48 protein-coding genes and 1 riboswitch (1 of these 49 running past the window's edge) are annotated in these 57,671 nt (G+C 37.9%); of the genes, 29 read left to right on the forward strand and 19 right to left on the reverse strand.

What is annotated here, in order from left to right:
• The 8 genes from AC5YGI_RS09175 to AC5YGI_RS09210 form a co-directional block, all read left to right on the forward strand.
• The coding region (locus tag AC5YGI_RS09175; RefSeq protein ID WP_496168055.1) for a hypothetical protein at window positions 1-829 on the forward strand (829 nt) is incomplete at its 5' end.
• Window positions 830-846: 17 nt separating this feature from the next.
• Window positions 847-1,200, forward strand: coding sequence for a hypothetical protein (locus AC5YGI_RS09180; RefSeq protein WP_002984683.1), 354 nt, complete (start codon window positions 847-849; stop codon window positions 1,198-1,200).
• A 373-nt stretch (window positions 1,201-1,573) separates the two neighbouring features.
• A complete protein-coding gene (locus AC5YGI_RS09185; protein ID WP_330744393.1) occupies window positions 1,574-3,040 on the forward strand; it encodes a DUF5687 family protein in 1,467 nt (488 codons plus the stop codon).
• Window positions 3,041-3,043: 3 nt separating this feature from the next.
• Entirely contained in the window at window positions 3,044-3,760 is a 717-nt protein-coding gene (locus AC5YGI_RS09190) for an ABC transporter ATP-binding protein (protein WP_446107256.1), read from the forward strand.
• Window positions 3,761-3,778: 18 nt separating this feature from the next.
• A complete protein-coding gene (locus tag AC5YGI_RS09195; RefSeq protein WP_454511353.1) occupies window positions 3,779-4,717 on the forward strand; it encodes a Dyp-type peroxidase in 939 nt (312 codons plus the stop codon).
• 348 nt (window positions 4,718-5,065) lie between these two features.
• Window positions 5,066-5,626, forward strand: a complete 561-nt coding sequence (locus AC5YGI_RS09200) for an RNA polymerase sigma factor (RefSeq protein ID WP_496168056.1) — start codon at window positions 5,066-5,068, stop codon at window positions 5,624-5,626.
• Window positions 5,613-6,224, forward strand: coding sequence for a hypothetical protein (locus tag AC5YGI_RS09205; RefSeq protein ID WP_496168057.1), 612 nt, complete (start codon window positions 5,613-5,615; stop codon window positions 6,222-6,224). Before AC5YGI_RS09200 ends, AC5YGI_RS09205 begins: the two co-directional genes overlap by 14 nt.
• 30 nt (window positions 6,225-6,254) lie before the next feature.
• Window positions 6,255-7,295, forward strand: coding sequence for a porin family protein (locus tag AC5YGI_RS09210; RefSeq protein ID WP_496168058.1), 1,041 nt, complete (start codon window positions 6,255-6,257; stop codon window positions 7,293-7,295).
• 75 nt (window positions 7,296-7,370) lie between these two features.
• Here AC5YGI_RS09210 and fumC read toward each other — a convergent pair whose 3' ends face one another.
• The gene (fumC, locus tag AC5YGI_RS09215; RefSeq protein ID WP_330744382.1) at window positions 7,371-8,765 is read right to left on the reverse strand and encodes a class II fumarate hydratase; all 1,395 of its coding nucleotides are present in this window, start codon (window positions 8,763-8,765) and stop codon (window positions 7,371-7,373) included.
• Between the two features lie 225 nt (window positions 8,766-8,990).
• Here fumC and AC5YGI_RS09220 point away from each other — a divergent pair, with 225 nt between their 5' ends.
• Window positions 8,991-10,598: a fumarate hydratase gene (locus AC5YGI_RS09220; RefSeq protein WP_496168059.1), complete on the forward strand. Its 1,608-nt coding sequence runs from the start codon at window positions 8,991-8,993 to the stop codon at window positions 10,596-10,598.
• Between the two features lie 93 nt (window positions 10,599-10,691).
• Window positions 10,692-10,976, forward strand: coding sequence for a hypothetical protein (locus AC5YGI_RS09225; RefSeq protein ID WP_171006268.1), 285 nt, complete (start codon window positions 10,692-10,694; stop codon window positions 10,974-10,976).
• A 92-nt stretch (window positions 10,977-11,068) separates the two neighbouring features.
• Here AC5YGI_RS09225 and AC5YGI_RS09230 read toward each other — a convergent pair whose 3' ends face one another.
• Window positions 11,069-11,941 (reverse strand): helix-turn-helix transcriptional regulator, encoded by an 873-nt coding sequence (locus tag AC5YGI_RS09230; protein WP_330744378.1) that lies wholly within the window; start codon window positions 11,939-11,941, stop codon window positions 11,069-11,071.
• A 154-nt stretch (window positions 11,942-12,095) separates the two neighbouring features.
• Here AC5YGI_RS09230 and AC5YGI_RS09235 point away from each other — a divergent pair, with 154 nt between their 5' ends.
• From AC5YGI_RS09235 to AC5YGI_RS09300, 14 genes are all read left to right on the forward strand, one after another.
• Window positions 12,096-14,174, forward strand: coding sequence for a T9SS type A sorting domain-containing protein (locus tag AC5YGI_RS09235; RefSeq protein ID WP_330744376.1), 2,079 nt, complete (start codon window positions 12,096-12,098; stop codon window positions 14,172-14,174).
• 194 nt (window positions 14,175-14,368) lie between these two features.
• Window positions 14,369-17,206 carry an alpha-amylase family glycosyl hydrolase gene (locus AC5YGI_RS09240; protein ID WP_496168060.1) on the forward strand — a complete coding sequence of 946 codons (2,838 nt, stop codon included), beginning with the start codon at window positions 14,369-14,371 and terminating at the stop codon, window positions 17,204-17,206.
• Between the two features lie 259 nt (window positions 17,207-17,465).
• Window positions 17,466-17,570: riboswitch (SAM riboswitch) on the forward strand.
• A 93-nt stretch (window positions 17,571-17,663) separates the two neighbouring features.
• Complete coding sequence (locus tag AC5YGI_RS09245; RefSeq protein WP_496168061.1) at window positions 17,664-20,117, forward strand: TonB-dependent receptor plug domain-containing protein; 2,454 nt, start codon at window positions 17,664-17,666, stop codon at window positions 20,115-20,117.
• A 7-nt stretch (window positions 20,118-20,124) separates the two neighbouring features.
• On the forward strand, window positions 20,125-21,423 hold the full coding sequence (locus AC5YGI_RS09250) for an APC family permease (RefSeq protein WP_330744370.1): 1,299 nt from the start codon (window positions 20,125-20,127) through the stop codon (window positions 21,421-21,423).
• Between the two features lie 147 nt (window positions 21,424-21,570).
• Window positions 21,571-22,656: a peptide chain release factor 1 gene (prfA, locus tag AC5YGI_RS09255; protein WP_062676053.1), complete on the forward strand. Its 1,086-nt coding sequence runs from the start codon at window positions 21,571-21,573 to the stop codon at window positions 22,654-22,656.
• Between the two features lie 72 nt (window positions 22,657-22,728).
• Window positions 22,729-23,406, forward strand: coding sequence for a hypothetical protein (locus tag AC5YGI_RS09260; RefSeq protein WP_110009944.1), 678 nt, complete (start codon window positions 22,729-22,731; stop codon window positions 23,404-23,406).
• 86 nt (window positions 23,407-23,492) lie between these two features.
• The gene (locus tag AC5YGI_RS09265) at window positions 23,493-25,595 is read left to right on the forward strand and encodes a prolyl oligopeptidase family serine peptidase (RefSeq protein ID WP_202840059.1); all 2,103 of its coding nucleotides are present in this window, start codon (window positions 23,493-23,495) and stop codon (window positions 25,593-25,595) included.
• Window positions 25,596-25,732: 137 nt separating this feature from the next.
• A complete protein-coding gene (locus AC5YGI_RS09270; RefSeq protein ID WP_330744366.1) occupies window positions 25,733-28,768 on the forward strand; it encodes a reprolysin-like metallopeptidase in 3,036 nt (1,011 codons plus the stop codon).
• A gap of 138 nt (window positions 28,769-28,906) precedes the next feature.
• Complete coding sequence (gene scpA, locus AC5YGI_RS09275; RefSeq protein WP_496168063.1) at window positions 28,907-31,027, forward strand: methylmalonyl-CoA mutase; 2,121 nt, start codon at window positions 28,907-28,909, stop codon at window positions 31,025-31,027.
• 44 nt (window positions 31,028-31,071) lie between these two features.
• Entirely contained in the window at window positions 31,072-32,058 is a 987-nt protein-coding gene (locus tag AC5YGI_RS09280; RefSeq protein ID WP_496168064.1) for a M28 family peptidase, read from the forward strand.
• 398 nt (window positions 32,059-32,456) lie between these two features.
• Window positions 32,457-33,194 carry a hypothetical protein gene (locus AC5YGI_RS09285; protein ID WP_496168065.1) on the forward strand — a complete coding sequence of 246 codons (738 nt, stop codon included), beginning with the start codon at window positions 32,457-32,459 and terminating at the stop codon, window positions 33,192-33,194.
• A 27-nt stretch (window positions 33,195-33,221) separates the two neighbouring features.
• Window positions 33,222-34,613 carry an RtcB family protein gene (locus tag AC5YGI_RS09290; protein WP_496168066.1) on the forward strand — a complete coding sequence of 464 codons (1,392 nt, stop codon included), beginning with the start codon at window positions 33,222-33,224 and terminating at the stop codon, window positions 34,611-34,613.
• A 68-nt stretch (window positions 34,614-34,681) separates the two neighbouring features.
• Entirely contained in the window at window positions 34,682-35,380 is a 699-nt protein-coding gene (prfH, locus tag AC5YGI_RS09295) for a peptide chain release factor H (RefSeq protein ID WP_330744355.1), read from the forward strand.
• On the forward strand, window positions 35,367-35,873 hold the full coding sequence (locus AC5YGI_RS09300; RefSeq protein ID WP_496168067.1) for a tetratricopeptide repeat protein: 507 nt from the start codon (window positions 35,367-35,369) through the stop codon (window positions 35,871-35,873). Before prfH ends, AC5YGI_RS09300 begins: the two co-directional genes overlap by 14 nt.
• Window positions 35,874-36,053: 180 nt before the next feature.
• On the opposite strand, the gene AC5YGI_RS09305 is transcribed toward AC5YGI_RS09300, so the two are convergent.
• Window positions 36,054-36,341, reverse strand: a complete 288-nt coding sequence (locus AC5YGI_RS09305) for a c-type cytochrome (RefSeq protein ID WP_496168068.1) — start codon at window positions 36,339-36,341, stop codon at window positions 36,054-36,056.
• 20 nt (window positions 36,342-36,361) lie between these two features.
• Window positions 36,362-36,655, reverse strand: a complete 294-nt coding sequence (locus AC5YGI_RS09310) for a c-type cytochrome (RefSeq protein ID WP_496168069.1) — start codon at window positions 36,653-36,655, stop codon at window positions 36,362-36,364.
• A gap of 198 nt (window positions 36,656-36,853) precedes the next feature.
• Between AC5YGI_RS09310 and meaB the strand changes: the two genes are divergently transcribed.
• Window positions 36,854-37,846 carry a methylmalonyl Co-A mutase-associated GTPase MeaB gene (gene meaB, locus AC5YGI_RS09315; protein WP_330744349.1) on the forward strand — a complete coding sequence of 331 codons (993 nt, stop codon included), beginning with the start codon at window positions 36,854-36,856 and terminating at the stop codon, window positions 37,844-37,846.
• Here the strand turns inward: meaB and AC5YGI_RS09320 are convergent.
• Window positions 37,843-38,391, reverse strand: a complete 549-nt coding sequence (locus AC5YGI_RS09320) for a DUF4251 domain-containing protein (RefSeq protein ID WP_110009934.1) — start codon at window positions 38,389-38,391, stop codon at window positions 37,843-37,845. The genes meaB and AC5YGI_RS09320 overlap by 4 nt on opposite strands.
• Window positions 38,392-38,496: 105 nt before the next feature.
• Here AC5YGI_RS09320 and AC5YGI_RS09325 point away from each other — a divergent pair, with 105 nt between their 5' ends.
• Window positions 38,497-39,303: a M48 family metallopeptidase gene (locus AC5YGI_RS09325; protein WP_227942670.1), complete on the forward strand. Its 807-nt coding sequence runs from the start codon at window positions 38,497-38,499 to the stop codon at window positions 39,301-39,303.
• Window positions 39,304-39,389: 86 nt separating this feature from the next.
• Complete coding sequence (locus tag AC5YGI_RS09330; protein WP_110009932.1) at window positions 39,390-39,701, forward strand: hypothetical protein; 312 nt, start codon at window positions 39,390-39,392, stop codon at window positions 39,699-39,701.
• Between the two features lie 36 nt (window positions 39,702-39,737).
• Here AC5YGI_RS09330 and AC5YGI_RS09335 read toward each other — a convergent pair whose 3' ends face one another.
• The 11 genes from AC5YGI_RS09335 to AC5YGI_RS09385 form a co-directional block, all read right to left on the reverse strand.
• The gene (locus AC5YGI_RS09335; RefSeq protein ID WP_202840036.1) at window positions 39,738-40,349 is read right to left on the reverse strand and encodes an outer membrane beta-barrel protein; all 612 of its coding nucleotides are present in this window, start codon (window positions 40,347-40,349) and stop codon (window positions 39,738-39,740) included.
• Window positions 40,333-41,148 carry an ABC transporter ATP-binding protein gene (locus tag AC5YGI_RS09340; RefSeq protein ID WP_002983922.1) on the reverse strand — a complete coding sequence of 272 codons (816 nt, stop codon included), beginning with the start codon at window positions 41,146-41,148 and terminating at the stop codon, window positions 40,333-40,335. The genes AC5YGI_RS09335 and AC5YGI_RS09340 overlap by 17 nt, the downstream gene beginning before the upstream one ends.
• A complete protein-coding gene (locus AC5YGI_RS09345) occupies window positions 41,148-41,900 on the reverse strand; it encodes an MlaE family ABC transporter permease (RefSeq protein WP_110009930.1) in 753 nt (250 codons plus the stop codon). Before AC5YGI_RS09345 ends, AC5YGI_RS09340 begins: the two co-directional genes overlap by 1 nt.
• Before the next feature lie 102 nt (window positions 41,901-42,002).
• Window positions 42,003-43,373, reverse strand: coding sequence for an exopolysaccharide biosynthesis polyprenyl glycosylphosphotransferase (locus AC5YGI_RS09350; RefSeq protein WP_454511369.1), 1,371 nt, complete (start codon window positions 43,371-43,373; stop codon window positions 42,003-42,005).
• Window positions 43,374-43,416: 43 nt separating this feature from the next.
• On the reverse strand, window positions 43,417-44,046 hold the full coding sequence (locus AC5YGI_RS09355) for a 7-carboxy-7-deazaguanine synthase QueE (protein ID WP_110009928.1): 630 nt from the start codon (window positions 44,044-44,046) through the stop codon (window positions 43,417-43,419).
• A 6-nt stretch (window positions 44,047-44,052) separates the two neighbouring features.
• Window positions 44,053-44,937, reverse strand: coding sequence for a bifunctional 5,10-methylenetetrahydrofolate dehydrogenase/5,10-methenyltetrahydrofolate cyclohydrolase (locus AC5YGI_RS09360; RefSeq protein ID WP_034692667.1), 885 nt, complete (start codon window positions 44,935-44,937; stop codon window positions 44,053-44,055).
• A 47-nt stretch (window positions 44,938-44,984) separates the two neighbouring features.
• Window positions 44,985-46,625 carry a glucose-6-phosphate isomerase gene (pgi, locus tag AC5YGI_RS09365; protein WP_496168070.1) on the reverse strand — a complete coding sequence of 547 codons (1,641 nt, stop codon included), beginning with the start codon at window positions 46,623-46,625 and terminating at the stop codon, window positions 44,985-44,987.
• Between the two features lie 206 nt (window positions 46,626-46,831).
• Window positions 46,832-47,437, reverse strand: a complete 606-nt coding sequence (locus tag AC5YGI_RS09370; RefSeq protein WP_202840025.1) for a hypothetical protein — start codon at window positions 47,435-47,437, stop codon at window positions 46,832-46,834.
• Window positions 47,427-47,936, reverse strand: a complete 510-nt coding sequence (locus AC5YGI_RS09375) for an RNA polymerase sigma factor (RefSeq protein ID WP_202840023.1) — start codon at window positions 47,934-47,936, stop codon at window positions 47,427-47,429. Before AC5YGI_RS09375 ends, AC5YGI_RS09370 begins: the two co-directional genes overlap by 11 nt.
• Before the next feature lie 24 nt (window positions 47,937-47,960).
• Window positions 47,961-48,836 carry a TraB/GumN family protein gene (locus tag AC5YGI_RS09380; protein ID WP_496168072.1) on the reverse strand — a complete coding sequence of 292 codons (876 nt, stop codon included), beginning with the start codon at window positions 48,834-48,836 and terminating at the stop codon, window positions 47,961-47,963.
• 157 nt (window positions 48,837-48,993) lie between these two features.
• On the reverse strand, window positions 48,994-49,905 hold the full coding sequence (locus AC5YGI_RS09385) for a DUF4349 domain-containing protein (RefSeq protein ID WP_496168073.1): 912 nt from the start codon (window positions 49,903-49,905) through the stop codon (window positions 48,994-48,996).
• Window positions 49,906-50,113: 208 nt separating this feature from the next.
• Here AC5YGI_RS09385 and AC5YGI_RS09390 point away from each other — a divergent pair, with 208 nt between their 5' ends.
• On the forward strand, window positions 50,114-51,472 hold the full coding sequence (locus AC5YGI_RS09390; RefSeq protein ID WP_330744329.1) for an acyl-CoA dehydrogenase family protein: 1,359 nt from the start codon (window positions 50,114-50,116) through the stop codon (window positions 51,470-51,472).
• 100 nt (window positions 51,473-51,572) lie between these two features.
• Here AC5YGI_RS09390 and AC5YGI_RS09395 read toward each other — a convergent pair whose 3' ends face one another.
• From AC5YGI_RS09395 to lon, 3 genes are all read right to left on the reverse strand, one after another.
• Window positions 51,573-51,950 (reverse strand): DoxX family protein, encoded by a 378-nt coding sequence (locus AC5YGI_RS09395; protein ID WP_330744327.1) that lies wholly within the window; start codon window positions 51,948-51,950, stop codon window positions 51,573-51,575.
• A gap of 297 nt (window positions 51,951-52,247) precedes the next feature.
• Entirely contained in the window at window positions 52,248-53,360 is a 1,113-nt protein-coding gene (locus tag AC5YGI_RS09400) for an AI-2E family transporter (RefSeq protein ID WP_330744325.1), read from the reverse strand.
• A gap of 207 nt (window positions 53,361-53,567) precedes the next feature.
• Window positions 53,568-55,973 (reverse strand): endopeptidase La, encoded by a 2,406-nt coding sequence (gene lon / locus AC5YGI_RS09405; RefSeq protein ID WP_446107282.1) that lies wholly within the window; start codon window positions 55,971-55,973, stop codon window positions 53,568-53,570.
• Window positions 55,974-56,233: 260 nt separating this feature from the next.
• Between lon and AC5YGI_RS09410 the strand changes: the two genes are divergently transcribed.
• On the forward strand, window positions 56,234-57,671 hold the 5' portion of the coding sequence (locus AC5YGI_RS09410) for a SurA N-terminal domain-containing protein (protein ID WP_330744321.1). The gene runs 716 nt beyond the window's last position; 1,438 of the gene's 2,154 nt are visible here — the first part of the coding sequence; it begins with the start codon at window positions 56,234-56,236; its stop codon lies beyond the right edge, outside the window.

Here is a 57,671-nt window from a genome sequence, read left to right on the forward strand (position 1 = left end):
AATGAGAAGTGTTCCTTATGACGGAGGAATTATCAGTAATGTTCCTGAGGGTTCCTTTTGGTTTGCGGGGATGAATGGAAGTTTTATTTCTACTCCTGAATTTAAACAAGGAAGTCGTACCGGTGGAGGAAATAACAAAGGAACTGTACAAGGACCTAAGCCTGGTTTCTGGGGAAGAGTAAGCAATTGGTGGGATCGTTTGTTTGGCAGAAATAAAGGGGCTGATATTTTAACGCTTACAAGAGGAGCTGAGGTTTCCAGGGCAGTTGAAGTTGGAGAACCAATACGAATTGCTGAATTTTTCTCAGCTATAGAGGTAACGTCAGTAGCCGTAGGAGCAGCAACTTTAGGAGCTGTGTTAACACCTGTCATGATGAAAGATCCAGAATATAACTGGACAAGGGATTTACCTTTAACTGTACCTGTTACAACAACAGCTGATGAATCAGAGCCAGAAAAAATGATTATGTTATATCGAGGAGTTTCGTCGAAAGCTAAAGGCTCTATGTATTTTGAAGCATCACAAGGTATTGCTATACCGAATGGTTACAGACAAGTTGCTGCAACTTGGGGACCTCACAGTGACATGGAAGCACATGCCGGAGGGGATAATTTAAGTATCTGGACAAGTTGGAGTACAAGTAAAGAATCTGCTAGAGATTTTGCTACAGGCGTAGCAATGTATGAAAATGGAATTCCAGGAATTATCATTTCTAAACAATTTAAAGTTGGAACAGTACTCCCTAATCCCTATAATCCACAAGAAGCGGAATGGTTGGTTCCAGGCGTAGTATATGGAGCGAAAGTTGAGTATGTTTTACCCAGATAAAAATAAAATCTCAAAATATGTTAACTGAAGAAAAAATTTTTAATTTAATTAAAGAGAAAAGGAAATTTTTAGAAACTTTTGAAAACTATAAAGTTAAGATTAGTAATAGTAATAATTTCGAAAGAGAAAATCTGATTGGAGTATATAAAATTAGACAATATACTGCTACTCGAACAGGAAATAATAAGTTGTCTGATGAAATGGGTACTCTGATCTTAAACCTGGAAAATTATACTGGAAATAAATTAAGATTAGTGAGCTTATTGGGAAAAACATACTATGGAATATATTATTTGAGTGAAAATTTTGATAAAGTTATTGGATATTTAGATAGAGAAATTGACGATAACGAATTTAATTTAATGAAATAATAATAGTTCCAAGCTGGTTCTTGCATCAAGCTTGTATCCAATAAATATAGTAAAACCACTGTTTTTGGACATACCCTAAAAAGTTAGGTAATGTTTCAGATAGGTAGGCACGCAATATCCATGGGCATTCCAAAAGGAGATCTCAATTAAAATATTCAGAGAAAGAGTAACTATAACGGTTGCTCTTTCTATTTTTATAAGATAAACAGCTCTTTATGAATGTAAAAAGCTATTCATGTTCCGAATGTGTTGGTGAAGATTTTTTCAGAAGGAAAACTAATCCTGTTGGGCTTGTGTACGCCATAAACAAAAACAAAACAAATTAAACTGTAACATTTTTTACATTATATTGACTAATGTAAAAAACTAATATATGTTTCTAAAGTTCCTTAGGCTTGAAATAAAAAGCTTTTTTCGTGGTACATCTTTAGGGATCAATCTGACCATGAAAATTCTCCGTTTCATAGGAATTCTCTACTTTATCGGATGTCTTGTGGGCGGAGCATTTATTGCCTTTTTCTACATTCAGGAGGAAATGCATCAGAATCCTTTACAGGTGGTTTCAAAATTCATGATCGTTGCATGGATTATTGATCTTGTTCTCAAATATCTCTGGCAGGAAATCCCCACACAGAACATGAAGCCATTCCTAACGATGAATATCCGGAAGAATACGCTGGTCAATTATATGCTGGCCAAAACTTTTCTTTCAGCATTCAGCTGGCTGAGCTCTCTATTCTTTATTACCTTTTCACTGATTGCCGTATTCAATGGATATAGTATTTTGGGAATCATGGTGTGGCTGATTGGTGTGATTTCACTATTGTACCTGAATAATTTTATCAACATTTTTTTCAACGGTAAAGAGACCCTGGCGGTGATTATCGGAATATGCTTTCTGGGCATAGGAGCGTTGGGATATTACAATATTGTTCCGGTTTTATCATATTCTGAGTCGGTTTTCTTTAGTTTCTATGAAAAGCCATACGTTGTACTGATCCCTGTTGTTTTGTTCGTAATGCTGTGGTGGATATGTTTCCGTTACCTGCGTCAGGAGTTCTATCTGGATCAGGGGCTTGAAGCGAAGAAGACGGTCGGGAAAACAGAAAATATTGCCTTCCTGAATAAATACGGCGTTATCGGGACATTTATCAATAATGATATTAAAATGTTGAGACGCAATAAAGTACCCAAAGGAATTTTGCTGGGCAGCTTTATGTTTCTGTTCTACGGATTGCTGATGTTTACTTCTTCAATGTATAAAACACCCGCTATGATGATGTTTATGGGACTTTTTGTAACAGGAGGTTTCCAGTTTCTTTTTGGACAGAGAGTTCCCGCTTTTGACAGTTCATACTATCCGTTGATGATGACCTTGAACGTTCCTTACAAAGAATATCTGAAAGCAAAATGGTGGCTGATGAATATTGTGACTGGAGTTTCTGTGATTATAGCGGTTTGTTATGCCTATTTTGGCTGGGAAGTTTACGTTACATTTTTTGCAGCAGGTTTATATAATATCGGTGTGAATTCTCAATTTACTTTGTGGTCCGGAGCTTTCAATAAAACTCAGATCGACCTGAATTCAAAAGAGAAACGATTGGGACAGAAAGGGAGCTTCAATATGATCGCCATGTTTCTGCTGATTCCTAAAATGTTACTTCCGATGGGTGTATTTGCCTTAACAAAATATTTGTGGGGAATTACCGGAGGAGTAATCAGTATTGCAATTATCGGAATTATAGGATTTTTCCTGAGAGAGAAGATCTTTGATATTATTGTAAAACTTTACAAAAAAGAAAAATACAGCACACTGGATGCATTTAAAAATATAAGTTAAACCATGATCAACATACAAAATTTATCCAAAACATACGGAACAGCAACCGTTCTCAATATTGAACATCTTGAAATTCCCAACGGAGAAACATTTGGTCTCGTGGGAAACAACGGGGCAGGAAAAACAACCCTTTTCAGCCTTATGCTGGATCTGATTCAGGCTACAACAGGGTTTGTAAGCATTGACGGAATTAAGGTTAACGAATCTGAAGCCTGGAAAAATAAAGTTTCAGCCTTTGTAGATGATACTTTTCTCATCGGCTATCTTACGCCTGAAGAATATTTTTACTTTATCGGAGAGCTGAGAGGCCAGAACAAAGCTTCTGTAGACGAATTCCTTAAGCCTTTCCACGATTTTTTCAATGGAGAAATCCTGAAATCAGGGAAATATATCCGTGATCTTTCAAAAGGAAATCAGAAAAAAGTAGGAATTGTAGGAGCTATTATTGGGAATCCTGAAATTATTATTCTTGATGAACCTTTTGCCAACCTCGATCCGTCTACCCAGATCAAGCTTAAAAACCTGATCAAGGAATTATCCAAACAGGATGGTGTTACTTTCCTTATTTCCAGCCATGATCTTTCCCATACTACAGAAGTTTGCAACAGAATTGTGGTTGTGAACAAAGGGGTGTTGGTAAAAGATATTCAGACCAATCCGGAAACCTTGAAAGATCTGGAACAATATTTTGCAGATCAGGTTTCAGTTTCGGATATTTAATACCACAAAAAAAGAGGTATGAATACGATAGAATCACAGAACGTAACAGATTATCCCAATAGCAATACTATTTTCATGGTCTGGAAACTTAATGACAGCCCTGAGCTGAAAGAAGTTTTTCAGGAACTATGTGCTTTGGTTTTAAATCTTAATAATTCAGTGTTTAACCGTTTCCCGGACAGCAGGGCAAGCTGTGTCATGGGAATTGGTGCAGAAGCATGGAAAAAACTGGAACTTCCAACACCTCCGCCAAAGGAATTAGCTAATTTTGAAGAAATAAAAGGGATAAAACATACGGCTGTTTCTACTCCCGGAGACCTTCATTTTCATCTGAGGGCAGATAATAAAAGCCTGATTTTTGATATGGCTGTCGAGATCTCCCAATTATTAAGCTCAGTGGCCGAAAGTATTCTGGAGGTTCATGGATTCAAATACTGGGATGCACGCTCCATTCTTGGTTTTGTAGACGGAACGGAAAATCCGCATGGTGATGACCGTGATTATTTTGGAAAAGTAGGAGATGAAGACCTTCAGTATAAAGGAGGAAGCTATCTTTTTGTTCAGAAATACCTTCACAATATGGATGCATGGAAAGGCTTATCCACGGAAGAGCAGGAAAAAGTAATCGGAAGATCAAAAGAGAATGATATTGAAATGTCTGATGCTGTAAAACCTTCAAATTCACATATTGCTTTAGCCAATATCGAGGGCGAAAACGGTGAAGAATTGAAAATAGTCAGAGATAATATGCCTTTCGGAAATCCCTCTACCAATGAGTTCGGAACTTATTTTATTGCCTATTCAAGTACATTTACAACAACAAAAAAGATGTTGACCAATATGTTTATAGGTGATCCTCCCGGAAATTATGACAGAATTTTAGATTTCAGCACAGCAGTTACCGGAACGCTTTTCTTTGTTCCTACCAGAAACATGCTTGATGAATTTTCAGGATAAAATTTAAGGCTGTCTCTTTCAAGACAGTTTTTTTAATGGAGAAGCTGCTGCAATCAATAATACAGAATAGTTAAAACGCAAAGAAGATACATCTTAATTCTGGGTATTTTGGGGGCAAAGAAAATTCCGTCAAAGACGGATGATTAAGCGTACGCTTCAGGGCAGATTTCATCTGCTAAACCTTATCTACCTTAAAATTATACATCTGGTAAATGAATTCTTTGCGTTTTTTATTATTGAATTTAGAAGAGTCTGAAAAGTTTAAAACAGATTGTAAATAAAATTTTTTTTTCAAAAATTGTAACCTTTTTTTGTTTTGATTGTCTTTAGTATAGAAACAGCATAAACATGAAACTCTTGTTCGGAAATAAAAAGAATGATTTGTTGAGCCTCCTGAAGAAACAGGATCCGGCTGCACAGAAGATTTTCTATGAGCAGAATGTCAGGAAATTCCTGAGTGTCAGCAAAAGCTATGTGAGCGATTTGTATCAGGCGGAAGATTGTCTCATAAAAGCTTTCTGTAAAATTTTTAAACACATAGAAAGCTTCAGAGGAGAATCGAATCTGGATAGCTGGGCAAGAAAAATTGTTGTGAATGAATGCCTGAACTTTATCAAAAGTCATAAAACAGTTTTCTATCTGGACGAGATTAACCCATCTTTTCATGAAGACATCCACGAGCCGGAGATTGATTATGATTTTAATGCACAGGATCTGTTAGATCAGCTGCCTGATGCTTACAGAATGGTTTTTAACCAGTATGTACTGGAAGGATATTCTCATCAGGAAATTGCAGATACATTACAGATTTCAGTGGCAGTGAGCAAAACACAGTTGTTCAGAGCAAAAGAAAAGTTAAGAAATATTTACTTTCAACAACAAAAAAAAGTGAAAAATGAAAACGTCTAAAGATACTATTGAATACCAGATCAAAAAACAGATGGAGGAAAGAGAGGTTGCTCCTTCCCGTGATCTCTGGTCTGAAATTGAGTTTCATAATAACAATAATCGCGGTTTCAAATCAAAAATGAACTGGTTTTTAGTGGCAGCATGTTTAATGTTGACCTTCGGTTTAGGTACTGTTCTGTTTTTTATCAATCAGCCTTCAGAGATTGAACCTGTCATGGTGAATACTGCAGAAAAAGCTTCTTCTGATAAAATTGTAACTGATTCTATTCACGATAATATTTCTCTGACAGCTCAGAACAATGAAAAGAAAGAAGAGGATCAAACATCACCCTCCGATAAAGCAGAAGGGATTTCTGCGGTGGCAATTGCACAGACTCCACTGATTCCCAAAGAGAACCTTCCTTTGAAAAAACAGGAAATTCCTCAGCTTACTCATCCTCAGCTCATGGCAAAAGCCGATTCTTTAAAAACTCCGGTTAAAAAGAAGAAATATGTAGACCCATCCACACTTCTTTTTTCAGTAGAACATAAAGATGTCATCGAAAAAACAAAAGATGGAAGTAACGTGGCGACTACTATCGATCTGAATGCCAGATAACGTATCCGTAAAAATTTAAAAATTAATAATATGATCAATAAATTAATCGTAATGGGATTGTTGTGCTCTTTTTCTGCATCATTCTATGCACAGAAGACCTTCAATATTAACCTGTCTTCTAAAAAAGATACAGAGGTAAGCCCGATTGTAAAAGAGAAAGTAGAAGAATATGCAGCAAAAATCAATACCATTATCCAGGAAGAGAAAAAGCTGATGGAAGAAGAACTGTTAGTTCTACAGGCAAAAAACCTGGATAAGGCAGATTTTGACAGAGAAAAAGCTAAGATTGCAGACCGCTATTCCGAAAAAATGGATAAGAGGATTGAAGAACTGGGATTCGACCTGGATGATGTGATTCAGAAGCAGGTAAGATATTCTCTCCTGAATACTGATGTGACTTCCAAAGAAGAGCTTAAAGAAAAATTGCTGAAAAAATTCCGTCCTACCAGAAGCTTTACCGGATATTTTTCTTACGGAATTATGACTTTAACAAACAGTTCTCCGGATAATGAACTGGATAAAAATATAGGATACGCCAATAACCTGGAATTTGGTCTGAAACTGAATTATCAGCTTAGCAGGACAAGCCCGTGGGCTGTTACTTCAGGACTGGGGTTTTCCTGGAGAACGGTGAGAACAGATAATAATATGTTCTTTACCAAAAGTGCAGATCAGGGAGTTTCTTTGGTTCAAGCTAATGAAAATCTGGATAAAAGTAAACTGAGAACAGGATATATTATTGTTCCTCTTGGGATGCAGTATAATTTTTCCAAACTTAAAAATGGTGGAATGGATGTTCAGTACAGAAGTTATTACACAGGATTTAAAATTGGAGCCAATGTATATGGTGGCGTAAAAATGTCTACCAACAATATTGTAAAAGGAATTGATGGTGAAACCAGAGACCGCGGAAATTATCAGGTGAATCCTTTCGTCTACGGAGCACAGCTTACTGTTTCTTATAACAGTTTCAGCTTATTTGTTAAAAAAGATTTCAGCAACTTCTTTAAAGACGGTTATTTCAAAAATGATAAAGCACTGATATTAGGCTTAACCATCGGATTAGATTAAATAGTACTTTGATAGCAAATGAAAAACTCCGGGAAAGGCTCCCGGAGTTTTTACATAGTATCAGTTATAAAATCATTATTTTAAGCTTCCAACCATATCTTCGGGTTTTACCCATTCGTCAAACTGTTCAGCAGTTAACAAGCCAAGGTTGATGGCTTCTTCTTTTAGTGTGGTTCCGTTTTTATGGGCTGTCTTGGCAATCTTGGCAGCATTTTCATACCCGATGTGAGTATTTAAAGCGGTCACCAGCATTAAAGATTTGTCTACAAGCTCTTTAATTCTCTCATGATTCGGCTCAATACCTATTGCACAGTGATCATTGAAAGAAATACATGCATCGGCAATCAATTGTGCAGATTGCAGGAAATTGTACGCCATTACCGGTTTGAAAACATTCAGTTCATAATTCCCCTGAGTTCCGGCAAATGATATGGTCGTATCGTTTCCTAAAACCTGTGCGCAAACCATGGTCATCGCTTCATTCTGAGTAGGATTTACTTTCCCAGGCATAATAGAAGATCCCGGCTCATTCTCAGGAATATGGATTTCTCCAATTCCCGAACGTGGCCCTGATGCCATCAGTCTCACGTCCTGAGCAATTTTGTATAAAGAAACAGCCAGCTGCTTTAAAGCCCCGTGAGATTCTACAATCGCATCATGTGCAGCGAGGGCTTCAAATTTATTTTCAGCAGTAACAAAAGGGTGTTTTGTAAATTGAGCAATATATTCTGCCACTTTTACATCGTAGCCTTTAGGCGTATTCAAACCTGTTCCTACGGCTGTTCCGCCTAATGCGAGTTCAGAAAGATGAGGTAGGGTATTTTTTAAAGCTCTCAATCCGAATTCCAGCTGGGCTGCATAACCTGAAAATTCCTGTCCAAGAGTAAGCGGGGTGGCATCCATGAGATGGGTTCTCCCGATCTTGACAACATCTTTGAAGGCTTTTGATTTCTCAGACAACGTATTTTTTAGTTTCTCAACAGCGGGAATGGTTACTTCCACCACTTTGGTATACGCAGCAATGTGCATGGCAGTGGGATAGGTATCATTCGAAGACTGGGATTTATTCACATCATCATTCGGGTGTATTTCAGATTTTTCTCCCAATGTGCCGCCGTTATTAACATGAGCTCTGTTGGAAATCACTTCATTCACATTCATGTTCGACTGTGTTCCGGAACCTGTCTGCCAGATCACCAGAGGAAACTGGTCATTCAATTTTCCCTCCAGAATTTCATCACATACTTTCGCGATCATATCTCTTTTTTCCACAGGAAGTACTCCCAGATCAGTATTGGCATAAGCGGCAGCCTTCTTCAGATAAGAAAAAGCTTCAATGATTTCATGCGGCATTGAACCCTCAGGTCCTATTTTGAAATTATTTCTGGAACGTTCCGTCTGTGCACCCCAAAGTTTATCTGCAGGTACCTGCACTTCTCCCATGGTGTCTTTTTCTATTCTGTAATTCATAGTGTTGAAATTTGTATGATCTTTTATTTTTTACGCCAAAAAAATTGTTGGTAGTATCATGTTTAATGAAATAAATAATATTTTGGCTTTGTTTATTTAGCTTCTATAAAGGTACTTATAAACTCAGAAACCTACAATTTATAATCATTATAAATATCAATATAAATGACTGATTTTACTCATATTTTTTTAAAGGAGGCGTATTTTTGTACAAACAAAAATTGAATGGATTTTAGATATCAGGATCCGTATCCTATTCAGAAAGATGATACGGTGTACAAAAAACTTACATCAGATTATGTAAAGGTTGAAAAGCTGGGTGACAGAGAAATTTTAACAGTAGATCCGAAGGGACTGGAGTTATTGGCAGAAGAAGCCATGGCAGATGTTTCTTTCATGCTTCGCTCTTCACACCTGGAAAGCCTTAGAAGAATTATTGATGATCCTGAAGCTACAGATAATGACAGATTCGTTGCTTACAACCTTTTACAGAATGCTGCAGTAGCTGCAGAAGGAGCTCTTCCTTCATGTCAGGATACAGGTACAGCGATTGTAATGGGAAAGAAGGGAGAAAATGTATATACAGGAGTAGATGATGGCGAATACCTGAGCAAAGGAATTTACAATACCTATCAGAAAAGAAACTTAAGATATTCTCAGGTCGTTCCTTTAACGATGTTTGATGAGAAGAATTCCGGATCCAACCTTCCTGCACAGATTGATATCTATGCTAAAAAAGGAGATTATTACGAATTTTTATTCTTAACGAAAGGAGGAGGTTCTGCCAATAAAACATTCTTATATCAAAAGACAAAATCTTTATTGAACGAAAAATCTCTTGAAGAATTCATCAAAGAAAAAATTTCAGACCTTGGTACCGCTGCATGCCCTCCATACCACTTAGCATTGGTAATCGGAGGAACTTCAGCTGAAGCCAATCTTGCAGCCGTTAAAAAAGCATCAGCAAAATATTATGATCATCTTCCGACAGAAGGAAATGAGGCCGGACAGGCATTCAGAGACCTTGAATGGGAAGCTAAAGTTCAGAAAATCTGCCAGGAAAGTGCCATTGGAGCTCAGTTTGGAGGAAAATACCTTACTCACGATGTAAGAGTGATCAGACTTCCGAGACACGCGGCATCTTGTCCTGTTGGAATGGGAGTTTCCTGTTCTGCAGACAGAAATATCAAAGGAAAAATTACCAAAGAAGGGATCTTCCTGGAGCAACTGGAACAGGATCCGAAAAGATTCTTACCTGATACGCCTCCACATCTGGAAGAAGCTGTTGAGATTAACCTGAACAAGCCAATGCCGGAAATTCTTGCTGAACTTTCCAAATATCCGATCAAAACAAGATTAAAACTGAACGGAACATTAATCGTTGCAAGAGATATTGCTCACGCAAAAATCAAAGAAATTATCGACAGCGGGAAGCCAATGCCGGAATATTTCAAAAATCACCCGATCTATTACGCAGGACCTGCAAAAACTCCGGAAGGAATGGCTTCAGGAAGTTTCGGACCTACTACTGCCGGAAGAATGGACGTTTATGTAGACGAGTTCCAAAGTCATGGTGGAAGTATGATCATGCTGGCAAAAGGAAACAGAAGTAAGGATGTTACCAATGCATGTCATAAATACGGAGGTTTCTATCTTGGATCTATCGGAGGGCCGGCTGCTATTCTTGCGAAAGACAATATTGCGTCTGTAGATGTGGTAGACTTCCCGGAATTAGGAATGGAAGCCGTAAGAAAAATTGAAGTAAAAGACTTCCCCGCATTCATCATTTCCGATGATAAAGGCAATGATTTCTTCGCAAATCTTGCTCACTAATTAGTTTAAAATTAAAATAAATAACAAAATAGAACGCTGATCTTTTGTGTAAAAAGGAAAAAAGTTCTATTTTTGCCTAAAATCTTTAAGAGAATGATAACGATATTATCAGCATTTTGGCCGTTCTACCAGTTCCTTTGGACTATATTCTTCATTACTATGTTCTTAGTGGGATTCTGGTGTATTTTTATGTTCTTCGGATTAGTAATCCCAATGTGGCTAACTGAAGGTTTGAAAGAGTATTTCGGAAAAGTAAAGCCTTTCGACCCTGAAGATATCAGAAGAAAGCTTATTACTGAGCAGGAAGGTGTAGAAGTTATCTATAACGAGCCGAAAGGAAACGGACCTTTCCTTCACGATCACGGACATCATCATTAATTGATTGTCATTGCTTTTTCACCTGAATTCTGAAAAAGTAATATCAAAGCAAAACAACATATATAGACCGCTTAAGCAATTAAGCGGTTTTTCTATTTATTATTTCTCAGACTTTCAGGAGATACCCCAAATTTCTTTTTAAAAGCCCTGGTAAAGTTCTGGAGATACTCATAACCGCACTCAATAGCAATTTCTTTGATCATAATTTCTTTATTGGTAATCATTTTCTTTGCTTTCAGCATCCTGAGCTCCGAAATATAGTGAGCAATCGTTGTATGATACTGCGTTTTGAATTCCTTTCTGACAGTATTCTGGTTCAGTCCAAAATATTTTCCAATTTCCTCTGCTTTTATATTTCTATGGTAATTTTCATCAATGAATTTCCTGATCATTTCAGGCGTTTTTGGAGTGTCTTCGAAAATGTTTTTTTCATTAAATTGCTCAAAGATCAGGATAAGAAGTTTGATAATCTTTGCTTCTATAAATAACTTCTGCATGATTCCTTTCTTATTATAATCCAGAATCTCTTTTACAATCATATGCATCTCAACCGTCATGTCCGGCGGCGTTTCTTTATGAAGGAAAATGAAATTATTATGAATCATATTTTCCAGAATTTCAGCATTTTCACGATTATGCTCGGGATTGATGAGGTTAAAAATATATTGATAATTAATCTGAATCTGGAGATACCTCAGAATTTCCTGGTTTTCTGTCCACAGTTCAGCAACACTTTCTTTAGGAGAATAATGGAGGATGTATTGATTTTTTTTGAATAAAAACTGGGTTCCGCAATCATGACCTTCTAAATTAATGCCATCACTCAACATGAAAATCAAATTAAAACTTGATTTCCCCTCCAGCATATGAGACTTGAAGGATTGATCAGGACACAGGTCTTCCTGCATGATGATTTTGATGTCCTCGGATATGAACAAATGTCCACTTTTTAATTGACGCCTCATACAACACATTTTTACAGCCATGGTACAACTTCTTAAGATAAAAGTCCTCCGCAGGATAACCAAAAGTTCGAAAATGATAACTCGGGGTTGATAATGTGAGGTACTTTTGCGCAAAATTAAATTAAATTTAGAATAATTAAAAATAATATTTCATATGTTTAAAGATTTACATTTTGCAATACGGAAAATCAGAACGGGATTAGCATTGCTAACCGTGGCTGGAAGCTATATATATGCCCAGCAATGGGAAAATGTAGGAGGCATTCAGGATGTATCTGCAGGAGGAAGCAGTTTTAATAATCTTGTTATTGATAACTCGGGAAACTATTATCTGTCCTATTATGATGTTTCAGTAGCTAAAGGCTCTGTTCAGAAATTTAACGGAAACTCGTGGTCTTACTTAGGAGGAACGCCCGGAGTTACTACAGGAACTGCCACTTACAACTCATTGTCTATAAGTCCGAACGGAAACAGTATTTATTATACCAATCAGCTTGGTTATCCGGGCTCCGGGATGGAAGTACGCTTATTTACAGGATCTTTATGGTCCCAGCTTCCGAATGTTACAGACAGTTCCGTTAATTATCAGGCTTCTGCCGTTTCCTCTGATAATATCATTTTCACGTATGGTTCTTATGGTTCAGGAACGGTTAAAAGATATTCCGGAGGAACATGGGAGCAGATAGGAAATGCAGGTTTTTCGGGCGGGGCTGACTTCGCTGAAATGGTTATCGGAACCAATAATATGATCTATACCTGTAATGTTTCCGGAGGGATAAAAGTATATCAGAACAGTACAGATGCAAGTTCAGCACAAAACTGGACTCTGGTAGGAGGAACAGCTGCAGATGCTTCTTCATCAGGAGAGCAGTATAATGCTGATATTGCTTTAGATGGAGCAAACAGAATTTATGTTGCTTATGTTTCCAACTCCGGAGGAGGAAGGAAGTTGAATGTCAGAAAGTTTGACGGAAACTCCTGGGTGCAGGTTGGAAATGCCAATTTTTCTGAGGGAAGAGTACAGCATATTGCCTTAGCCGTAACAGAATCAGGAAAGCCATATGTGGTAGCCAGCCGTTTTGAAAATGATAATTTCCTGAGAAATACCGTTTATCAATTAGACGATTCGCAAAACTGGGTTCCTTTTGGAGGTGATTTTGTTTCAGCTGGAGAGGCAAAATATAATGATTTAGCAATAGATAAGGCACAAAATTATCTTGTTTTGGCTTATTCCGACAATACAACAAAGGTGAAAAGAATTTCTCTGAACCTTAATCCACAAACATGCAGCAATACAGATCCTGGAACCAATGTTGGTGATATTGGTTGTGTAAGTTTTATGTATCGCGGACAACAGGTTGCTTATACTACGGTAAGAGGAGCAGACGGAAAAATATGGCTTCAGCAGAACCTGGGAAGTACACAGGTGGCTTCATCAGTAGCGGATGCAAATTCTTATGGGGACCTTTTCCAATGGGGAAGATGGGATGATGGTCACCAGCTTAGAAATTCTCAGATCGTACCGGCACCATCTCCCAACACTCCGGAAGGAACAAATACCACTGCGGGAAGTTATGTTGCAGGATCTCCAGGATGGTGGGCAGGTTTTGCAGGTTCGGATACGTGGGCAGGAGTATCTGCTGCGGATGTGAATGCTTCTGCAGGTATAGATCCTTGTAAAGCAATAGGAGCAGATTGGAAGATGCCTTCTCAGGCGGAGTGGACTACTTTAATTGGAGCTGAAAGTATTTCTAACCCAACAACGGCTTATAACAGTCATCTTAAATTACCGGCAGGAGGCTACAGAAGCTCCAGTGACGGGAACTTTACTTTTGTAGGGCAAAGAGGATATTTCTGGAGCTCTGATACATCAAGTCTGGGAGGAAAATATCTGTATATCGGTTCAACGATTGCCAATCCATCTGCCGGAGCTATGAGAGGGCAGGGATCATCAGTAAGATGCATCAAGCCTACCTCTTCTTTAGGGACTTCAGAAATCAAACTGAATCAATCTGTTATTGGAATGTATCCTAACCCAACCAAAGGAATGCTTATGGTTAAAGCTGATTCAGGAATTGAAAGAGTAAACGTTACCAATGCTGTAGGGCAAAGAATGAATATACAGTTTTCGGATCAACAGATCAATTTGACTGAACTTCCTTCAGGATTATACATCGTAGAGTTAAAGTTAAAGAACGGACAATCAGTTTCTAAAAAGATTATAAAGGAGTAAGCGGATCTCAATATCAAAGATTTCGCCAAAAGAAATTAGTTCATTACAATTACTTTTATTGGAAGGCTCATGAAATTTTCATGAGCCTTTTTTTTATTATTATTTCTCCGAAAAAATAGAAATATTTGATGAATACTGAAGAGGAATAGTGGTCATGAAGAAAAATTTATACTATATTCGATAAAAAATAATAAATGAAAAAGTTTTATTCTGTTGTTTTTCTGTTGATTACCATGGCTGTATTCGGACAGATCAATTATACAATTTCTCCTGATCCGTTCAACGAAACAGATGTGATCACACTTACTGTTCCCGGGGATCAGATTGATGAGTCTGCGTGGGGCGTTTCCAACAACGCCATTTATATCTGGACATGGTCGTTTGACACCAATTATCAGAATAGCCAGGATTGCCCTACCAATGGCAGCTGGAACAATTCCAATGATCTGAATAAGCTGAATTATAATGCAGCAACAGACAGTTATTCACTCACTTTTACACCAACTTCTTTTTATGGAAGAACAGGAATCGGAAGGTTTGGGTTTTTATTAAAAGATAAGACGGGATCGCACCAGACTTCACCCGATATTTTTGTAAACGTAGGGACTTTAAACTTAACGCTTACAAATCCATTGGCGAACAGCCTCACTTCAGTTCCTGCGGGAAATTCCATTACCATTACGGCGACGGCAAGTACCAATGCTACATTTCAGCTAAAAGCCAACGGAACTGTTGTCAATTCAACAACAACGCCTTCACAGTCTTATTCTTACAATTATACAGTTACCCAGGATGCAAATATGGAACTTGTGGCGACACAGGGAACCAATTCCAAAACGGCAGCATTCATTGTACAGGTTCCAAGAAATGTTGTTTCTCAGGCAATACCCAACTGGATCAGACAGGGAATCAATTATCATCCGACAGATCCAACCAAGGTGGGATTGGCTTTATATGCTCCGGGAAAAAATTTTGTACACGTCATAGGAAGTTTCAATAACTGGGCGGTGAATGATACCTATTTAATGAAAAAAGACACCACAAATCCTGATCTGTACTGGATTGAGCTCAATGGAATAACTCCTCAGCAGCTTTATACCTTCCAATACAGAACCAATGATTTGAGAAAAGTAGCAGATCCCTATTCGCCACAAATTCTTTCCTCTTATGATGATCCGTGGATTTCCGCAACTACTTATCCGAATTTACCAGCATTTCCTGCCGGACAGGGTTTTGAAGTGTCAACATTTAAAACAGGCCAGACCGCTTATAACTGGCAGGTTACCAATTTTCAAAGACCTGCGAAACAGGATCTTATAGTGTATGAATTATTATTGAGAGATTTCACACAGGAAAAGAACTGGCAGTCACTGATCAATAAAATTTCCTATTTAAAGAATCTGAAAATCAATGCTATAGAACTGCTTCCGATCATGGAATTTGACGGAAATCTTTCCTGGGGATATAATACTTCTTTCCATTATGCATTGGACAAAGCCTACGGTACTCCCGAAAAATTCAAAGAATTTGTAGATGTATGCCACCAGAATGGAATTGCAGTCATTCTGGATGTCGCATTTAATCATGCTACAGGACGTTCACCTCTGGTAAGACTCTGGAATATTGATCCGGATGGTGATGGCTATGGAAATGTTGCAGCCAACAACCCTTACTTTAATCAGGTTCCGAAACATTCATACAATGTATTTAACGATTTTAACCATACCAGCCTTTCAACGCAATATTACGTTGAAAGATGTCTTGAGCAATGGCTGACTGAATATCACATAGACGGTTTCCGCTGGGATTTAACCAAAGGATTTACGCAAAGCTGTTCCGAAAATGATGAAGCCTGTACCAATGCCTATCAGCAGGACAGAGTAGACATCATGAAACATTATGCAGACAGACAATGGGCTATTGATCCGAATTCTTACATGATCTTCGAACACCTTGGAACTGATGCAGAAGAACAGCAATGGGCGAATTACAGAATAGCAGAAGGAAAAGGTGTTATGCTTTGGAATAAACAGACAGATCCTTACAATCAGAATACGATGGGATATAAGGAAAACAGCAATTACGACCGAATGAACCACAGTCTTCACGGATTTACCAATATGAGTGGCGTAGGGTACGGAGAAAGCCACGATGAAGAAAGGCTTATGTTTAAAAACCTTGCATATGGTGCAGTGAACGGAAACTATGATGTAAAAAACCTGAATACCGCTCTTGAAAGAATGAAAACTTTCGGGGCAACGTTCTTTACTATTCCTGGTCCGAAAATGATCTGGCAGTTTGGAGAATTAGGATATGAATTCAGCATCAACAGATGTGCAAACGGTACGATAGACAGCGGATGCAGAACCGATGAGAAACCTGTTGCATTTACGCTGGGATATGATACTGATGTGAATAGAAAAGCAGTCTACGATACATGGGCTAAAATCATCAATATCAGAAATACCTATCCGGTTTTTAAATCTAAAACCTATACTATAGAATCCAACAATCTTACGAACGATCCCAATGGCCTGATCACAAGAATTTATGTGTATGATGCCTCTATTACCACAGGAATAAAGAATGTTGTCGTATTGGCCAATTACACGACTTCTACACAGAATGTAGTGCCTTATTTCCCTTACACAGGTCAATGGCAGAATCTGATGGACAACAGTATTTCGAATATAGTTTCCACAACGGCTCCGATCACTTTACAGCCCGGAGAATTCAGAATCTTTGGAAATTATGCAGGTGCGTTGTCTACTGTAGATACCAATGCAGCCAATAAACTATCCCTTCAGATTGCAGATAATCCTGTCCGAAATGGAATCGCCAAACTGGTTTTCAATAAAGCAAAAAATGGGGAAATTTCAATTTTTGATATGACTGGCAAAAGAATGGATTCTTTCAAACTGGATAAAGAAAATGGCATCTATGAAGCGACAGTCAGTTATCCGGCAGGAACTTATCTGGTACAGTTGAAATCAGACACAGGAATAGCCATTCAAAAGATGATTATTAAATAAAAACAAAAGATTTAGTTGGTTAGACTTATAAAAAATATTGAATATCTTAAAAACCATTAAGAAGGTTAAGAAATAAAGTATAGTTAAGGTTAATCATTCTGATTTTTAAGCTTCTTTTACTCCTCTTAAACTCTTATTAAATCTTAATGGTTCAAAAATAAAAAGTTTAAACAAGTTCATACAAAATAAAAGGCAAATTTGCAGATCAGCAGATTTGCCTTTTTTTGTAAGTTCAGAAAAATAGTCTACTTTTGCAGTAGATTTATCAAGAAAGGTGGAGGGATTTGGCCCGGTGAAACCTTAGCAACCTGCACAATTCCAGCGTGTAAAGGTGCTAATTCCAACCCTTTGGGAGAGATAATTGAAGTCAATACTCTATATGAATTCCATTTCTTGAAGTCTTGTGTATCTGCGGAAAGATCCGTCAGATTGGTAGTATTAATTGGCAAGAACAAAAATGAAAAAATTAAGCACAGCTGTACTATTGCTTGGAGCAATTCTGGTAGCTGCTCAGGAAAGTGAGGAAAAAGGAAAACAGATCGAAGATATCATCATCGTCGGAAACCGTAATGTTAAAAGAACAAAACTGGAGACGCCGGTTCCTGTAGATGTTATCAATATCGATAAAATCCAGAGAAGCGCTCCGCAAATGACCGCTCAGGATCTCCTTAATTACGTGATTCCGTCGTTTAATGCGGTGAGGCAGTCTGCTTCTGATGGCACAGAGCATATTGATCCTGTAACATTAAGAGGAATGGGCCCCGATCAGGTTCTCGTACTGCTTAACGGAAAAAGAAGACATACAACCTCATTGGTCAATTATCAGAATACCGTAGGAAATGGTTCTGTAGGAACAGATTTGAGTACCATTCCCGTAATTGCTATTGACAGAATAGAAGTGTTACGAGACGGAGCTGCTGCACAATATGGATCTGATGCTATTGCCGGAGTGATCAACATTATTCTTAAGAAAAATGCCGGAGCTTCAGCAAGTCTTACTTACGGATTAAGCGGAAGAAATGATGGAGATACTTACCAGGCAGGAGTCAACTATGGTGCTTCATTAGGAAAAAAAGACGGTTATATCAATCTATCCCTGCAATTAAGCCACAGAGGAAAAACCACAAGAACTCAAAACCACGATCTGGATATTTTCGGAGATAATTTTGCGTATGAATTTGCAGGTGACGCTGAAGCTGTAAAAGCAGCCAGAGCTGCGGATGATGCCGAAATTGAAAAAAGAGGGTTGACCCGTGATGATTTTAATTTTCAGATCGGAGATGCCCAGATCAGACAGGGACAGTTGTTTTTCAATTCAGAATACCCTTTTAATGATCATTTTAAACTCTATTCTTTCGGAGGTTTCAGTATTAAAGAAGGAGAAGGTTTTGGTTTCAGAAGACTGCCAAGCGAAAAGTCTAATGTGGTTTCATCCATTTATCCGAACGGTTTTCAGGCGGTTCTTGGGTCTCAGGTATATGATGTTTCCTATGCTGTAGGTGCAAAATATAATGTTAACAACTGGCTATTTGACCTGAGTAATACGTTCGGGAGCAATACCTTCAATTATAAGGTAAGCAACACCAATAATGCTTCTCTGGGTGCAAAATCACCCACAAGTTTTTATGCAGGTGCCCATAGTTTTCTGCAGAATACCATTAATCTTGATGTTTCCAAAAATATAAACCGTTTCAATATTGCGTTCGGTGGTGAGTTCAGGTTTGAACAATACCAGATCAAAGCTGGTGATGAAGCTTCTTATACCCAATATGATATCAGTGGAAATGTGGCCACTGAAGGATCTACAGTACTTGGAGCAGGCGGATCTCAATCCTTTATCGGATTTTCTCCCAACAATGCCTTGAAGAAAGACAGACATTCCACCGCAGTATATGCAGATGTTTCCTATGATTTGGATAAAAAACTGAATATTGATGCTGCTGCCAGGTTTGAAAATTATTCAGATTTCGGAAATACCTTGAATGGAAAACTAGCTGTACGGTATGAGTTTGTAAAAAACTATGCAGTAAGAGCCGCTGTTGGGACAGGATTCAGAGCACCATCATTGCAACAGCAATATTTTAATAATTCCTATGCGGATATTTCTACTTCCGGTTCAAAGATTGTTACCAAAGGAATATTCAGCAACGATAGCGAAGCTGCCAGAATTCTTGGATTTGATAAACTTAAACAGGAAACTTCTGGCAATGCAAGTGCCGGATTGACGTTAAAACCATTAAAAGGACTGTTCATTACAATAGATGGCTATTTTATTAAAGTAAAAGACAGAATAGTTATTACAGGTAATATTACAGATCCAAGACTATCAAATCCTGCTGTAGTTGGGCATGGAAATGAGGTAGAAAGCGGAAGATTCTTCGCTAATGCTATTGATACAGAAACGAAAGGTGTGGATGTAGTGGTTTCCTATGACTGGATTCTTGGGAACGGAAAATTAAATATGAATCTTGCCGGAAACTATACGGAAACAAAAATCACAGATTTTCATTTTCCTGAAAACTTAGGAACGCCTCAGGATCAGTTTTTTGGTCCCGATCAGATCAATATCATTGAAACACTGTCTCCAAAAACAAAAGCTTCATTAGGATTAAATTATGGAATCGGAAAATTCAGTTTTCTCGTAAGAAATACCTATTTTGGTAAGGTAATAAGAGATGGTTATCCGTTTGGAGACGTGCAGGAATTCTCACCAAAAGTAGTGACAGACATCAGCGTAGGGTATGATATCAGCAAAAGTATCAATTTTACAGTAGGAGCCAACAATATATTTGATGTCTTTCCGGACCGCCAGATTTATAAAAATTCATATTATGGAGTATTCAAATATGCGCCTGTACAGATGGGAACGCTGGGGAATTATTTCTTCGGAAGGCTTAATTTTAATTTTTAATCATTAAATGAGTACTGCCTCACATCAGATTGGCTGGAAAACAGCCGCAGCCATTGTCGTTTCCAATATGATCGGAACAGGGATTTTTACCACCCTGGGATTTCAGCTTTCCGATATTACCAATACCTACAGTATTTTCCTGCTATGGAGCATCGGAGGGGTTCTCGCTTTGTTCGGGGCATTTTGCTACGCAGAATTGGGCTCCCATTTTAAAGGGAACGGAGGCGATTTTATTTATCTTAAAGAAACCTATCATCCGATTTTCGGATATCTCATAAGCTGGATTTCGCTCATCATAGGATTTTCCTCTCCCGTAGCGCTGGCAGCATTGGCTATGTCGAAATATCTTTCTGTATTTGAGTATTCTTTTGGAAACGGATTTGCCATAGCCGCGATATTCCTGGTAGCAATTGCCTTATCATTCAGCCTGAAAACATCCAGCAGGTTTCACAACTTTTTTACCTTCATTAAGATCGCTTTTATTATTGTACTGGTTATTCTTGGAGTAGGAATTTCAAATTCACCCCAGATCGGTAACAGCCTTAATTTCAGTGACAGCTGGCAGAATGAGATCATGCTTCCTGCCTTTGCTACCTCTCTGGTATTTGTTACCTATTCCTACACAGGCTGGAATTCAGCTTCCTATATTGCCGGAGAAATAAAGGATGTGCAGAAAAATCTTCCGAAATCCTTGATTATAGGAACTGTTTTTGTGACGGTAAGCTATATTCTGGTGAATTATATTATGCTGAAACATGCTCCTGTAAATCAGCTGGCAGGAAAAGAAGATGTGATGGGAGAAGCAGCAGTCAATATGCTTGGACCGGCTTTTGGAAAAATTGTTAATATTTTTATAGCCCTGCAGCTGATTGCAACCATAAGCGGATACTTGTGGGTTGGCTCAAGACTGACACAGGCTTTTGCAAAACATACCCACATCTGGAAACCATTATCAGCTGGAAATGCAAAAGGAATTCCGGTAAGAGCTATTTTTGCCCATGCTGTGATTGCTGCTATTATTATTTTAACGGGTAGCTTTAAAGAAATTTTTGTCTATACAGCTTTTATACTACAGCTTTTTGCAAGTCTTGCGATCTCGACGGTATTCTTTCTGAAGAAAAAAGACAGGAAGATCTTTAAGTCGAATGCTTTCCATATTTTTCCGGCTGTTTTTCTGCTGTTCAGTATCTATATTCTCTATTTTACATTCATTCATAACCCTAAAGAAAGCCTCATAGGATTAGGAATTATTGCAGTAGGAATTGTTTTATACATAATAGACAGAAGACTTTCTAAAAGATCTTAGAGCCTGATTTCAATATCATAAACATTTTTACAATTCGGCTTTTTTACCTTTTTGACTCTTTATCCCTAATGCTCAAAAATTTATGATGATGAGGAATTTTAATTTTGAATTAATAATCCTTATCTTTGCACCCACAAAATTTCTACAATGTCTAAATCATTAATTCCAAAATTAGAAGCTATAAAACAAAGATATAATGAGGTTGCAGACCTTATTATACAGCCTGATGTCATTTCAGACCAAAAAAGATATTCTTCTTTGAACAAAGAATATAGTGATTTGGGAAAAATTGTAAGAGTTTATGATCAGTACAAGGGCGCTTTGGACAGTATCGCAGAATCTGAAGAAATTATCGCAGATGGTTCAGACAGAGACCTGGTAGATCTGGCTAAAGAAGAAAAATTGGAAGCCCAGGCTAAACTTCCCGGATTGGAAGAAGAGCTGAAAGTATTGCTGATTCCTAAAGATCCTGCAGATGACAAAAACGTTATCGTGGAACTACGTGCCGGAACCGGAGGTGATGAAGCCGCTATTTTCGTGGAAGATATCTACAGAATGTATACCATGTATTTCAAAACAAAAGGATGGAGACATGAAGTGACAGATTCTAATGAAGCAGCGAAAGGATACAAGGAATTGATCATGAAAGTGGAAGGAGAAGGTGTTTACGGAATCATGAAGTTTGAATCCGGAGTTCACCGTGTACAGCGTGTACCTGAAACAGAATCTCAGGGAAGAGTACACACTTCTGCCATTACAGTGGCAGTTCTTCCGGAAGCTGAAGAAGTAGATTTTGAACTGAATCCTGCAGATATTGAAATGCAGACTTCCCGTTCAGGTGGTGCCGGAGGTCAGAACGTAAACAAGGTTGAAACGAAAGTTCAGCTTACCCACAAGCCTTCAGGACTTGTTGTGGTTTGTCAGCAGGCTCGTTCTCAGCTTGCTAACCGTGAGCTGGCGATGGAAATGCTAAGAACAAAACTATACGATATTGAATTACAGAAAGTACAGGGAGATATCGCTGCACAACGTAAATCTATGGTTTCTACCGGTGACCGTTCTGCAAAAATTAAAACGTACAATTATCCGCAAGGTAGAGTTACAGATCACAGAATCAACAAGTCTATGTACAACCTTGATGCTTACATGAATGGCGATATTTCTGAAATGATTGATGCCGTAATCATGGCAGAAAATGCAGAAAAGATGAAAGGGGAAGAAGAAAATTACTAAAAAATCGAAATAATTAAAATACAGCCTCTGATTTTTCAGGGGCTTTTTTACATACTAAATACAATTTAAACTATGAAAAACTACAAAATTATTTTCCTGCTGTTGCTTTCCGTGATGGGACAGCAGCTGATGGCTCAGACAGAAGTGAAGAAACCCAAAGAAGCCTTTGAACTCTTTTTCGGAACTTTTGTGAATAATGATGAAACAGCTTTGAACAAACTGAACGATTATCTAAGACCTACTGTAGAAGGTCAGAATGCGTATCAGGTAGATTTTAAGGAAACTTCAAAAGAAATGATAAATGGCAGCGTAGAGAGCTTTCTGGCTGCTTTCCCTAAAGCCACGGCTTCAGCATGCAAAAAAGAGGCGGAAGAGTATTTTATCGCAATGTTTGGGAATTTTAAAAAAGGAAAACTGACTGTTAAAAATGTAAAAGTGGTCCCGAATGAATATGTTAAAGACGAAAAAATTGCAGAAATAAGTTATTCCGTAAGCTTTCTGGTTCCCTCGAAATTAACTTCCGGACCAAAAGGCGATCTGAGTAAAATAAAAGCAGAAGAACTGAAAAAATATCTGGTTCAGGCAGCGCAGGATTTCAAAAATGCTGATAAAACGGTAACAGCTGATCAGAGTTTTAATCTTTACGAAATGAAAGTAGGAGACAAAATATATTACTGGAACGGAAGCCCGGATGAGATTGTTTCCAACCTTACCGATTTTTATTTTGAAAGCTTCGGAGCCAATGAATAACCGATTATAAAGTATAGAAAGTCCCAATACAATGGGGCTTTTTTTATTTCACATACTTTACGTATTTTTGAGACAAACCGATCAGTATGAATTTTAAGCCTATATTGTTAACAGCTGGAGTTTTGTTTTCAGCATCTTTTTATTCTCAGAAAATGAATTATCCTAAAGCGTTAAAAGGAAACCAGACAGATACCTATTTTGGAACAGCCGTTTCTGATCCCTTCAGAGATCTGGAAAATGATTCTGAACCTACCAAAAAATGGGTGGATGAAGAAGTCGCTTACAGCCAGAATTACCTTTCTAAAATTCCGTTCAGGGATAAAATTAAAAATCAGTTGAAGGAAATCTGGAACTATGAAAAAATTTCAGCGCCTTTCAAAGAAGGAGATTATACCTATTATTATAAAAATGACGGTCTGCAGGCCCAGTCTGTTTTGTATAGAACAAACAACAAGACCAATGCTACAGAAGTATTTTTAGATCCTAATAAATTTTCAGAAAAAGGAACAACTTCTCTTTCCAACCTGTCGTTCAATAAAAAAGGAAACCTTGCTGCCTACTCTATTTCTGAAGGAGGAAGCGATTGGAACAAGATCATCATCATCGATGCAGTAACCAAAAAACAGATTGATGAAACTTTACTGGATGTGAAATTCAGTGGAATTTCATGGCAGGGAGATGAAGGCTTCTATTATTCAAGCTACGACAAACCGAAAGAAGGAACAGTTCTTTCAGGGATGACTGATAAGCATAAAGTATACTTCCACAAGCTGGGAACAAAGCAGTCTGAAGATAAACTGATTTTCGGAGGAGAGAAAACGCCAAGAAGATATTTAAGTGCAGGAGTTTCTGAAGACCAGAGATATCTTATCATTTCTGCAGCGAATGCTACCAATGGTAATGAATTGTACATAAAAGACCTTCAAAAAGGCGGAGATTTTGTGCAGATTATGAACGGATTTGATATCAATGCCAGCATTGTCGACACACAGGGTGATGATCTTTTCATTTTCACAGATAAAGATGCACCGAATATGCGTCTTGTAAAAACAACCATCAGCAACCCGGCTCCGGCAACATGGAAAGATGTCATTCCACAGACAGAAAATGTTTTAGGAATTTCTTCAGGTGGTGGATATTTCTTCGCAACCTATATGATTGATGCTATAGATCAGGTAAAACAATTCGATAAAACCGGAAAACTGATCAGAGAAATTGCTCTTCCCGGCAAAGGAAATATCTCAGGGTTCGGAGGAAAAGAAAAAGAGAAAGATGTTTACTTCTCTTTCAGCAATTATATTACACCGGGAACTACCTATAAATTCAATGTAGACTCAGGAAAATCTGAAATCTATCAAAAACCTAAAGTGAAGTTTAATCCGGATGACTATGTTTCGGAACAGGTATTCTATACTTCAAAAGACGGTACAAAAGTTCCTATGATGATCAATTACAAGAAGGGAACTAAACTTAACGGTAAAAACCCTACTATTCTGTATTCTTATGGAGGTTTCAACATCAGCCTGCAGCCATCATTCTCTGTAGTCAATGCCATCTGGATGGAAAATGGTGGTATTTACGCTGTTCCAAATATCCGTGGAGGAGGTGAGTATGGTAAAAAGTGGCACGATGCCGGGACTAAGCAGCAGAAGAAAAATGTTTTTGAAGACTTTATCGCTGCCGGAGAATATCTTCAAAGTAAAGGGTATACTTCAAAAGAATACATGGCGCTGTCAGGAAGATCAAACGGAGGATTATTAGTAGGAGCGACAATGACAATGAGACCTGATCTAGCCAGAGTAGCCTTCCCTGGAGTTGGAGTTCTGGATATGCTGAGGTATAATAAATTTACAGCCGGAGCAGGATGGTCTTATGATTACGGTACTGCAGAAGACAGTAAAGAAATGTTTGAATACCTTAAATCTTACTCACCTGTACACAATGTAAAAGCAGGAACTTGTTATCCTTCCACAATGATTATCACCAGTGATCACGATGACAGGGTTGTTCCGGCACACTCTTTCAAATTTGGTGCAGAGCTTCAGGAAAAACAGGCATGTAAAAACCCTATTCTCTTAAGAATTGAAAAGAATGCAGGACACGGCGCCGGAAGATCTACAGATCAGGTGATCAGTGAAAATGCAGATCTTATATCATTTGCATTGTTTGAGATGGGAATAAAGAAATAACTCTAAAAAAGTAAAATATTTAAACAAACAGTCGATTTTATTTAAAATTGGCTGTTTTTTTTATGCTGTTATGTTTATAATTCTTATTTTTAGGGCGGATATTTAAAGTTTATTAATTCTAAACTAATTAGGTAATTATGAAAAAAAGAATTTTACTGGTTTGTGCATTGGCTGCTGGGCTATCCAGCCTTAATGCGCAGAGGTGGGAACCTGCCTCACAAAGAACATCAGAGATCAGAAAAGAAGTAGAAGTTCAGTATGCTTACAGATTTGATTTACAGTCTCTTAGAAATATTCTGAAAGATGCTGTAGAAACAGGTAAAGGAGCTCAGGCTGTAATCGTATCTCTGCCTACAGCAGAAGGAAAAATTGAAAAATTTGCTGTTTATAGTGATCCTGTGATGGAAAAATCGATGGCAGACAGATATCAGCTGGGATCTTATGTAGGAGTAGGGGTTGATGATCCTGGCAAATATGTAAGATTCAGTACTGCACCTACTGAAATGCAGTCGATGATCATCAAAGACGGGAAATTTCAGTTTATAGAGCCTATTACTGCTGATAAGCAGGTGTATGGTGTTTTCTATAAAACAAAAAGAACAGAGGCAGATCATGGTTTTGAATGTACTACTGAAGAGAAAAACTTCAAAGATATTAAATCATTAGAAGCCTTCGGAAAAAAAAACCTTTCTAATGTAGGAATAACAAACAGACCGGCAAGTACGAAATTCAGAACTTACAGATTGGCTCTCTCTACTACGGGAGAATATACAAAGAAATTTGATCCGACTGGAGGAGTAACCAATACCGTTACTCAGATGAATGCTACTATAACCCGTGTAAATGGCGTTTTTCAAAAAGATTTTGCAATTAAACTGATTATTCAGGATCTTCCTAACATTATATATACAGACCCTGCAACAGACCCTTATACTGGGAACTTAAACTTACAGCTTCAGCAAACCTTAACAGCTCAAGTAGGGAATGCGAATTATGATATGGGGCATGTATTCAATGCTGCCGGTGGTAACGGAAATGCCGGATCTATCGGATCTACATGTGTTGATCCTGCTACAGCTACTTCATTAGCAAAAGGATCTGCGTTTACACAGAATACCAATCCAACAGGAGATCTTTTTGATATTGATTATGTTGCGCATGAAATGGGACACCAGCTTGGAGGAAACCATACCTTTTCACATGCTACGGAAGGCTCTGGTGTAAATGTTGAGCCGGGTGGAGGAACAACAATTATGGGATATGCCGGAATTACTCAGGACAATGTACAGGCTAATTCGGATGCTTATTTCCATTATTCTTCAATTAATCAGATTCTTAATAGCTTAGACGCAAAGACTACTTGTGGAACATCTGAAAATATTACAAATAATACAGCCCCTACTATTGCTGCCCTTACAGCATACACTATTCCAAAGGGCACTCCTTATTACCTGGATGCATCTGCTACCGATGCTGAAGGTGATGCAATAAAATATACCTGGGAGCAATATGACAGTGTCAACAATCTTGCTTCTATTTCCGGAGACAGTGGTTGGGGATACAATGCACAAGGCTCTATTGCAAGATCTTTCTTCGGAACAGCAAGCGGAAGAAGATATTTCCCGAGTTTACCACTTGTAATGGCTGGAAAACTTACTAATAAAGCTACCTGGGAAACCGTTTCTTACATACCGAGAATACTTCACTATGCGGTAACTGCTAGAGATGAAAATGCTTTGAGACCAATGCTTGTATCTTCAGAAACAACCCTTACTGTAGGAAATGACGGACCATTTAAATTTAATGGAATTACTTCTTCGACAACCCTATACAATAATGCATCAAATACAATTACCTGGGATGTTGCCAATACCAATGCCGCACCATATAACGCAAGTAATGTAAAGATTGAGTATACTACAGACCTTGTTAATGGATCTGCATGGACAGAATTAGTGGCCTCCACTCCAAATACAGGATCCTATACAGTACAGATGCCTGCAAATCTTACAGGAGCAATCAAATTAAAAATTTCAGCTATAGGAAACGTATTCTACGCAGTATCTCCACAGGTAACTGTAGGTACAGCCCCTACATCTACTACAGCAGCTCCTACAGGAGTGTCTGCTTTAGCATCTGAAATCTTAAAAACTACAGCAAGATTATCTTGGAATAACGTGCCGGGAGCTACTTATTCTATTAACTATAGAAAAGTAGGAGAAACAAACTGGCAGAATACAACAAGCTCTGTAAACTCTGTTTTATTAAGTAGTTTAGAAGATGAAACTAATTATGAAGCTCAGGTTGCAGCTGTTGTGAATAGTGTTCCGGGAACATTCTCAGCAAACTATGCATTTAAAACAAAAGGTTTAACTACAGGAGCAGATTATTGTCTGATGAGTACAGGGGGAAATAACCTGAATGCACCATATTACAGCGGTCTTATTCAGCTTAACTTATCTAATCTTGCTTATTTCTCCGGTAATTTAGCCACTGCAGCAAAAACTTATCTTGATTTCAGTGATGATCCAACGAAAATAATTAATTTAACTAAAGGAACCCAGTATACAGCTTCATTTAGAAACTTAGGGCATGATTTGGGTACATACAGTGACTTCCTTGAAATCTGGATCGATTATAATAGAAATGGAATTTTTGAATCTACTGAAAAAGTAGGATCTCATTCAGCTGTCCCTGTATACAATGCAGCAAACCAGCTTAGCTTCCATGATGGAACAATTACATTTACTGTACCCGCAACTGCATATGCAGGCGATAAAACATTGAGAATGAGAGTTGCAAGTACATTCTTTAATGCAGCCACAGGACCATGTGGTGTTTCATCAGTTCCGGTACAGGGAGGAGGAGTTATTTCTACTGGAGGCTTCAGAGACTTTACTGTAAAAATTGCAGAAACCCTTGCTGTAAATGAAACAAAAGATGTAAAATCAACTGAGATTTCAATCTATCCGAACCCTGCAGATACTTTCGTAGAAGTGAAAAATCTGAAAGGAAAAGCAGATTATAAAATCTATACTGCTGACGGAAGATTAGCTCAGGAAGGTCAGATTGACGGACAAAGAATTAATGTTGCTTCATTAATCAAAGGGATGTATGTGATCACGATAAAAGATGACAAAAATACTTACAATACGAAGCTTATTAAAAAATAAGCAGACTATTTATGAATAAGAATGGCCGGGCATTTGTCCGGCCATTTTCTTTTATTAAAATCAAGAAAAACAGAATGTTAACAGAAGTTTCATGTTTCGTTCAAAAAAATTAACTTTACGGGGACAAAAATAATTGGAATGCGAAAGACAATTTCTGTGAAAAACCCGGATTTTAGTGTATTACCTCAGGAAAGAGAGATTTACAATTTTGAAAAAGACGGTCTTGAACTCAAATCATCCTATGAAAAAAAAGATGTAAAAGATGAATCATTAACGCAGACTTCTCCAGGAATTGCTCCCTATCTGAGAGGGCCGTATTCCACGATGTACGTTCAAAAGCCATGGACGATCCGTCAGTATGCCGGATTTTCCACAGCCGAAGAATCCAATGCTTTTTACAGAAGAAACCTTGCAGCCGGACAAAAAGGACTTTCAGTAGCATTTGACCTGGCCACGCACAGAGGATATGATTCTGACCATTCAAGGGTGGTGGGAGACGTAGGAAAAGCAGGTGTTGCCATCGACTCTGTGGAAGATATGAAGATTCTTTTCAATGAGATTCCATTGGATCAGATTTCAGTATCCATGACCATGAACGGAGCGGTACTTCCAATTTTGTCTTTCTACATCGTAGCGGCAGAAGAGCAGGGCGTAAAACAGGAGCTGCTTTCAGGAACCATTCAGAATGATATTTTGAAAGAATTCATGGTGAGAAATACGTATATCTATCCGCCGGCACCTTCCATGAAGATCATCGCAGATATTTTTGAATATACCTCGCAAAACATTCCGAAATTCAATTCCATTTCCATTTCCGGATACCATATGCAGGAAGCTGGTGCAACACCCGTACTTGAAATGGCGTACACACTGGCAGACGGTCTTGAATACGTAAGAACAGGTATCAAAGCAGGAATGAACGTAGACGATTTTGCCCCGAGACTATCTTTCTTCTGGGCAATCGGAATGAATCATTTCATGGAAATTGCTAAAATGCGTGCCGCAAGGTATATCTGGGCAACCCTTTTAAAACAGTTTAATCCTCAGAACCCGAAATCTCTGGCATTAAGAACCCACTCTCAGACTTCCGGCTGGTCTCTGACAGAGCAGGAACCCTTCAATAATATTACAAGAACAGCTATTGAAGCGTTGTCTTCGGCTTTAGGAGGAACACAATCTCTCCACACCAATGCACTGGATGAAGCCATTGCACTTCCCACCGACTATTCAGCAAAAATTGCAAGAAATACACAGATCATTCTTCAGCAGGAAAGCGGAATATGTGATGTGGTAGATCCAATGGGAGGTAGTAACCTGGTGGAAAGCCTTACTCAGCAAATGATTGAAGAAGCGATGAGGTACATTGATGAGGTAGAACAGGAAGGGGGAATGACAAAAGCTATTGAAGCCGGAATTCCAAAAATGAGAATTGAAGAAGCTGCCGCTAAAAAACAGGCTAAGATTGATAGCGGAGAAGAATTCATTATCGGAGTGAATTCATTCAAATCCTCATTAAAACAGGATCAGATAGAAATCTTAGACATTGATAATACAGAAGTTCGCAGAAAGCAGATCGAAAGACTGAATACCATCAAAGCAGAACGAAATACAGAAGCGGTAGAACAAATTCTTAATGACATCCGTGAAAGCGCAAAAACAGGAAAAGGAAACCTTCTGGCACTATGTATTGAAGCCGCAAGAAGAAGAGTTACCCTTGGCGAAATGAGTGATGCCATGGAAGAATCTTTTGGAAGATATAAAGCAAATATTAAAACAATCTCTGGTGTATACGCAATGAATGCCGGTAAAAATGAATATTTTGAAAAAGCCCTTGCCCTGACTCAGAAATTTGAAGAAGAAGAAGGACGACGCCCAAGACTAATGGTCGCCAAAATGGGACAGGATGGCCACGACAGAGGCGCAAAAGTAGTGGCAACAGCATTTGCCGATATGGGATTTGATGTGGATGTGGCTCCCTTATTCCAGACCCCGGAAGAAGTCGCTAAACAGGCTGTAGAAAATGATATTCACATCTTGGGTGTTTCTTCACTGGCAGCAGGACACAAAACACTGGTTCCGCAGGTGGTGGAAGAATTATCCAAACTGGGAGCAGATGATATCACTATCGTTGTAGGAGGAGTAATTCCTCAGCAGGACTATGAATTCCTGTATGCCAACGGTGCCGATTTTATTTTCGGACCTGGAACCAATCTTCCGAAATGTGCAGTAGAAATTTTAGAGAGATTTTTAGAAAAATAGACAGAAAAGCTTTAATTTCAGCACAGAAATTAAAAGCACATCCTATGAATCTGAAAAATATAATAAAGCCTACGAGGAAAAAACTGTTTTTTCTCGTAGGCTTATTTATTATCGCTGGTGTTTTCCTGTTACTTTCAGGGAAGAAAAATATATCCATACAAAGCTCGAATATTATTGCAGATACTGCTTTGGTAAAAAAGCATTTGACAGCACTTACCCAAACACCACAATTCAGAAACCATAAAAATATTGACCAGCTTAATACCATCGCAGACTATATTCGTCAGAATTTTGCTGTTTATAGTGATAGTACCACTTTTCAGGAATATAAAGTAGATGAGAAAGTATACAAAAACGTAATTACTTCCTTTGGATCAGAAAACAAAAAGCGGATCATTATAGGAGCTCATTACGATGTCTGCGGAAATCAGCAGGGTGCGGATGATAATGCAACCGGGGTTACAGCCCTCTTGGAGCTGGCAAGAATGCTTAAAGGACAAAAGCTGAAGTACAGGGTTGATCTTGTAGCTTACACATTGGAAGAACCTCCTTATTTCAGGACTGAAAATATGGGAAGTTATGTCCATGCAAAATATTTAAAAGACAATAATATCGATGTGTATGGAATGGCCAGCGTGGAAATGATTGGATATTTCAGAGATGAAAAGGGATCGCAGAGCTTTCCTTTAGGCATTCTTTCATGGTTTTACGGTGATAAAGGAGACTTTATTACTTTGGCTAAAAAGCTCAGTGGGGCAGGTCCGTTTGTAAAAAACTTTATCAACAACTTTAAAGGCTCTGAGCAGATCAAAACAGAAACCTTCTCAGCACCCAAATTTATAGCGGGAATAGACTTTTCCGACCATCTGAATTATTGGAATTTCGATATCCCCGCACTCATGATCACCGATACTTCTTTCTTCAGAAATAAAAATTATCACGAACCTACCGATACTTTGGAAACGCTGGATACAAAACGGATGACAAAGGTAATTGATGCCATTTTTCTCAGTATTATTCACCTTAAGTGAAAAAAAATATTTTGATTCTCAGAAAAATGTATATATTTGCATCTGAAAATCAAGTTTAACCAATAAAAAACGACGAAGCAATGTTCAGAACTAAACAGAATTCTACAGTTGGATTGCCACTTATGGTGGTAAGGCTTCGCGGTTTGGTACATTCTTAGAATAACAGTACAATGAAATATCAAAACCCGAAGTCGTAGAGATTTCGGGTTTTTTATTGCGCAATATTTCAAACTTCAAGTTTCCCCGAAATCTTTTTTTAGTGTCATTAAAGGCAAAATAAGATGAGAAATATTCCTCAGAACTATTTCGTCTATTATTAATCCATTCAACTAGTGTTTTAGTTGATTAAAAGCTGTGTGAGATAAAAATTACGATTTCACACAAGGCTTCTGTTCACAATGGAAAATGATAACCTTTTGCTTTCCCGCCTGAGAAGTGTGAGAAGCAGAAAAAGAGCAATTAGAAAAGATGTAGAAAAGCAGATAAGAAAAAAATATCGACGTAGTGAAGAACTTTGGCAAATCAGACGAAATACTCCATGGATTCCTTTGGATAAGCCTTATCAAAGAGGATTTGTAAGATTCTTTGCGGTAAGAGAAGATGTCATGAGATCCAAAGACGGAGAATTCTTTGAAGGAATACTGAAGAAAATTAATACCTACATGTATTCGGAAAGCCGCCGGTTTTTAAAAAAGAAAAGAAAATTCGGGCGGAGAATATATGTAGAGAGAGTACAGAAACTCCAGCATATTTCTTCATATTCCTGGAATGACCCAAAGCTGGGACTTACAGCAAGAGAAAGACAGTATTTTTTGAAACAGGAAGAATATTGCCCGGCCCGGAAGTCTTATGTGCCTTACTACGAATTTATTGAACCATGGAGGTTTACGCTGCGTACAAGACCTAATATGATCACCCATTATAAACCTGTAATCTTTGAATTGGAAAAAGAGTGTGCAGAACTGGACGATTATTTAGGGCAGCATAAAATTGTGGGAATTATCAACAAAACAATGTATGGTAAGTCATCTTCATGGAAAAGCAAAAGAGAAGATATTCCACTTATTAAAAGCAGGAACTATGCTACCTGCACAATGTCTGCAACAAAGATTGCAGAAAGCTTACTGGACGACTAAGTCCAACTGTTATTTAAAACAAAAACAATGGGAAATTTAAAACTAAAAGGAAAAGATATATTAAAACTGGGCTATCCAAATAATCAAAGCGTCAACGTAGCATTGGAAGTCATGAAAAGAAATTTTGCAACGAAGAATATTCACCACGTAAAATCTCTTTTAAAGGAAATCCTGCTGAATCCGGAAGAATTTGAAAAAGATCTCACCTTCGGACAGATTGCAGAAACCTTGCTTTCATCCAAAAAAACTGAAAAGCGGATGCTAAATTCACAGCGGGCTTCATTTCAGATTTTTGGTACTAACATTTCAGAGGAGGCAAAAAATCAGCTATATACTGCCTTGAAGCTGCCAATTTCAACTCAGGGAGCATTAATGCCTGATGCCCACAGCGGTTACGGCCTTCCTATCGGTGGAGTCCTGGCGGTGGAAAATGCAGTAATCCCTTACGGAGTAGGAATGGATATTGGCTGCAGAATGAGCCTCAGTATTCTGGATACGCCCGTTTCATATCTTGAAGGAGCAAGAAATAAGTATGAAAAAGCGCTTGCTGAACATACAAAATTCGGAATGTATGAGATCCATAAATCTCACATAGATCACGAGATTTTCGACAGAGATACATTCGATATGATCCCGATTTTAAGAAGATTAAAGGGAAAAGCCATCAAACAGATGGGATCCTCAGGCGGCGGAAATCATTTTGTAGAATTCGGGGAAGTGGAAATCACTGAAGAAGACGAACAGATTGGCCTGCCTAAAGGAAAATATCTGGGAATACTTTCTCACAGCGGCTCAAGAGGTCTTGGAGCTGAGATAGCCCAGTATTACTCAAGAGTGGCAACAGAACAGTGTCCATTACCAAAAGAAGCTCAAAACTTCGCCTGGCTGGACCTCAGTACCCACCTGGGATTGGAATACTGGACGGCAATGAACCTTGCCGGAGATTATGCTTCAGCCTGCCACGACGATATTCACAGAAGGCTGGTGAAAGCGGTCGGTGGAAGAGTAAAAGCCAGAATTGAAAACCATCACAACTTCGCGTGGAAAGAAATCCATAACGGAAAAGAAGTGATTGTTCACCGGAAAGGGGCCACTCCTGCCAATGAGAATGAATTGGGAATGATTCCCGGATCCATGACGGCGAAAGGATTTATCGTTCGTGGAAAAGGAAACCCGGAATCCCTGAACTCTGCATCTCATGGAGCCGGAAGAGCGCATTCAAGAGGGGAATGCAGAAGCCTTTTCACCCAGCATGACATCAAAAAAGAACTGAAGATGAAAAATGTCACACTGATGGGCGGAAATGCAGAGGAAGCACCAATGGCCTACAAGGACATCAATGAAGTGATGAATGCACAGAGTGAGCTGGTAGACATCCTGGGAACATTTCAACCACGAATTGTGAGAATGGATAAGTAATCAGCCTAATATTTTATAACCTTACAGGTTTCAAAAACCTGTAAGGTTTAGTAAAATGTAACAAAAAAATGGAAAAATTAATACAGATCACTTCAGGAAGAGGTCCTTTGGAATGCCAGTGGGTGGTAGCCAAGGTCCTGAAGAGCTTTCTTGAAGAGGCAAAACACAATACAATAGAATACGAAATCATTCATCGTGAAAACGGTGATGAAAATCTGACCTTAAAATCAGTGACTGTACTTTTAAAAGGAAAAGAAGTAAACCCGTTTCTGAAAAGCTGGCTGGGAAGCATTTGCTGGATTGGAAAAAGTACCTTCAGGAAACTGCATAAAAGAAGCAACTGGTTTATCGGAATTTTTGAATTGGAAAATGTCAAAATGATTGATTTCAATGAAAAAGATATCAGATTTCAGACTGCGAGGAGTCAGGGAAGCGGAGGGCAAAATGTAAATAAAGTGAATACTGCTGTGCGCGCCACTCATATTCCCACTAAAGAAACTGTTTTTGTGCAGGATTCCCGCTCACAACTTGAAAATAAAAAGTTATCGGTTATCAGATTAAAAGAAAAGGTAATGGCGGTTTATATTCAACAGTTGGAAAGAAAGCTGAAAGAAACCTGGTCTATGCAGATACAGGTGGAACGTGGAAATCCGGTTCGTACATTTTCAGGAACAGATTTTAAAAAAAATTATGAAGACAGGACATTCAAAAAACAAAGGAATGCCTTGAAAAATGAACTTAAAAACTACAACAATGACCTTAACTAAAAGCAAATATTATTTTGAAGCGTTAGACTACTTTCCATTCAATCTTTCTGAATGCATGGATGCACTGAACTACGCGTTATCTTATGAACCTGAAGATGCAGACAGCCTTTGTCTGATGGGAAGAGTATATTCTGAAGAATTAAAGGATTATGAAACAGCAAAGAAGTACTTTAATGAAGCCATTCAAAGTAATATCGGGAATATCAATACTCCCCAATATTATATTGGATGTCTTTTGAATAATGAAGATTATCAAGAAGCAGAAAAACTGATTGACTTTGCTCTGAATTTAAAAGGTATTGACAAATCGGAAATTCTGAACTGCCAGTCTTTTCTTCATGAAAGAAACTTTGAGTATGAGAAGGCTTTAGGTGTCCTGAAAGAAGCTAAAAAATTTGCTTACAGCCGGGCAGCACTTGAAGTACTTGAAGACAGAGAAAAAATGATTGAAGGAAAAGTAACCAGAGCAGGTGACATAAAGAAAGCAGAGTAATCTTTTTTTGACTTATAATAAAAGCAGTATGACTGCCTCAGAAGTCAAATCATTTGACTTCTGTCATTCTGACGAAGGAAGAATCTCATTGATAACCATAAGCGTGAGATTCTTCACTCCATTATTGAACTACGTTCCAGACCTTCAGTCTGTGTTCAGAATGACAATTTTGAGGCAGTCTTATTTTTTATTGACAGAAATCAGATAATCATACACCATTTGATGCTGGTCATCAGTAAGCTTAGCCTTTGGAGCCATTCTGCTTAAAGTGTTGATCCATCCTTTGTCGTCATGCTTGGTTGGTTCCGGCAATTTATGGCATTTTGCACAGGAATTTTCAAAAATGGTCTTTCCCTGCGCCAGCTGCTCAGATGATGTGTACTTTGGTCCGGTTACAGCCACACTCTTTGGTCCGCAGGATACCAGAAATGCAGATGCCGCGATACCTGCTAAAATGAATTTTTTCATATCTATTTTTGTTTGATGAATTACTTCTTTACAGAAACAATATAATCATAAACCCATTGGTGCTGCTCATCCGTCAGTTTTGCTTTTGGAGCCATAGAATTCATGATTCCTACCCATTGTACAGGCGTATGTGAAGCAGGATCCGGCAATTTATGACATCTTCCACAGGAATTTTCAAAAATAGTTTTCCCTTGGGCAATCTGTTCTGCAGTAGACGTTGAAGTTCCTGCAGTAGCAGTAGAGGTAGCAGCTTTCGGCGTACAGGAAACCAGTAGAATACCGGTAAACGAAGCCGCAGCGATGAGTTTTTTCATGTTTCTTTTTTTGAGATATAACAAATGTAATAAATTCCTTAAGCCTTTGATACAGGGTGTTCTAGTTTTAATTTAGAAGAAATAAAAATTGAATTTGTACGAGATAGGGAATTACAAATAAAGATAATTGATGTCTTTTAACTCATCATTATGGAGCGGCTATTGACCATTCCCATTTTAATTATTAATTTTGAATCAATGAAATTTTCTACAGAAGAGTTAATAGAGGGAATACAATCAGGAAACAAACGCCTGATTGCAAAAGCTATTACATTGGTTGAGAGCAAAAAAGCGGAACACAGAGTACAGGCAGAAGAACTTTTAAAGAAAATTATGCCTTTTACCGGAAACTCTGTGAGAGTAGGAGTAACGGGAGTTCCCGGAGCCGGCAAATCTACTTTTATAGAAAACTTCGGACGCCTTGTTATTACCCAGGGAAAAAAGGTTGCCGTTTTGGCTATTGATCCCAGCTCGGCAATTAACAAAGGAAGTATTTTAGGGGATAAAACCAGAATGGAAGAACTGGCCAAAGAAGAAAATGCCTTTATACGCCCTTCCCCAAGCTCCGGGTTTCTCGGAGGAGTAGCCAATACCACTTTTGAAACCATGATGATCTGCGAGGCTGCAGGATACGACTATATTTTAATAGAAACCGTTGGAGTAGGACAGTCAGAAGTACTGGTTGCTGATATTACCGATGTTTTCTTATTCCTTAAAATCATTGGAGGCGGAGATGAACTTCAGGGCATAAAAAGAGGAATCATGGAAATGGTGGATGTTATTTTTATCAATAAAGTGGATCAGGATAACCTTCAGAAAGCGAAAAATACAAGGCTTGAACTGAAAAGAGCTTTAGACTTTATTCCTCCTAAAGAAAAAGGCTGGAAGATCCCTGTGCTATTAGGTTCTGCTCTTCATAACGAAGGGCTGCAGGAGGTCTACGATAAAATATTTGAATTTATTGATCTGAAAAAGAAAAGCGGCCGTTTTGAAGAAATCCGTGTTCAGCAGGCTGAAAAGCGATTCGAATATTGGGTCCAGGAATATATTTTATCCCTGATGAAAAAAAGCAATCCGGTAGAGGAAGCTTATCATATGCACAAAAAAAATGCTTCAGCCATGGTTTCCAATCCAAGTACTGAAGCAAAATTATTTGTTGAAAAATTTTTATCTGATCAAAAAAGGGATTAAAGCTTCTCTTTTTCCTGTTTTACTTCAGTTTTTGAAATATATCCGTCATAAGTAATGGGCTGCCTGTCGCTGCTTCTCATCGATACGAAAGCTTTTCCGTTTTTAAAAATTTCTATATTCACTTCATCTACATTTCTTGCATCTTTAGGCTTGAATTTTAAAGTCCAGGTTCCCTTTTTATTCTGAGTTTTAGTTACCGTAAAATCTTTTGAGGTAAATCTGTAGCTGTTATCACTTGTGCTTCCGTAAGTTGGATTGAAAAGCCTTCCAAAGTAAGGAAGTACCACATCAAGTGTATTTTTACTTACATCAATGGTGTAATCTCCATTCAGATTAAGCATTCTCGTTGCAGTAGCATTGGGCATAGAGTTCATGACATTGATAACATCATAATTGGTAGGATTGGCTCGTTGTGCATAGAAGGTAAACTCCTGGGAATTTACTAAAGTATCCACTGTTTTCGAATCTAATGAACCTTGTGATGCACAGCTCTGAAATAGGAACAGGAATCCAAAAATCATCAGTAAAGAAATATACTTTTTCATAATGAGATAATTATTAATTTTAAACAGCAAAATGTATGCAAATATTTTCTTTATTAAATATTTTGGAATAAAAATTGTTAAGGTTGAATTATTAACACTCAAACTATGAAAGTTACACATCTATTTGGAATGGGAGCTATTGCTCTGTCGGCTGTTGCCTGTACTACAAATCCGATTACAGGAAGATCTTCTTTACAACTGGCCAACAATTCGGAAATTTTAACAATGTCTTCACAGGAATATAGAACGACATTGTCTAAAGGTAAAGTGATTACCGGTACGGCAGATGCAAAGAGAGTGGTAAATGTAGGAAACAGAATTAAAAATGCAGCAGAAAGATATTATCAGAGTATTGGAAGATCAGCGGATCTTGCCAACTATAGCTGGGAGTTTAATCTATTGCAGAGCAACGAGCTGAACGCATGGTGTATGCCCGGCGGTAAAGTAGCAGTTTATACCGGAATATTGCCGGTAACAAAAGACGATAACGGACTTGCCGTTGTAATGGGACATGAAGTTTCCCATGCATTGGCAGGCCACGGAAACGAAAGAATTTCTCAGGCAATGGTAGCCCAGTACGGAGGTGCTATCCTGGGAGGAACCATCTCCAATGCGCAATGGGCCAGTGTTTTCCAGAAGGTATATCCTATCGGGTCGCAAGTGGCTTTACTGAAATACGGAAGAGGGCAGGAATCTGAGGCAGATGAAATGGGACTTTACCTGATGTCTATGGCCGGATATGATCCGAGAGCAGCCATTCCTTTCTGGAACAGAATGGAAGCAGCTTCTTCGGGAGCAAGACAGCCGGAATTCTTATCTACCCACCCAAGCCCGGAAACAAGAATTTCAGATATCAATAAAGATCTTCCGAAAGCTTTAGAATATTATAAGGCTGCGGGAGGAAAATTATAATGAGAATTTTAATCTTGAGTAAAGCCTTATTAAATTTTTAGTAAATTTGGTAAGGCTTTTTTATTTAACCACCTAAACACAATATTATGAAGAGTTTATCAATTACCGGACTTATCCTTTTAGCAGTTTCTGCATTACTTTTCTATCTGACAACCGATTTTGCCGTAGAACAAATAAAAATTTCCCACATTATGGGAATAATGGCAGGAATAGGTATAGGACTTATCATTGGAGGAATGGTAGGATATGTAAGTAAAGGAAGCGCTATCAAGGCCGAACAGAAGAGAAAGGAATTCAAACAGCTGCAGAAAGACAAAGAAGAGCTTGAGAAACAGGCGGCAGAAATTGCAAAACGCCAGGCTGAACTTGAAGCACAAAATAAAAACCCTCAAATTTAAATTTGAGGGTTTCAAGTTGTTATTTTCGATAATTCATTAGAATTTATATCCTAAACCTACCATAAACAGATTAGGCCTGTTATCATATCTGATTTCCGTACCGGAAACTCTGTTGATAAAATTTCTTTCGTCTTTACTGAAAGCACCTTCATATCTGGCATTTACAATAAGTTTTTTGATTTCAAGCTGTGCACCAAACTGGTATCCTACAGTAAAATCATTTTTAGCATTTTCTTTGAAATCGTTGTAAGTATTGTCTTTATTTAAGTTAAAACTTCCTACAGGTCCTACAAAAACGCCAAGCATATTCCCTAAAAGGTTATATCCTAAAAGAACCGGAACATCAATACGGTTGCTTTTTACATCAAAAGTAGTGTTCTCTGTAGTAAACTCATTTTTGAAGTGAGTGTAATAGATTTCCGGCATCACAAACAATGAAGTAGGAAGACCTACCTTTAATGAAAGCCCAACATTGAAACCTACATTATTTTTACCTGTTCCTTCAATCGCATCATTCACTGTTCCTTTGATATTGGACCATGAAGGAGAGCCTGTCGGAAAAATTAAGTTGGCTTTACCTGCCAGTGAAATCTGTGCAGATGCCCACATTGAAAACCCTAATAACGCTATACTAAGTACCTTTTTCATTATCGTCTATTTTTGTATTTGTCGTTTCAATCGTTTTATTATTCTCAAGTAAATATTCTCTCAGCTCTTTAAACAGTTCTGAAGAATAAACGAAGTCAATCAGATTTTTATTGCCTGCAGTAATCAGAATGTCTTTGTTGCCTTCCCATTCTTTGATTCCCAGTCTTAGGTATACAATTTTCTCGCCAATCGTCATTACAGAGTTCATATCGTGGGTATTGACGATGGTTGTGGTGTTATATTCTTTTGTGATCTCGTAAAGAAGATCATCTATTACTTTTGAAGTATAGGGATCAAGTCCGGAATTGGGCTCATCACAGAACAGATATTTGGGATTGTTTACAATTGCTCTTGCAATAGCCACCCTTTTCTGCATTCCCCCTGAAATTTCAGACGGGTATTTCTTTTCAGCTTTATCAAGGTGTACTCTTCCTATTACTTCAAAAACCCTTTTCTTTTTTTCTCTGTAGGTAAGATTGGTAAACATGTCAAGAGGAAACATAATGTTTTCTTCAACTGTTAAAGAGTCAAATAATGCGCTTCCCTGGAAGACGGTTCCGATTTCTGAACGGAGATGTTGTTTTTCATCTCTGGTCATCGTATTAATATCTTTTCCATCAAACAGAATTTCTCCTGATGAAGGCATATAAACATTCAATAAACTTTTTAGAAAAACGGTTTTCCCGGAACCACTCTGTCCAATAATCAGGTTTACCTTTCCTTTATCAAATGAAGTTGAAATTCCCTTCAATACTTCAACATCTCCAAAACTTTTCTTAAGATCTTTTACCTCAATCATCAGCTTAATATTAATTGGGTTAAAATTAATTCGGAAATGATAATGAATACCATTGTCCATACTACCGCCTGCGTACTGGCTCTACCTACTTCCAATGATCCTCCTTTCACATTATATCCGAAATAAGAAGGTACTGTGGCAATGATGAAGGCAAAAACAGTTGTTTTGATAAATGCATAATAGATAAACAGATTGGGCATATACATTTGGATTCCCACTATATAATCGTTCTCGGTCCAGTTTCCGGTCAGAATTCCGGCAATATATCCTCCGCCGATACCAAATACAATACTGATGGCAATAAGAAGAGGGTTAAAGAGAACACAGGCAACAATTTTAGGGAAAATCAGAAAATTCGGAGAGTTTACTCCCATGATATCCAGAGCATCAATCTGTTCGGAAACCCTCATTGTTCCAATACTGGATGCAATATAAGACCCTACTTTACCCGCAAGAATCAGACTGATAATGGTTGGCGAAAATTCCAGAACCAATACAGCCTTTGTAGCGTATCCTACAAATGAAGTAGGAATAGGAAATGAAGAAGCATCAAAGTTGTTGAACATCTGAATAGCAACTACAGCCCCCACGAAAATTGAAGTGAAGACTACAAGCCCGAAAGAATTTACTCCCAAATCATTAATTTCTCTCATGAACAGCTTCCAGAAAACCCTCATTTTCTGAGGTTTCTGCAGGGATTTTCCCAAGAGGATTATATATTCCCCTATTGCTGTGAAAAACTTTTTTAACATACTGCTAAATTAGACTTTTTTATTTAATTGGGCTACAGTCAAGAATAAGACCAAAGCCTGGTTTTGTGTTAAAATTATTTCAATATAATCTTATCCCGTTCTTTATTTTGCATTTTTATCTCCTCCCACAACCAATAGAACGGTTTTTAAAATAACGACCAGATCCAGGGCAAAACTCCAGTTTCTTACATAGAATGCATCGGCTAGAACTCTTTTTTTCATCTCTACTTCCACATCTCCGAAGTCACCCCGCAGTCCGTTCACCTGTGCTAATCCGGTAATACCAGGACTTACCATACTTCTCAGGCTGTATCTCCCGATTTTAGGTTTGTAATAATTGTCGACAGCCAGCATGTGAGGACGCGGGCCTACCACAGACATTTCTCCTCTCAGTACATTGATGAATTGAGGAAGTTCATCAAGACTTGTTTTTCTTAAAAATTTACCTATTTTGGTAATTCTGGAATCATTTACTGAGGTGGTTTTGGTAGTAGATTCATCATTCACAACCATTGTTCTGAATTTAATACAATTGAAAACCTCTTCATGAAAGCCATATCTTTTCTGAAAGAAAAAAACAGGTCCTTTGGAAGTTGTTTTGATTAAAATCGCAATGATTGGAAATACCCATGAGCAGATGAAGACCAATATAATAACAGAAAAGAAAATATCAAATGTCCTTTTCATCAGGAAATTAGAATAATAATCTAACGGGTACCTGGCCTGATTAAGTACCGGCTGGGTCTGTATATATCCAAGATCATAAAGGAAAAAATCACTTTGGGTGATACTTGGAATCAGTGAAATGTGAATCTTATGATCTTCGGCCAGTCTGAAAATTTCATTTTCCATCGCTTCGTCATAGGAGTTTTCCATAGATAAAAACAAGGTGTGGATTCCGTTCTTTTTCCAGAAATCTACCAGCTCACTGATCTTCACTCCGGTATGTCCGTATTCAAATATTCTGTATCCATAATCTTTACGGTCTGTAAAGATATTCTTCAAAATTTCTGTGGAATGGCTGTCTCCTAAAAACATGACATTCCTGTAATTGGCACCAAGAGACCGTAAATATTTGATCGCAAAATATACTAATGATTTTGCAAGAAAGATGGCAATAAAAAGGTAGAGGGAAAGCCAGTAAATATCCGAATTGAAAAACACATTTTTACTTACCTTTCCTATAAGCAGCACTCCCAGTATAAAAAACAGGAAATGGATTAAAAGCCGTTCAAGAAACAGGGTATAAGTAAGGTTTCTCGGGATATTGTATATTTTTGTCCTACCGCTAAGGAGCACCCAGAACAAAAACAACAGAATGAGAGAAAAACTATTCTGGTACCAGGTTTCTTTATTGTATTTTAAACTTTCGTTTCTGCTTATAAAAAAGAATATGAAGACAGATGCAATAACCATGAGGTCAAGCAACATGATGATTGATTTCAGGTATCTAGAGTATCGAATTCTCTGCATCTATCGGTATTATAGCGGATAAGCACGGCTAATTTACACTTTTTTACGGGATATTCAGATATTTGTGAGTCTGAACAGAAGCCTGCCACTCAGGGTTTTCCAGAATGAAATCTGTGATCTTAGGATACATGTCGTTTCTTTTGCTCCATTCACTCTGAAGATAAAGTTTACAGTTTTCGGAAACTTTTGCAGCTTGTTCCTGAGCAAAAGTAAAATCATGCTGGTTGAAAATAATCACTTTAAGCTCATTGGCTTTTTGATAGATCTCTTCTTTAGGAAGTCCTGTTTTCTTAGGGGAGAGAGTAATCCAGTCCAGCTGTCCGCTCATGGGATAGGCTCCGGAAGTTTCAATATGTACTGTGCATCCTAGTTCTTTTAGTTTGGAGGTCAGGATATCTAAATTCCACATTAAAGGTTCACCGCCGGTCAGTACTATTGTTTTACAATGTCTGGCAGCTGTTTCCGCAATTTCTTCTGCATTCATCAAAGGGTGGAGTTCCGGATCCCAGCTTTCTTTTACATCACACCAGTGACATCCTACATCACAACCTCCCAGCCTGATAAAGTATGCGGCTTTTCCGGTGTGTGCTCCTTCTCCCTGTAAAGTGTAAAAATGCTCCATCACAGGGAGCATTTTACCTTCTTTTAATAAAATATCTTCTTCTTTATTCATTTTAAATTAGTCGTTATAGACCGAAGTTTTGTAAGCAATGATGGTGTTTTTCATCAACATCGCTCTTGTCATTGGGCCTACTCCTCCAGGTACCGGAGTGATCCAGCTTGCTTTGGCAGCACAGCTGTCAAAATCCACATCACCTGCAAGGTAATACCCTTTTGGAGAGTCATTATCTACTCTTGTAATACCCACGTCCACGATTACAGCTCCTTCCTTGATCATATCTCCTTTTAAGAAATGCGGATCTCCTAAAGCGGTAATAACGATGTCTGCTTTTCTTGTATATTCTTCAATGTCTTTCGTATATGAGTGTGTAAGGGTAACAGTAGAGTTTCCAGGGAAATCTTTTCTTCCCATCAAAATACTCATTGGTCTTCCTACAATTTTACTTCTTCCGATAATGACACAGTCTTTTCCTTTTGTTTCAATATTATATCTTTCCAATAATGTTAAAATCCCGAAAGGAGTCGCTGGTAAGAAAGTATCCATTTCAAGAGCCATTTTTCCAAAGTTTTCCGGGTGGAAACCATCCACGTCTTTTCTTGGGTCAATAGCATTGATGATTTTTTCCTGATCAATCTGATCCGGTAAAGGCAGCTGAACAATAAATCCGTCTACTGCTTTAGACTTATTAAGCTCGTCAATTTTTTCCAATAGTTCAGATTCAGAAACAGTGCTTGGAAATTTAATTAAGCTGGATTGAAATCCTACTTCCTCACAGTCTTTTACTTTAGAGTTTACATAGGCCTTGCTAGCTCCATTATTTCCTACAAGAATAGCCACCAAATGCGGAGCTCTTCTTTTGCTTGCGAGAATCTTTTCTACTTCAACCTTGATCTCTGCTTTAATTTCCTTGGATACTTTAAGTCCGTCAAGAATTTCTGCCATTTTTACTTTTTTACTTTATAGATTTACTTTTACTTTCTTTTTACTTACTATTTATTTTCTTTATAGTAATTGATCAATCCATTGGTTGAGCTGTCATGAGAGCTTATTGCTTCATTGTTTTCAAGCTCAGGAAGGATTTTATTGGCTAATACTTTTCCTAATTCCACTCCAAACTGGTCAAAACTGAAAATATTCCAGATTACTCCCTGAACGAAAATTTTGTGTTCATAAAGGGCGATCAACTGACCTAATGAAAAAGGAGTTAATTCCTTGAATAATATGGAGTTAGTTGGAGTGTTTCCATGGAAGACTTTGAAATTGATCAGCCTGTCTATTTCTTCATCAGATTTTCCGGAATTTCTAAGCTCTTCTTCCACTTCTTCTTCCAGTTTTCCGAAGGCAAGTGCTTCAGTCTGAGCGAAAAAGTTAGCTAATAATTTATCCTGATGATCAGAAACGTGGTTCGGGCTTTTTGCATAGGCAATAAAATCTGCCGGAATCAATTCAGTTCCCTGGTGGATTAACTGATAAAATGCGTGTTGGCCGTTTGTTCCCGGTTCTCCCCAAATAATAGGCCCCGTTTCATATTCTACGAATTCACCGTTTCTGTCTACACACTTTCCGTTACTTTCCATATCTCCCTGCTGAAGATACGCAGCGAATCTGTCCAGATATTGAGAATAAGGTAAGATGGCATAAGTAGTTGCTGCATAGAAATTACGGTACCAGATTCCCAGAAGTCCCATTAAAACAGGAACATTTTCAGAGAATTCGGCAGTCTGGAAGTGCTGGTCCGTATCAAAAGCACCTCTTAAAAGCTGCTCGAAGTTTTCATATCCTACAGAAAGTACAATACTTAATCCGATAGCGCTCCAAAGAGAATATCTTCCGCCTACCCAGTCCCAGAACTCAAAAATATTTTCTTCTGCGATTCCGAACTTTTTAACTTCCTCAATATTAGTAGATAAAGCCACAAAATGCTTCGCGACATCTTCCTGTTTTCCCGCTTTCAGGAACCAGTCTTTAGCTGAATTGGCATTCGTCATTGTTTCCTGAGTTGTAAAAGTCTTGGAAGCAATAATGAATAAAGTAGTTTCAGGATTTAAATCTTTTACTACTTCTGCGATATGATTTCCGTCCACGTTGGAAACAAAGTGAGCGTTTAATCTTGTTTTAAAATGCTTTAAAGCCGAACAAACCATTACAGGACCCAAATCCGATCCTCCAATCCCGATGTTGACTACATCTGTGATCTCTTTTCCACTAAAACCTTTATGTTCTCCTGAAATAATTTTCTCAGAAAAAGATTTCATATGCTCAAGAACTCTTTTGATCTGTGGTTTGATATTTTCTCCATCCACCAGAATTTCACGGTCTGAAAAATCTCTTAATGCGGTGTGAAGAACAGCTCTTCCTTCAGTTTCATTGATTTTATCTCCGGAGAACATTCTGGAAATAGCATCTTTTAACTGGCTTTCTTCTGCCAATTGTAATAAAAGACCCTTGGTTCTTGAATCAATCAGGTTTTTAGAATAATCAAAAAGATAGTTGTCCTTTTGCAGGGAAAACTCGTTAAAACGGTTCGGGTTATATTGGAAGAGAGTTCTAAGATCAAAGTCATTTCCACCGAAGTGTTCGTCAAGTGCTTTCCAGCTGTTGGTTTGTGTTGGATTTATTTTTGATAGCATATTACAGAATTTTTATCATTCAGAAGATCATGTATCGGATGAAAATGGTTAATCATCCATAATGATTTATTTCTGATCTGCAAATTTACGGAAAAATAAAACCTCAGATAAATTTGAAGAAGATAAATAACGATTTTTTAAAAAACAAAACCTCAGAACAGGCCTGAGGTTTTGTAAAATGTGTTTTGTGATAAGAGTTTTCAATGCTATTCATCCATTTCGTTCAGAATATTTTCAAGTTCTTTGGCACTTCTTCCGTAGATATATTTTGTCCACACAACGATACTTGTTATGATGGCTAAAGTTCCGATGAGCACTGCAATAATTAATCCCTGCTGATGAGAAGTTGTAAGTTCTGCCAGAGATTTTCCTTGTTTTTCCATCGCATTGTAAATCACCAATCCCGCTGTTACCAGAAAATGAGGAAGTAATAAAAATCCGAAAGACTGATATCGTTCCATATTCAGCCGAAGTTCATGATATATTTTCCAAAGACTGTTTTTGGTGTTTCCTGTATAAAGTTCCGTCTGTTTGTAGAATTTATAAAATCCTAACAGATAGTAGGATGATATGACAACCATCACGGTATAAGACACATAATAAATAATATACTGTGAAGAAGGAAACTGAAACTGAAGGGGAAAAAGAGCTATAAGAATGATCGCAAGAATCTGCATAGGGAATTCTCTTTTCATGTTTTTCTGGATTTTTTCTATAGGGTGTTTGCTTTCCTTTAATTGCTTTATGGTATCAGGAATATGGACATCGCTGTCTTCTTTATTCCACTGTTCTTTTAATTGATCAAAATTCATAACCTGATTTTTTTATGATTTGCTGTATTTTTTCTTTTGTTCTGTTGAGTTTTACGCGGGCATTACCTTCACTGAGACCTAAATTGTTTCCGATTTCTTTATGGGACATCCCTTCCATAAAATAAAATATGACGGCCTTTTCCAGAGGATTCAGTTCCTGAACGGCACTGTAGAAAATTTCCAGCTGCCTGTCTTTGGTGGGATTATAATCTTCCTGCTGAACTTCAAAATGATGTGGAGCATCCGTATGGTTATTGGATCTCTGTTTTTCTTTTTTTAAATAGGTAATTGCAGTATTGATGGCAACCCGGTACATCCAGGTAGAAAACTCACTGTTCCCTTTGAAGTTCTGATAGGACTTCCAAAGCTGGATAAGGATTTCCTGCTGAAGGTCTTCCCGGTCCTCTACAGAATCTGCATAGATCCGTGAGGCTTTGTATAAGATACCTTTGTGCTGGTTGACAAGCTTTAAAAAAGCAGTTTCAGTTGGATTGCTCACAATGCTTTCATGGTTTGGTTATAATTATAAGCTTGATACAGGTTTTACCGTGTAGCCTTTTGCCTGTAGAAGGGGAATAATTCCGTTTTCACCCATAAGATGAGATCCTCCGACAGCAAAGAAAGAACTTTCTTTTTTCATCATGTCCGGCATTACTTTTACCCAGTTCTGATTTCTGTTGGTCAGCATGGCCTTTTCCTGCTGAGCATTCATAAATCTTTCATCCTTAAAAAGACTGTATAAAGATTGTACATTTTCATTTTTAAAAGCCTCAATCATCTGTCTGAACAATATTTGATATTCCTTGTCCATTTTCAGTTGAGCAATAATGCTCTTCAGATTATACGCTTCATTGATGGATTTCATCTGGTCTTCCACTTTTTCCAGCCCTTTGATACTTTTTTTATCTTTCATTGCTTTCTGAAGAAGTTCCATCTCGTAAAGTTTTACTTCAGTCTGAGGACATGGAATAGCTTTGGTGGAAAGTAATGCATAAAGCGCCTGCGGGCTTGAAGAATCAATACTTTTCAGATCAGTTCCATAATTGGCAAGAACAGTATTCAGCTCTTTAGCTTCTTCAGGTGAAAGCTGATCCGATATTTTTTTATCGGCTTTAAACATTTTCTGTAATGACATCATTTCAGCGGGATCTGTATAATTGATTTCCATAACAAGGTTTTCAGAACTCTCAAGAGCTTTCAGCACTTTAGGTTTGATCTCAAAATCTTTACTGCATAAGATATGAAAAGTCCCGGTAATATAAGAAGGCTTTGAAAGACCGTTTCCGGAAACCTCCCAAAGCAGGCTGTTTTCTTTGTTGCTGCTTTTATTTTGTGCATTGGATGTTATGAAATTCAATGACAATAATGCTGCAAATCCAAGTTTTATTAAATTTTTCATTCTATTAATTTTTTTGATTTTCTGTTCTTTTAAACAGTAGGTAAAGCAGGCATTACAATCGTTACAGTTTTTTTAAAAAAAAAATAAAAACCTCCTGAAAACAGGAGGCTGTAAAATCTAAAATTATGATGATAACCAATTGGTTAGGATAGTTTTTTTATTCCTGATTTTTTGAATACTCAGGTTTTGAAATTTTTCTTTTTCTTAAAAAATAGAGGATTGCAGCAGCAATTAATACGAGAGGCCATACATTGATAAGCCCCACAATAATCTTCTGAATCAGATAGAATCCGTATACAAATCCATCTTTTGCGTCATAGATGAAATTGTATTTGTACTTATTATCAATGCTTGTGGTGTTGGTAACAGCAATTTCTGCAATACGCAACTGAGGCTCTTTGATGTAAATGTCAATCGTGCTGAATTTCAGATCATCCGTCATGTTCATGCTGGAAAGCTTTTGAAGATTTCCTTCAGACATATTCTCGTCATCCAGCGTTACTTTATCTTTATTGGTTTTGAGCTTACTGATGTTTTCTGAAGTTTTTTGATTTCTTTTCCCTTCCAGTTCAGAATACTTGATGTTGGCTGTTACATCTTCTGCATTGATAGATCTTGAATTAAGAAATAATTTATTGGTATTGATTGCCGTTAAAAGCTCTCCCAGTTTTTCCGTGGGAATACGTACCTGCATTCTGTTCTCTGTCTGGTATTTTTTTACCAGCATCGCCTCTTCATTGGATGTGTTGTAGGTGTTTTCAGAAACAACGTTACTTTGAAGATTACTATTGGTAACAAATCCTCCAAGCTCCTGTACAGATTTTTCAATAGCAATCGTTGCATTATACACATCTTTTACTTCCATATTCACATCCGCAGTCTTGATAAACTGCTTGTCTTTTACTTTCATTTCTGCAACAGATGAAATACTGTCCGAAACCACAGCAGCTGCTGAATCGGTAGTAGCATAGGCTTCAAGATCTTTAGAGGAAACTTCTCCTTTTTTACATGAATAAATTCCTAATAAAAGAGCAGCAGATAGAGATAATGTAATGTAAGTAGTTTTCATAACGTTGATTTTTGTTGTTTTGCTTGAGTCAAAGTTCAGTCAGGATCTTTTGTAACACTTGAAAATCAAAAGTAAAAAGCTTGTAAATAAAATTTTTACTTATAATGAGTTGAAATTTAGTGTTTTGTAAAATAGCCTGGAGTCTTAATCATTGCTTTCGGAGCAGTTTTTGCTTATCTTTTACAAACCAAAACTACAATCTATCACTATGTCAAATACTTTTTCCAAAATCAGAAACGCAATAGGATTATTCACATCTATAGATTTTGATCAGCTGAGCGCCATTTCTCAAAAAGTGGATTTGCCAAAACTGATGCATAATTTCTCAAAACTGGATGATAAACAGCTTTCAGGACTTATGAAAATGCTCGATCCCGAAAAGAAAAAGAAAGAACTTCCTCCCATTGACGGAGATTTTTATGATATCTACCATACTCTTACTCCCGAACAGCGTGAAATTCAGCTGAAAGTAAGAGCATTCATGGAAAAAGAAGTTAAACCTCTGGTCAATCACTACTGGCTAAGAGATGAATTTCCCTTTGAACTGATTCCCAAATTCCAAAAACTGGATATCTGCGGTGTTACTTATGAAGGCTATGGCTGTCCGGGAATGCCTTTTCTGATGGAAGGGGTTATTGCCATGGAAATGGCAAGGGTGGATGCTTCTATCGCCACATTTTTCGGCGTACAATCGGGGCTGGCAATGGGCTCTATCTATATTTGCGGATCTGAAGAGCAGAAGCAAAAATGGCTTCCTCAGATGCAGAAATTTGAAAAAATAGGGGCTTTCGGGCTTACTGAGCCTGAAGTTGGATCCGGAGCAGCAGGCGGACTTACGGTAACCTGTAAAAAAACACCGGAAGGCTGGATTCTGAATGGGCAGAAAAAATGGATCGGGAATGCTACTTTTGCAGATATCATCATTATCTGGGCAAGAGATCTGGATAGCGGAGAAGTGAAAGGTTTTATTGTTGAAAAAGATAATCCGGGATATTCCGTAGAAAAGATCAAAGGAAAAATGGCGTTGAGAATTGTCCAGAACGGATTGATAACTTTAAAAGACTGTCTCGTAACTGAAGAAAACCGTTTGCAGAATGCCAATTCCTTTAAAGATACCGGCAAAGTACTGAGAATGACAAGGGCAGGAGTAGCATGGATGGCTACAGGCTGTGCACGCGGAGCTTACGAAAGTGCTTTGGATTATACCCGAAAAAGAGAACAGTTTGGAAGACCTATAGCCTCATTCCAAATGATTCAGGGACATCTGGTGGAAATGTTGTCTAATCTTACCGCCATGCAGACGATGGTTTTCAGACTGTCTGAAATGCAGGATGAAGGAATTTTGAAAGACGAACATGCTTCTTTAGCCAAAGTTTTCTGTACCCTCCGAACAAGAGATATTGTTTCCAGAGCAAGAGAAGTAATGGGAGGGAACGGAATTCTGCTCGAGTATGATGTGGCCAGATTTGTTGCCGATGCAGAAGCAATCTATTCTTACGAAGGAACAAAAGAAATCAACTCGCTCATCGTAGGACGATCGATTACAGGTTTTAGTGCTTTTGTATAGGTAGCGGGTAGCAGATAATAGGTTACAGACGGTGAAATGAAAGAATAGGCTTCAACGGAAGTTTACTGGTACTGCAGCCTGCAAGCTATTACCTGCAATCTTATGAAACTAAGTGTTTATATTTTTCCTTGTTGTCAATAATCATCCATAGGTTGATCAGAAGCATAACTCCTGCAATGCCCATTCCCATTGGAGATTTGTCCAATGTGAAAACATGGGTAACAATTCCTACCATGACAGGTAAAATAACAATAGCTCCCAGCGCTCTTGTTTTTGGGAAAATAAATAGCAATCCGCCAATGACTTCTACAATCCCGACTAAAGGCATCAGCCAGCTGATTTCTCCGAAAGCAGAGAAAAGTTTCATTTGCTCAGGAGTGGGTTTCTCCATGGGCATATAATTGAAAAACTTGTTTAATCCGGCATTAATAAACATAAGCCCGAAAAGCAGACATAAGATGAATTTTATTACTTTCATGATTGATGATTTTATATCAAATGTAAAATAAAAATAGGATATTTTGTATTTAATTTAACATAAAATGTGAAATCCATATTTAATAAAAGAAAATACTAAGGCCCGACTTATGGATACTGTCCGGATAATCCGTCCTATATTCTCTGTACAGAAACCTGCCCAAATGGAACGAGTCCGTTGTGTCCTCTTCCATAATACAATAAAAAAAGACTGTCTCTAAAAAGGCAGTCTTTTTATTTAAAGCAAGGAGTATGTCAATTAATATAATACTTATTGCCCATTACTCATTATTCCTATTTAGTCCATTTCCTTCAAAGTAATATTCTTGGAAATTTTGTAGCTTTTTTTCTTCTTATGGGGCTTAGGTTCTTCTCCGAGCAGCCTTCCCCAGGGTTTAAGATCATCCACTCTTTCACAGATGATTTTGATAATCGCAATTGCCGGAATACACAGGAACATTCCCGCAATTCCCCAAAGATGTTCTCCTAAAAGGATTCCAATAAAAGAAAATAAAGCGTTGATCTTCACTTTAGAGCCTACTACAAACGGCAGGACAATATTTCCATCTACAGCGTGAATGGCAATATAGCCCAAAGCAACATAAATACATGTGGATGGAGTTGAAGTGGCGAATGCTATAAAGCAGGAAATTAACAGAGAAATAAAGATTCCCAGATAGGGAATGACGTTTAATAGCCCGGTCAAAACTCCTAAAAGAATAGCATATTTCACTCCCAGAATGGTAAGAAGAGTGGACGTTAAAACTGAAACGATAATCACCTGAAGAAAGAGTCCGAAGATGTATTTCTTAGTCATAATCCGGATCTCGTTCACAGCTTCCTGTACACTCGCTTTATGTCTTTCGTTGAAAACAGTAACGATAAAATTATTTAAAAGTCTTCTGTAATTTAAAATAAAGATAAAAAACAGGGTGAAAAATATAATGAAGCCGAAGCCTGTTGAAAAAATTCCGAATGTAAATCCTAAAATGACTCCCGAAGAAGACAGTAGTTTAGTTAATCCCTGGTTAATATAATCCACCTGTTCATCCACTTTCACATTAAATGTTTTGGAAACCCAATGCTGAAGGCTGTTAAAAACAGTGGTAAACTGTTCCTTAAGGTGTGGAAGGTCCTTACTGAAGTCAGACAGCTGATTGGTAAAGAAATAAATAATACCGCCTAAAATCATCAGCATAATAAATACTGAAGTCATGGTAGACATAGATCTCGGAAATCTCAACTTTTTTTCCATAAAACCGGCAGCCGGTAAAAACAGCATGGCCATGAGGAATGCCAGGAAAAACGGAGCTAAAATGCTCTGTCCCAATGCCAGAAGATAGCCAAGTCCAATGATGGAAACCACCACGAGGGTAAGCTTGACAAGGAAAGGAAGTCTAAGAAAATTCATAATCTAAAATATGCGGTGTGGAATAAAAATAAGAAAACCCTTCCAAATTGAAAAATTTTTTATTCAAACCTTCTGGATTCTCTTGGATTGTATCAAATTTTATTCCACCCAGTCAGGTTGATTGTGATTTTTTTACCTAAAACAGAAACACGCCCTGAATATCAGAACGTGTTTCTTTATTGAGAAGTTAATATGTTATAAGTTGTTTTATTCTTCAATGGCGATGTCGATGACTTCTTCCATTCTGTTGACGTAGTGTACTCTCAGATTTTTCAGGTAATCTTTTTTGATTTCCTCCACATCTTTTCTGTTGGCCTCACAAAGAATAACATCTTTTACCCCAGCCCTTGTTGCGGCAAGAAGCTTTTCTTTGATTCCTCCTACAGGTAATACTTTCCCTCTTAAAGTAATTTCTCCTGTCATGGCAAGGTGAGGTTTTACTTTCTTGTTTTTAAATGAGGAAACCATTGAAGTTAGCATCGCAATACCGGCAGACGGTCCGTCTTTTGGCGTTGCGCCTTCAGGAACGTGTACGTGGATGTTTTTCTTTTCAATATCTTCCTGAGGAATGCCCAGCTCATCATGCTTCGCTTTAATATATTCAAGGGCAATAGTAGCAGATTCTTTCATTACCGTTCCCAGGTTTCCGGTCATCGTTAACGCTCCTTTGCCATTGCTTAGAATACTTTCAATATAAAGGATGTCGCCTCCTACACTTGTCCAGGCAAGACCTGTTACAACACCGGGAACTCCAGTGATCTCAGATAAACTTTTCGGTCTTGGAACCCCAAGAATTTCATCTACTTTTTCTACTGAGATTTTTGGATCATATTCCTTTAACAAAGCAGTCTGTAGTGCTACCCATCTTCCAATGGCTGCAATTCTTTTTTCCAGGGTTCTCACTCCGCTTTCTGAAGTGTGAGCTTCTATAATATGTTTAAGTTCTGCATTTCCAAGTTTGAATGATTTTGCATCCAGACCATTTTCCTCCTGTTGTTTCCTGATCAAATGTCTTTTGGCAATCTCAATCTTTTCTTCCAAAGTATAGCCGGCAATCTGAATGATCTCCGTTCTGTCTAAAAGAGGAGTCTGTATCGTTGAAAGTGAGTTGGCAGTTGCAATGAACATCACTTTTGAAAGGTCATAACCCATCTCCAGGAAATTGTCATAGAAAGATTTATTTTGCTCCGGATCAAGAACTTCTAGGAGTGCAGAGCTTGGGTCTCCATGAAGACCCTGTCCGATTTTATCAATCTCATCAAGAACAATTACAGGATTTGAAGTGCCTGATTTTTTGATAGACTGTAAAATTCTTCCCGCCATAGCACCGATATACGTTTTTCTATGTCCACGGATTTCACTCTCGTCATGAAGTCCTCCCAATGACAATCTTACATATTTTCTCCCTAAAGCATCAGCAATAGATTTTCCTAAAGAAGTTTTACCCACACCCGGAGGCCCTACCAATAGCAGGATAGGAGATTTCATGTTGTTTTTTAATTTTAAAACGGCCATGTGCTCCAGGATTCTTTTCTTGATATCTTCCAGTCCGAAGTGCGCTTTGTCAAGTACTTTTTCAGCTTTTGCAATATCAAAAATATCTTTTGTATAGGTTTCCCATGGAAGATCTGTAAAGAAATCCAGATAGTTTCTCTGAACATTATAGTCCGGAGAGTTGGGATTCTGACGTTGAAGTCTGCTGATTTCCTTTTGGAAGTGGTCTTCTACTTCCTGGCTCCATTTTTTTGTTTTAGCCTTGGCAATAAGATCTTCAACATCACTTTCAGGTCCGCCGCCCAGTTCCTCCTGGATGGTTCTGATCTGTTGATTCAGAAAATATTCTCTCTGTTGCTTATCTAAATCTTTTGAAGTTTTCTGATGAATCTGGTTTCTCAGTTCCAGTTTCCTGAAATCCTCATGCATCAGCTCGTAGCACTGGTTGGCTCTTGTCATAAGACTTTTCTCTTCAAGCAGCTTTTGTTTTGCAATCGAAGAGAAATTAGCATTGGTGCAGATGAAATTCAGAAGATCATCATTATTGTTAATATTTTTAATCGCAAAGTTGGCGGCATTAGGAATATTAGGATCCAGTTCAATAATCTTTAAGGCAAGATCCTTGATATTTTCCAGCAATGCTTCATATTCTTCCCGGTCTTTAGGCTGGGTATCTTTTAATTTTGATATTTCAGCTTTAAAATAAGGTTGATTATCAACGATTTTTTTAATCTTAAATCTGTGGAATCCTTTGGTAATAGCTGTAATATTGCCTTCGGGAAGCTTAATGATTTTAATAATCTTTGCCAGTGTTCCGGTAGTATATATATCTTTTTCGGATGGTTGTTCCAGATCCGAATTTTTCTGGCTTACAATTCCAATAAAATCTCCGTTTTTCTGTGCCTCCTCAAGAAGCTGTATAGAGGTCTTTCTCCCTGCTGTAATAGGAATTACCACATTGGGGAACATTACCATATTTCTTACAGGAAGTATAGGGAATATTTTCTGTTCGGAATTTTTATCAGTCTCTGCGAAGTCGGAAAGATTGATTTCTTCAGTTACGATATCAAATCCGTCACTGATCATTTCTTCTAAACTTATATCTTCAAATTCTGTCATAGTTAATCGAATGACAAATTGTCATTTTCGTTTTTTATCGTTAAAGGGATTTTTTATAATATACTCTGAAAACGTGTGGTATATTATAATATTCTAAAAATGCACAATACTTATGCCATTTGTTTTTTACTTAAAAATACGGTCAAAATTTCCTTTTTCAGATAATCTTTGCATTAAAAATCAAAATAAAGCAGTTCTGTTTCTGTAATTTCTTAAAAATGTGTATTTTCGCAAACTGATAAAAAACTATAATTTATAAAATGGCAATTTTAGGACAGATTAGGAGTAAGCCTTGGCTTTTAATGGGAGTAATAGCCTTAGCGCTTTTGGCGTTCCTGGTGAACCCCGATAGTATCGACAAGGTTTTTGGTAAGAATCCTGATGTTTTAGGAAAAGTAAACGGTGAGAAAATCACCCGCGAAGAGTTCAATGATCAGCTTTTCGTGCTGCAGCAGCAGGCTGAACAGCAAGGTCGTCCGAAAAACGGTCTTGAAGAGCAGGCTTGGCAGTTACTTGTACAATCTAAACTTATCAAACAACAGTTTGAGAAACTGGGCTTTGAAATGACTGATGATTATTTCTGGAATCAAATCCAGTATGATCAGATGTTTGCTCAGAATCAGCAGTTCTTTGATGAGAAAGGTAACTTTAAAACTCAAGAGCTTAAAAAAGAAATTGAAACATTACAAAACACCAATCCTCAGGGATATACTCAATGGTTGAAAACAAGAAAGACAATCGAGTACAGACTAATGGCGAGACAGGTGTTTACCAATATTTCAGCAGGGATTACTACAGGTAAGAAAGAAGCTGAAGAATTGATCAAGCAGAGAGATCAGCTTGCAGATATCGACTTTGTAAAAGTAGATTATGCGGCTTATCTTCAAAAAACAAAGATCAATGTGACAACACAGGATCTTGCTGATTACATCAAAAAGCACCCTGTAATGTTCAAAGCTGAGCCAAGCAGAAATCTCGGTATTGTATTTTTCCCATCTAAACCTAGTGCGGCAGATGATGCAGCAGCTCTGAAAGAAATTACAAAATTATATTCAGGAGGTACGGATGCTAGTGGAGGAACTGAAAACTTTCAGAATACTAAAAACGATTCTATGTTTGTAGCAGCAAATTCTGATGCACCATTCAATCCTCAGTATCTGAATCCTGCACAATTGCCTCCAACAATCAAAGATCAGATCACAACAGCAGCTGTAGGTCAGACTTTTGGTCCTTATAAAGAACAAGATGTATATGTAGTATCTAAATTGGTAGGTAAAAGACCTTCAGATTCTACTTTATCAAGACATATCCTTATTGCATTCAAAGGAAGCCCTGCAGGTGAAGGGGTAACAAGAACAAAAGAGCAGGCTAAGAAATTGGCAGACTCTATCGGAGCTATTGTAAAAGCTACTCCTGCTAAATTTACAGAATTCCTTAAACTTTCAAGTGATCCGAATTCTGCAGCTCAGGGAGGTAGCCTTGGATGGACAACACCGGAAACACCTTTCGTTCCTGAATTCCTTGCTTATCTTGCAAACAATCCTAAAGGAGCTACAGGGGTAGTAGAAACACAATTCGGTTACCATATCATCAATATTGAAGATAAAAAATCAGGATCAATGGGGTATAAAGTTGCTAACCTTGTGAAAGCAATCAAACCTTCAGATGCTACTGAGGCTGAAACAGACAAAAACTCAA

Source organism: Chryseobacterium sp. CS3K3.1 (assembly GCF_059515165.1).

Excerpts from the sequence above, each read along its gene's own strand:
- AC5YGI_RS09180 (WP_002984683.1), top strand. The coding sequence starts at position 847 with ATGTTAACTGAAGAAAAAATTTTTAATTTAATTAAAGAGAAAAGGAAA.
- AC5YGI_RS09185 (WP_330744393.1), top strand. The coding sequence starts at position 1,574 with ATGTTTCTAAAGTTCCTTAGGCTTGAAATAAAAAGCTTTTTTCGTGGT.
- AC5YGI_RS09190 (WP_446107256.1), top strand. The coding sequence starts at position 3,044 with ATGATCAACATACAAAATTTATCCAAAACATACGGAACAGCAACCGTT.
- AC5YGI_RS09195 (WP_454511353.1), top strand. The coding sequence starts at position 3,779 with ATGAATACGATAGAATCACAGAACGTAACAGATTATCCCAATAGCAAT.
- AC5YGI_RS09200 (WP_496168056.1), top strand. The coding sequence starts at position 5,066 with ATGAAACTCTTGTTCGGAAATAAAAAGAATGATTTGTTGAGCCTCCTG.
- AC5YGI_RS09205 (WP_496168057.1), top strand. The coding sequence starts at position 5,613 with ATGAAAACGTCTAAAGATACTATTGAATACCAGATCAAAAAACAGATG.
- AC5YGI_RS09210 (WP_496168058.1), top strand. The coding sequence starts at position 6,255 with ATGATCAATAAATTAATCGTAATGGGATTGTTGTGCTCTTTTTCTGCA.
- fumC (WP_330744382.1), bottom strand. The coding sequence starts at position 8,765 with ATGAATTACAGAATAGAAAAAGACACCATGGGAGAAGTGCAGGTACCT.
- AC5YGI_RS09220 (WP_496168059.1), top strand. The coding sequence starts at position 8,991 with ATGGATTTTAGATATCAGGATCCGTATCCTATTCAGAAAGATGATACG.
- AC5YGI_RS09225 (WP_171006268.1), top strand. The coding sequence starts at position 10,692 with ATGATAACGATATTATCAGCATTTTGGCCGTTCTACCAGTTCCTTTGG.
- AC5YGI_RS09230 (WP_330744378.1), bottom strand. The coding sequence starts at position 11,941 with ATGAGGCGTCAATTAAAAAGTGGACATTTGTTCATATCCGAGGACATC.
- AC5YGI_RS09235 (WP_330744376.1), top strand. The coding sequence starts at position 12,096 with ATGTTTAAAGATTTACATTTTGCAATACGGAAAATCAGAACGGGATTA.
- AC5YGI_RS09240 (WP_496168060.1), top strand. The coding sequence starts at position 14,369 with ATGAAAAAGTTTTATTCTGTTGTTTTTCTGTTGATTACCATGGCTGTA.
- AC5YGI_RS09245 (WP_496168061.1), top strand. The coding sequence starts at position 17,664 with ATGAAAAAATTAAGCACAGCTGTACTATTGCTTGGAGCAATTCTGGTA.
- AC5YGI_RS09250 (WP_330744370.1), top strand. The coding sequence starts at position 20,125 with ATGAGTACTGCCTCACATCAGATTGGCTGGAAAACAGCCGCAGCCATT.
- prfA (WP_062676053.1), top strand. The coding sequence starts at position 21,571 with ATGTCTAAATCATTAATTCCAAAATTAGAAGCTATAAAACAAAGATAT.
- AC5YGI_RS09260 (WP_110009944.1), top strand. The coding sequence starts at position 22,729 with ATGAAAAACTACAAAATTATTTTCCTGCTGTTGCTTTCCGTGATGGGA.
- AC5YGI_RS09265 (WP_202840059.1), top strand. The coding sequence starts at position 23,493 with ATGAATTTTAAGCCTATATTGTTAACAGCTGGAGTTTTGTTTTCAGCA.
- AC5YGI_RS09270 (WP_330744366.1), top strand. The coding sequence starts at position 25,733 with ATGAAAAAAAGAATTTTACTGGTTTGTGCATTGGCTGCTGGGCTATCC.
- scpA (WP_496168063.1), top strand. The coding sequence starts at position 28,907 with ATGCGAAAGACAATTTCTGTGAAAAACCCGGATTTTAGTGTATTACCT.
- AC5YGI_RS09280 (WP_496168064.1), top strand. The coding sequence starts at position 31,072 with ATGAATCTGAAAAATATAATAAAGCCTACGAGGAAAAAACTGTTTTTT.
- AC5YGI_RS09285 (WP_496168065.1), top strand. The coding sequence starts at position 32,457 with ATGGAAAATGATAACCTTTTGCTTTCCCGCCTGAGAAGTGTGAGAAGC.
- AC5YGI_RS09290 (WP_496168066.1), top strand. The coding sequence starts at position 33,222 with ATGGGAAATTTAAAACTAAAAGGAAAAGATATATTAAAACTGGGCTAT.
- prfH (WP_330744355.1), top strand. The coding sequence starts at position 34,682 with ATGGAAAAATTAATACAGATCACTTCAGGAAGAGGTCCTTTGGAATGC.
- AC5YGI_RS09300 (WP_496168067.1), top strand. The coding sequence starts at position 35,367 with ATGACCTTAACTAAAAGCAAATATTATTTTGAAGCGTTAGACTACTTT.
- AC5YGI_RS09305 (WP_496168068.1), bottom strand. The coding sequence starts at position 36,341 with ATGAAAAAATTCATTTTAGCAGGTATCGCGGCATCTGCATTTCTGGTA.
- AC5YGI_RS09310 (WP_496168069.1), bottom strand. The coding sequence starts at position 36,655 with ATGAAAAAACTCATCGCTGCGGCTTCGTTTACCGGTATTCTACTGGTT.
- meaB (WP_330744349.1), top strand. The coding sequence starts at position 36,854 with ATGAAATTTTCTACAGAAGAGTTAATAGAGGGAATACAATCAGGAAAC.
- AC5YGI_RS09320 (WP_110009934.1), bottom strand. The coding sequence starts at position 38,391 with ATGAAAAAGTATATTTCTTTACTGATGATTTTTGGATTCCTGTTCCTA.
- AC5YGI_RS09325 (WP_227942670.1), top strand. The coding sequence starts at position 38,497 with ATGAAAGTTACACATCTATTTGGAATGGGAGCTATTGCTCTGTCGGCT.
- AC5YGI_RS09330 (WP_110009932.1), top strand. The coding sequence starts at position 39,390 with ATGAAGAGTTTATCAATTACCGGACTTATCCTTTTAGCAGTTTCTGCA.
- AC5YGI_RS09335 (WP_202840036.1), bottom strand. The coding sequence starts at position 40,349 with ATGAAAAAGGTACTTAGTATAGCGTTATTAGGGTTTTCAATGTGGGCA.
- AC5YGI_RS09340 (WP_002983922.1), bottom strand. The coding sequence starts at position 41,148 with ATGATTGAGGTAAAAGATCTTAAGAAAAGTTTTGGAGATGTTGAAGTA.
- AC5YGI_RS09345 (WP_110009930.1), bottom strand. The coding sequence starts at position 41,900 with ATGTTAAAAAAGTTTTTCACAGCAATAGGGGAATATATAATCCTCTTG.
- AC5YGI_RS09350 (WP_454511369.1), bottom strand. The coding sequence starts at position 43,373 with ATGCAGAGAATTCGATACTCTAGATACCTGAAATCAATCATCATGTTG.
- AC5YGI_RS09355 (WP_110009928.1), bottom strand. The coding sequence starts at position 44,046 with ATGAATAAAGAAGAAGATATTTTATTAAAAGAAGGTAAAATGCTCCCT.
- AC5YGI_RS09360 (WP_034692667.1), bottom strand. The coding sequence starts at position 44,937 with ATGGCAGAAATTCTTGACGGACTTAAAGTATCCAAGGAAATTAAAGCA.
- pgi (WP_496168070.1), bottom strand. The coding sequence starts at position 46,625 with ATGCTATCAAAAATAAATCCAACACAAACCAACAGCTGGAAAGCACTT.
- AC5YGI_RS09370 (WP_202840025.1), bottom strand. The coding sequence starts at position 47,437 with ATGAATTTTGATCAATTAAAAGAACAGTGGAATAAAGAAGACAGCGAT.
- AC5YGI_RS09380 (WP_496168072.1), bottom strand. The coding sequence starts at position 48,836 with ATGAAAAATTTAATAAAACTTGGATTTGCAGCATTATTGTCATTGAAT.
- AC5YGI_RS09385 (WP_496168073.1), bottom strand. The coding sequence starts at position 49,905 with ATGAAAACTACTTACATTACATTATCTCTATCTGCTGCTCTTTTATTA.
- AC5YGI_RS09390 (WP_330744329.1), top strand. The coding sequence starts at position 50,114 with ATGTCAAATACTTTTTCCAAAATCAGAAACGCAATAGGATTATTCACA.
- AC5YGI_RS09395 (WP_330744327.1), bottom strand. The coding sequence starts at position 51,950 with ATGAAAGTAATAAAATTCATCTTATGTCTGCTTTTCGGGCTTATGTTT.
- AC5YGI_RS09400 (WP_330744325.1), bottom strand. The coding sequence starts at position 53,360 with ATGAATTTTCTTAGACTTCCTTTCCTTGTCAAGCTTACCCTCGTGGTG.
- lon (WP_446107282.1), bottom strand. The coding sequence starts at position 55,973 with ATGACAGAATTTGAAGATATAAGTTTAGAAGAAATGATCAGTGACGGA.